This is a genomic window from Xanthomonas arboricola, assembly GCF_003353015.1.
In the GTDB taxonomy this organism is placed as follows: domain Bacteria; phylum Pseudomonadota; class Gammaproteobacteria; order Xanthomonadales; family Xanthomonadaceae; genus Xanthomonas; species Xanthomonas arboricola_E.
Genome location: NZ_QREM01000010.1, coordinates 1 through 57,671, shown reverse-complemented (window position 1 = coordinate 57,671; position 57,671 = coordinate 1). Strand labels below are relative to the sequence as shown.

Below are 57,671 nucleotides of genomic sequence, written 5' to 3'. Positions count from 1 at the left end.
CGAGAACGTCTTGCCGCCCTACGTCATCTACGGCGGCAACGGCGATGTCACCGGCGATCTGGTCTACGTCAATTACGGCATCGCCGAAGACTACGAAGCGCTGGCACGCAACGGCGTGGATGTGCGCGGCAAGATCGTCATCGCCCGCTACGGCAAGGGCTGGCGCGGGCTCAAGCCGCGCCTGGCGCAGGAGCATGGCGCGATCGGCGCGATCATCTATTCCGATCCGCGCGACGATGGGTATTTCCAGGATCGGGCGTATCCGGATGGCCCGGCGCGCAATCAGTGGAGCGTGCAACGCGGCTCGGTCGCCAATTTCGCGATCTATCCCGGCGACCCGCTCACCCCGGGCGTCGGCGCCAGCAAGGGCGCCAAACGCCTGAAGATCGACCAGGCCGGCAGCGTGTTGAAGATCCCGACCCTGCCGATCAGCTGGGGCGACGCGCAACCCTTGCTGGCCGCCCTGGGCGGGCCGGTGGCACCGGAGGACTGGCGCGGCGCGCTGCCGATCACCTACCGCATCGGCGGCGACGACAGCGCGCGCGTGCATCTGAAGGTCGATGCGGACTGGGGCAGAAAGACCATCTACAACGTCATCGCCACCCTGCGTGGCAGCGAATATCCGGACCAGTGGGTGGTGCGCGGCAATCACCGCGACGGCTGGGTATTCGGTGCGGCCGATCCACTCTCGGGGACCACCGCCTTGCTGGCCGAAGCCAAGGCGATCGGCGAGCTGGCCAGGCAGGGCCAGCGCCCCAAGCGCACGCTCGTCTATGCCAGTTGGGATGGCGAGGAGGCCGGCCTGCTCGGCTCCACCGAATGGGCCGAACAGCACGCCGACGAACTGCGCCGCAAGGCGGTGCTGTACGTCAACACCGACGGCAACGGACGCGGCTTTCTCAATGCCGGCGGCAGCCACGCGCTGCAGCGGCTGGTCAACGGCGTGGCGGCGGATCTGCGCGACCCCGACAGCGGCGTGAGCGTGCTCGAACGGCAACGCGCCCGTGCGCGTATCGACGCGCTGGCGCCCACCGCCAAGCCGGCGCAGAAGGACATCGCCAGGCAGCTCGCAGCCGGCGGCGACGTGCCGCTGAAGGCGCTCGGCTCGGGCAGCGACTACAGCCCGTTCCTGCAGCATCTGGGGCTGGCCACGCTGGACCTGGGCTATGGCGGGCAGGGCGGCGGCAGCGGCGTCTATCACTCGCTGTACGACTCCTACGATTACTTTGCACGCTACATCGATCCGAATTTCAGCTATCTGCCGCTGTTGTCGCAGACGGTCGGCCGCACGGTGCTGCGCGTGGCCAACGCGCCGGTGTTGCCGCAACGCTTCGGCGACTTCGCCGACGCGGTGGCCGGCTACGCGCAGGAGCTCAAGCAGCAGGCCGACAGCGATCGCACTGCCGCACGCACCCAGGCCGAGTTGCTGCAGGCCGGCGCCTATGCGGCCGTCGATCACCCGAACCGGCCGCAACGCGCCCCCGAGCCGAAAGCCGCGGTGCCGCAGATCGACTTCGCCGCGCTGGACCAGGCCATCGCGCGATTGCAGGCCAGTGCCAAGCGCTATGACGATGCGCTGGCATCGCGCGGCGGCGCACTGGATGCAGGCGTGCGCGGCAAGCTCAATGCCTCGCTGCAGCGCATCGACCAGACCCTGCTGGCCGAAGGCGGTTTGCCGGGCCGGCCGTGGTACCGCAATCTGATCTACGCACCGGGCCTGGCCACCGGCTACGAGGTCAAGACCCTGCCGGGCATCCGCGAAGCGCTGGAAGACCGGCGCTGGGGCGATCTGAGCGCCTACATCGTGCAGACTGCCGCGGTGCTGGATCGGTATCGCGAGGCGATCGATCGCAATACCGCATTGATCGAAGGCTAGGCAGCAGGACGCCGGCGGCAGGGCAGGGGCGTCTGTGTGGGAGCACGCTGCGTCGCACCTCTTGGAACGCGCCGGTAGCGGTACATCCACATCGCCCAGCGTGCACCCACAAAAAAGCCGCCCCGAAGGGCGGCTTTTTTTATCGCTTCATGCATCAGCGCCGATCACACCGGCGCGCGGGATTCAGCGCGTGCCACTCGGGCGCTGGCCGCCACGGCCGCTGTCGCGACGGCCTGCACCGGCACCCGCGCCCGCACCGGCCTGACGCGGACCGCTGCTGCGCTGGCCACCGGGCTTCTTCGGGCCGGCATGCGCATGCGCCTGACGCGGTGCATCGCCATGCGGACGACGGGCGTGGCTCTTGCGCGGCGCGCGATCGCCACCCGGCTGCTCGGCACGCCCCGGCGCGCTGTTGCCCCAGCGGATCGGGGTCTGCGGCTCGTAGCCCGGCACGTCGCGGATTTCCACGTCGCGGCCCAGCATGCGCACGATCTGGCGCAGCAGCTTGGCTTCGTCCTGCGCCACCAGCGAGATCGCCTCGCCGGTGGAGCCGTTACGGCCGGTGCGGCCGATGCGGTGCACGTAATCCTCGGCCACCATCGGCAGGTCGTAGTTGATGACCTTGGGCAGCTGGTCGATGTCGATGCCGCGCGCGGCGATATCGGTGGCCACCAGCACGGTCACGCGGCCGGCCTTGAAGTCGCTCAGCGCACGCATGCGCTGACCCTGGCTCTTGTTGCCGTGGATCGCCGCGGTCTTGATGCCGGACTTTTCCAGGAACAGCGCCAGCTTGTCGCTGCCATGCTTGGTGCGGGCGAACACCAGGGTCTGCTCGCGGCTGTCCTGCGCCAGCAGGTGCAGCAGCAGGTCGCGCTTGCGCGCGCCATCGACCGGGTGCACGCGGTGGGTGATGCTCTCGGCCACGGTGTTGCTCGGGGTGACCTGGATCTGCATCGGGTTGCGCATGAACTCCAGCGCCAGCTGCTTGATGTTCTCTTCGAAGGTGGCCGAGAACAGCAGGGTCTGGCGGTTCTGGCGCGGCAGCTTGGTCAGGATGCGCTTGATCGACGGCAGGAAGCCCATGTCGAGCATGCGATCGGCTTCGTCCAGGATCAGCACTTCGATGCCGGACAGGTCCACGCTGCGACGCTCGATATGGTCGATCAGCCGGCCGGGGCAGGCGATCAGCAGGTCCACGCCACGACGCAGCGTATCGAGCTGGTTGCCCATGCCCACGCCGCCGTAGATCACCGCGCTCGGGATGCGCAGGTACTTGCTGTAGCCGCGCAGGCTGTCGTGCACCTGGGTGGCCAGCTCGCGGGTCGGGGTCAGGATCAGTGCGCGCGGCTTGCGCGGGCCGTTGACCGGCTGCGGGCTGGTGCCCAGGTGCTGCAGCAGCGGCAGGCCGAACGCGGCGGTCTTGCCGGTACCGGTCTGTGCGCCGGCCAGCAGGTCGTGGCCTGCCAGCACCAGCGGGATCGCCTGCTGCTGGATCGCGGTGGGGGTTTCGTAGCCCTGCTCGGCCAACGCGCGCAGCAGGAAGGGCGCCAGGCCCAGGGATTCAAAAGACATCAGGAAGCTCCAAGTAAAGCGTCGCCACCAGGACAGGCCCGGAGCACGAACGCATTGCAGATGCAAAAAAGTGAGGCTCGGAGCGTTCCCGTGAACCGCGCTGCGAGATGGTGGAACAACCCAATCAAGAAGCGATGGGTTTGTCGGCACCACGAAAGGCGTCGGGTGGGGCGGGCGAGCGGATCGATCGATCCTGGCCTCGCCGGCTGTCCCTAAGGGAAACGGACGGCCGCATGCAGACCGGGCCAGTGTACGCCCGTTTGGCGCGCTGCACAAAAGGCGAGTTCAACGGTTGGGCTACGGGTCAGTTGTTTCAGTTGCAACCACTGTTGCGGCAGGCCGTACAATCGACCGATCAGCCACAGCACAGGACGGTCATGAAGCTAGGTTCCCTGAAGGAAGGCGGCCGCGATGGCAGCCTGATCGTGGTCGCGCGCGACCTGCGCACCGCGGTCCGCGCCACCGGCATCGCGCCCACGCTGCAGCGCGCGCTGGAAGACTGGAGCAATGTCGCGCCACGCCTGAATGCCTTGTCGGCCTCGCTCAACGAGGGCAGCGCCGATGGCGTGTTCGACCTGGATCTGCAGGCGCTGGCCGCACCGTTGCCGCGCGCCTACGAATTCGTCGATGGCAGCGCCTACCTGCCGCACGTGGAACGCGTGCGCCGCGCACGCAACGCCGAGGTGCCGGAAAGCTTCTACACCGACCCGCTGATGTACCAGGCCACCAGCGCCGGGTTCTACGGCCCGCGCGATGCGATCAAGGTGATCAGCGAAGACCACGGCATCGATCTGGAAGCCGAAATCGTGGTGATCACCGACGATGTGCCGATGGGCGCCTCGCCCGAGCAGGCCGCCGCGCATATCCAGCTGGTTGGCCTGGTCAACGACGTGTCGCTGCGCAACCTGATCCCGGCCGAGCTCGCCAAGGGCTTTGGCTTTCTGCAATCCAAGCCGCGCTCGGCGCTGTCGCCGGTGTTCGTCACCGTCGATGAGCTGGACGAGGCCTGGCGCGAGAACAAGGTGCATCTGCCGCTGGTCACCCACGTCAATGGTGCCTGGTTCGGTGCGCCGGAGGCCGGCAACGACATGCAGTTCGACTTCGCCCAGCTGATCGCCCACGCGGCCAGGACCCGGCCGCTGTCGGCCGGCACGATCGTGGGTTCCGGCACCATTGCCAACCAGGACACCACGCTGGGCGCCTCGTGCTTTGCCGAACAGCGCGTGGTGGAAACCCTGCGCGACGGTGCGCCGAGCACGCCGTTCCTGTCCGTCGGCGACGTGGTGCGGATCGAGATGTTCACCGCCGATGGCGCCAGCATCTTCGGGGCGATCGAGCAGCGCGTCGAACGTCAGCCGCTGCCATGACGGCGGCGCGGGCGCCGGCACAACAGCGCATGCGGGGCCGGGCATGAGTGCGCCACTGGAACTGTTTTCGTACTGGCGCTCCAGCGCCGCGTACCGCGTGCGCATCGGGCTGCAGCTGAAGGCGCTGGCCTACCTCGCGCATCCGGTGCATCTGGTGCGCGATGGCGGCGAGCAACATGCCCCGGCCTATGCGCAGCTCAACCCGCAGGAACTGGTGCCGACGCTGCGGCACGGCGACGTGGTGATCGCGCAGTCGCTGGCGATCCTGGAGTATCTGGATGAGGCGTTCGCGGACACCATGGCCTTGCTGCCGGCTGCGCCGGCCGAGCGCGCCCGCGTGCGCGCGCTGGCGCAGCTCATCGCCTGCGATGTGCATCCGCTCAACAATCTGCGCGTGACCCAGCTGCTGGAGCGCGAGTTCGCGCTGGACGTCGCGCAACGTCAGCGCTGGACCCGGCACTGGATGCAGCGTGGGTTCGCCGCACTGGAAACGCAACTGGCGCGCGATGCGCACACCGGGCGCTTCTGCCATGGCAAGACGCCAGGCCTGGCCGATTGCGTGTTGATTCCGCAGCTGTACAACGCGCATCGCTTCGAGGTCGATCTGGCGCCGTATCCGACCTTGCAACGCATCGAGCAGGCCTGCCTGGCGCTGCCGGCCTTCGATGCGGCACGGCCGGAAATGCAGGTGGATGCGGTGGTGTGAGGGCAGGGTATCGAGCCCTCATCCGCCCTGCGGGCACCTTCTCCCGCCGNAGCGTGGGTTCGCCGCACTGGAAAAGCAACTGGCGCGCGATGCGCACACCGGGCGCTTCTGCCATGGCAAGACGCCAGGCCTGGCCGATTGCGTGTTGATTCAGCAGCTGTACAACGCGCATCGCTTCGAGGTCGATCTGGCGCCGTATCCGACCTTGCAACGAATCGAGCAGGCCTGCCTGGCGCTGCCGGCCTTCGATGCGGCACGGCCGGAAATGCAGGTGGATGCGGTGGTGTGAGGGCAGGGTATCGAGCCCTCATCCGCCCTGCGGGCACCTTCTCCCGCCGGGCGGGAGAAGGGTGTGCCGGGACCCCGATGCGCTAGTGGTCGGCCAGGTACTTCCGGAACTGGCTTTCCGCTGGCGTATCAAGGCCCTCATCCGCCCAGCACACCCTTCTCCCGCCGTGCGGGAGAAGGGTGTGCTGGGACGCCGACGCGCTAGCGGCCGGCTGGGGACTTTCGGAACTGGCTTTCCGCTGGCGCATCAGGGNCCTTCTCCCGCCGTGCGGGAGAAGGGTGTGCTGGGACGCCGACGCGCTAGCGGCCGGCTGGGGACTTTCGGAACTGGCTTTCCGCTGGCGCATCAGGGCCCTCATCCGCCCTGCGGGCACCTTCTCCCGCCGTGCGGGAGAAGGGTGTGCCGGGACGCCGACGCGCTAGCGGCCGGCCGGGGACTTTCGGGAGCTGGCTTTCCGCTGGCTACTCCGGGCGAATGGCTCGCCGCTTTGCGCGACCGCCGATCCTGGTGTCGCCATCAATGAAGCGGAAAGGCCCGCAACGCCGGTCAATGTGCCTTGGGGAGCGCCGGGAGGCTTTGGAGAAACGCAGGCGATGCGCTCTGGACAAGGCGATAGCACTGGAAAAAAACACCGCGTCCGCAGTGGCGCTACCCCTGGGCCGTACGGACGCTCGTGTTGCCGACGTCTTTCTCCTTCTCCCGCGAGCGGGAGAAGGTGGCGCGCAGCGCCGGATGAGGGTGCTTGCGGCAGCGCCGGCACGCCGCAAAACCCCGGCGCAGGCAGCCACGATCCATCAGTGCCGCCGCATGCCGCGTCGCACCACCGAACCCGTCAGATAAAACCGTGGCTGATCTTCGGTGCAGCTGCCGTTTCGTAATCCGCGTACGGGTCGTGCTCGCCGGAGCCGCCCTCGGACAGGCGGAACTTCAGCGCCAGCCCGTCGCGCGAGTCGGCTGCGCGCAGCGCTTCCTCCTGCTCGATTTCACCGGACTTGACCATGCGGAACAGGCATTGGTCGAAGGTCTGCATGCCTTCTTCCAGCGATTCTTCCATCGCCTGCTTGACCTCGTGGACCTGGCCGCGCCGCAGCAGGTCGCGGATCATCGGCGTGTTGAGCAGCACCTCGGTCGCCGGCCGGCGGCGTCCGTCCACGCCCTTGACCAGACGCAGCGACACCACGGCGCGCAGGTTCAGCGCCAGGTTCATCAGCACGTTCTTGTGCGCGCTCTCGGGGAAGAAATTGAGGATGCGCTCGATGGTCTGGTCGGCATTGTTGGAGTGCAGCGTCGCCAGGCACAGGTGGCCGGTCTCGGCGAAGGCGATCGCCGCCTCCATGGTCCCGGCATCCAGGATCTCGCCGATCAGGATCACGTCCGGCGCCTCGCGCATCGCGTTCTTCAGCGCACTCTGGAAGGCATGCGTGTCCAGGCCCACCTCGCGCTGGTTCACGATCGACATCTTGTGCTTGTGCAGGTACTCGATCGGGTCCTCGATGGTGAGGATGTGCCCGGTGGTGGTGCTGTTGCGGTGGTCGATCATCGAGGCCAGCGAGGTCGACTTGCCCGAGCCGGTCGAGCCGACCACCAACACCAGCCCGCGCGGGGTCATGATGACGTCCTTGAGCACCTGCGGCAGGTTCAGCTCCTCGATGCTGGGAATGCGGCTGCGGATGGCGCGGATCACCATGCCCACCTCGCCACGCTGCTTGAACACGTTCACGCGGAAGCGGCCGGCGTCCTGCAGGGCGATGGCCATGTTGAGTTCCAGCTCGCGCTCGAACTGCGGTACCTGGCCTTCGTCCATCAACGAGTAGGCGATTTTCTTGACCATTCCCGGCGGCAACCCGGTATTGCCGAGCGGGTACAGCTTGCCTTCGATCTTGATGTACACCGGTGCGCCGGTGGTCAAGAACATGTCCGAGGCGTTCTTTTCGGTCATCAGCTTCAGGAAGTAGCCGATATCCATGCGCAATGGTTCCCCAACAAACGGCAGCGTCTCGTTGCAAGTCCGCCGCAGGCTTCCGACAATGGCCGTGCTCGAGACTTCTCGCTACGGCTCCCCTAATGACGGCTAGCTTCGCATACTTGCGGCGATCCCTGTATGGCATCGCCTGTTTCATGGTTCTTTCCTCTCCTGCTGCTGCCCAGGTGGCAGCGGAGCTCACCGCCGCCGAACAGGCCGTGCAACGCGCCACCCAGGCCGATGCCGACCAGTACGCCCCGGACCTGGTCAACCTGGCCCGCCAGGAACTGATGCAGGCCCAGCAGGCGCAACTCGACAAACGCCAGCGCAAGCAGGTGCCGCAGATCGCCTTGCGCGCAGCGGCCGACGCCGACCTGGCCAAGGCGCGCAGCGAAGAGGCGGTGGTCACCGCCCAGCTGGAACAACGCCGCAAGGAAGTGGCGCAGCTGCAGAACAGCCTCAACACCGGGGAGGCCGGCCGATGAAACTGCGCCCGCTTCTCTATCTCGGTGTGCTGAGCCTGACCGCGCTGCCGCCGCTGGCGATGGCCGCCAAGGACGACCCGCAGGCCGATGCGCTCAACCGGCGCCTGGCCGCGCTGCAGAACGACCCGCAGACCAACGACCTGGCCCGCTACGAGCGGCTGCAGGCCCAGCAGAGCGTGGCGGCGCTGGCCGAGGCCAAGCGCCGAGACCGCGACGAGCTGGTGTTTTTGGCCGACCGCCGGGTCGAAATCGCCGAACTCACTGCCCGCACCGCGCTGGCGCGGCGCGAGCTCGACCGCCTGGAAGGCACCCGCAACGACCTGCTGATCGAAGCCAGCCGCCGCGACGCCTCGCGCGCGCGCCAGGAGGCCGAGCGTCTGCGCGTGCAGGCGCAGATCCAGGCCGAGGAGGCCGAGCGCATGCGGCAGGCGGCCGAGCAGGAGACCCTGGCCCGCCAGGACGCCGAGCTGGCGCTGACCAGCGTGGCCGGCAAGCAGACCGCCAAGCTCAACGCGGCCCAGCAAAAGGCCGTGCAACTGGCGCACGAAGAAGCCGAGCTGGTGGCCGGGGCCAAGTTGCCCTCCGCCAGGTTCGACAGCCGCGGCGAAGTGTTTTCGCTGGGCAGTGGCGCGTTCGGTGGCAAGGCGGCGCTGTCCGGCGATGCCGCAGGGCAGGCCAAGGCGCTGGCCGAGTACCTGAACATCGGCAAGAAGGGCCGGGTCAGCATCGTCGGCTACGACAATGATGCGGCCACCGCCAAGAAGCGGGCCGAAGCGCTGCGCGATGCCCTGGTGGCGGCCGGCGTCGCCAGTGCGCGTCTGCAGGTCACTGGCACCAAGGCCGCCGCCAGCAAGACGCGCGCGGCCGAGGTGGTCGTCTCGCCGTAATGCAAGTGGTTGGAAGTTAAGGTCTTTTAACCCGGGCATGACGCCCGGTTGAACCGCGGTCACTGATTGGCCAAGGGAACGGCAAAAGCGGGCGTTCTGGTCTTGAACCCCCTCCGCGACCGGCGTAGGGTCGTACTCCCGGGCAGCACTCCGCTGCCTGGACGTACGGAGGGCCGGGCCAGTGACGCAAGGGCACGCATCAACGCAAGCGGGTGGACAGCGTGTCGGTTCCCCCAGTGCGCCTGCCATTGTGATCCGCGAGTCTTCCATCCCCAAGCAGCGCCCCGTGCCGCCCGCGGCCGGGGCGTTCTTGTTTTAAGTGAAGGAGGTAACGCCATGTTCGAAGGGCAACCGCAGACCGAAATCGACGCATTGGTCAAGTCCGATCCCGAGTTCAAGCAGCTGTACCAACGCCACAAGCTCTTGAACAAGAAATGCATGGATGCCGAACTCGGGGTGCTCCCCATCGACGACGTGACCTTGGGCCAGATGAAGCGCGAGAAGCTGCAGGCGAAAGAGAAGCTCACCCGGATGTACGACCAGCTCACCCACTGATCCTTCCCCACCGTTAGAACAAGTTCACCGTCGCGGGCGGTGGCGGCCTCCTCGTCGGCTTGCCACCGTCCGCGTCTTTATTTGCGCAATCTGCGGGTCGCACGGCGGGCGAGATGGCGCAAACGCCCGCCTGGCGGCTACGTGGCCGGGCCGTCAGCGAGCGCTGCGACGCTTGTCGAGTCCGCCTGTTCGCGAGCCGGCGCGATCGGTTCCAGTCTGAATGAGCATTCGCCAGTGGTTCGTCGGATAATGGGCGACCAAGCCCCGCGCGACGCAGTGACGATATTCCGATGGCGATCCATTCCTCCGTACTCGAACTGATCGGCAACACGCCGATCGTCAAGGCACAGCACCTGGACACCGGCGTCTGCGAGCTGTTCCTCAAGCTGGAGGCGGCCAACCCCGGCGGATCGATCAAGGACCGCATCGGCCTGTCGATGATCGAAGCGGCCGAACAGCGCGGCGACCTCGCCCCCGGCGCGACCCTGGTCGAAGGCACCGCCGGCAACACCGGCCTGGGTCTGGCGCTGGTCGCCCAGCAGAAGGGCTACACGCTGATCCTGGTGGTGCCGGACAAGATGAGCCGGGAGAAGATCTTCAACCTCAAGGCCATGGGCGCCCAGGTGGTGCTGACCCGGTCGGACGTGGCCAAGGGCCATCCCGAGTACTACCAGGACCTGGCCGCCAAGATCGCCGCCGAGACCCCGGGCGCCTACTTCATCAACCAGTTCGGCAACCCGGACAACCCGGCCGCGCACGAATTCGGCACCGGCCCGGAAATCCTTGCGCAGATGGACGGCAAGCTGGACGCGATCGTTTTCGGCTGCGGCAGCTCCGGCACCATGACCGGCCTGTCGCGCGCGTTCGCCACCGCCTCGCCGCACACCGAGCTGGTGCTGGCCGACCCGGTCGGCTCGATCCTGACCCAGTACATCGAAGAGGGCACGGTCAGCGAAAAATCCGGCAGCTGGCTGGTCGAAGGCATCGGCGAGGACTTCCTGCCGGACATCTCCGACTTCTCGCGGGTCAAAAAGGCCTATTCGATCACCGACGCGGAAAGCTTCCACACCGCGCGCGAGCTGCTGGCCAGGGAGGGCATCCTGGGCGGCTCGTCCACCGGCACCCTGCTGGCCGCCGCGCTGAAGTACTGCCGCGAGCAGACCACGCCCAAGCGCGTGCTGGTATTCGTCTGCGATACCGGCAACAAGTACCTGTCCAAGATGTACAACGACTACTGGATGCTGGACAACGGCTTCCTGGAGCGCCCGCAGCACGGCGACCTGCGCGACCTGATCCTGCGCCCGTACAACAAGCGCGACACCGTGGTGGTCGGTCCGAAGGACCTGCTGACCACTGCCTACCAGCGCATGAAGCTGTACGACGTATCGCAGCTGCCGGTCATCGATGACGGCGAGCTGGTCGGCATCGTCGACGAGAGCGACGTGTTGCTGCATGTGTACGGCGACGAGGCACGCTTCCGCGATCCGATCTCCACCGCCATGGTCAGCAAGCTCGATCGCCTGGATGTCGCCTCGCCGATCGAGGCGCTGCTGCCGGTGTTTGACCGCGGCCAGGTCGCCATCGTCATGGACGGCAACCAGTTCCTGGGCCTGATCACCCGCATCGACCTGCTCAACTACCTGCGCCGCCGCGTGCAGTGATCGCAGCTGGCCGCGCGCCCGGATGGGACGCGCGGCACCGGCCATTCAGACCTGCTTGCTACAATCCGCCACTTTTTCCGGGAACCTCCATGTCCAATCGCATCCCACCCAGCCACGATGGCGAGCGCGAACTCTCGCTCGCCACGTTGGCGATCCATGGAGGGCAGTCGCCGGACCCCAGCACCGGGGCGGTGATGCCGCCGATCTACGCGACGTCCACCTATGCGCAGTCCAGCCCGGGCGAGCACCAGGGCTTCGAATATTCGCGCACCCACAATCCCACGCGCTTTGCCTATGAGCGCTGCGTCGCGTCGCTGGAAGGCGGCACGCGCGCGTTCGCGTTCGCTTCCGGCATGGCCGCCACGTCCACGGTGATGGAACTGCTGGACGCCGGCAGCCACGTGGTGGCGATGGACGACCTGTATGGCGGCACCTTCCGCCTGTTCGAGCGCGTGCGTCGCCGCACCGCCGGCCTGGATTTCAGCTTCGTCGACCTGACCGATGCGGCCGCGTTCGAAGCCGCGATCCGCCCCGAGACCAGGATGGTGTGGATCGAAACCCCGACCAACCCGATGCTCAAGCTGGTCGATATCGCGGCCATCGCCGCAATCGCGCGCAAGCACGGCCTGCTGATCGTGGTCGACAACACCTTCGCCTCGCCGATGCTGCAGCGCCCGCTCAACCTGGGCGCCGACATCGTCGTGCACTCGGCCACCAAGTACCTCAACGGCCACTCGGACATGGTCGGCGGCATCGCGGTGGTCGGCGACAACGCCGAACTGGCCGAGCAACTGGCCTTCCTGCAAAACTCCATCGGCGGCGTGCAAGGCCCCTTCGACAGTTTCCTCGCGCTGCGCGGCCTCAAGACCCTGCCGCTGCGCATGCGCGCGCATTGCGAGAACGCGCTGGCGCTGGCGCAATGGCTGGAACCCCACCCCGCGATCGAAAAGGTGATCTACCCCGGGCTGGCCTCGCACCCGCAGCACGCACTGGCCCAGCGCCAGATGTCCGGCTTCGGCGGCATCGTCTCGATCGTCCTCAAGGGCGGCTTCGAGGCGGCCAAGCGTTTTTGCGAGAAGACCGAACTATTCACCCTGGCCGAATCGCTCGGCGGCGTCGAAAGCCTGGTCAACCATCCCGCCGTCATGACGCATGCCTCCATCCCCGTGGCCCGCCGCGACCAGCTTGGCATCAGCGATGCGCTGGTGCGGCTGAGCGTGGGGGTTGAGGATGTGGGGGATCTGCGCGCGGATCTGGAACGTGCCCTTGGGGCGTCCCGTTCTTCATGACTGCGTCGCCGCAACGACAGGACTTCTTCGCTTACTGGCGGAGCGGGCTGGCCGGCCTTCGCCTGCAGTCGTGGGTACGCCAACAGTCCTGGTTGCAGCGTATCTATCGTGTTTTCCCGCAAAGTTGGCGTGACCGCGTGTCTTCCACGCTGTCCGCCCGCTCTTTGGTTCAAACGCGGTTCCAGCGCACGGATGCCTGGGAATTGAATTCAAAAGGTGCTGACGCTTCCTTGCCGATGAACGCTGATTTCTCCGTCGCCCAGAGTCCAGCGGTGGGGATCAACATCGTTGGCTATCTCCGTGGTGAATTCGGGCTGGCGGAGAGCGCAAGGATGTATGCGCGTGCGCTGATCAGCGCGCGCGCTCCCGTGTCGTTGTATGACCTGGACATGGGGCTTCCGCACTCCTGGGACGACCGGAGCCTGGATGGTCTCATCGACCAGCGCATGCCGCACCAGGTGACCGTTGTCTTCGTCAACCCCGACTACCTCGACGCCGCGTTCGAAAAGATCGGCCGGGCCCGCATGGAAGGGCATTACGTCATTGCGTGCTGGTTCTGGGAACTTGAGGTGATTCCGCCAAGTTGGCTGAGTGCCATTGCGCTGGTGGACGAGATCATGGTGGCCTCACGATTCATCGAGGATGCATTCCGCAGCGTCACCGACAAGCCGATCATGCGACTTCCGCTGCCGCTCTCCGATCAGCGCGATAGCGGCTTGCAGCGGCAGGACTTCGGGCTGGATCCGGAAACCTTCGTCTTTCTTTTCACTTTCGATTTCCATTCCTTCGTCGCCCGAAAGAATCCCCAGGCCGTGGTCAATGCATTCAGGCATGCGTTTCCCGATGGCCGTGACGATGTGTGTCTGGTCCTGAAGTCAAGCAATGGGCATATGTACCCCGAACAGATGGCGGAACTCCTGAGCCTGGTCGCGGCTGACAAGCGGATCCTGCTGCGGGACGAGGTGATCGACAGGATGCACGTGCGCGCGCTGCAGCGATGCTGCGATGTGTATGTATCGCTGCATCGGGCCGAAGGCTTCGGGTTGGGGCTTGCCGAGTGCATGTCACTCGGCAAGCCGGTCATTGCAACGGGCTGGTCGGGAAACATGGAGTTCATGACGGACAGCAACTCCTGCCTCGTAGACTACGACCTTGTGCCGGTTGCGGGCCGATATCCGGAGTCGGATGGCGCGCGCTGGGCAGAGCCGCGCATCGCATCTGCCGCAGCTGCGATGCGTCGGCTTGCGGACGACCCGTCACAGGCGCGGCGGCTGGGCGAAGCAGCCAGGGCCGATATCTGCGCAAGGCTTGCTCCCCGAAGCGTAGCGGAGCATCTGCTGGCAAGGGCTGCGAAGGTGGTCGCGTCAGCGCACTGACGGTGACTGTTTTTGTCGATCCTGCGATGTAGCGATTTGGTTACCCCGCTTCACCAAAGTAGTGAACACTTTCAGAGGTAGCAACGTTGGACATGATCCGGTCCGTATGGGCTTTTCGATACTTCATCCTGTCGTCGATCAGGAATGACCTGCGTCTGCGCTTCCTGCGCAGCAAGCTCGGCGCACTGTGGATGATCATCCACCCGCTCATGCAGGTGCTGATCTTTGCGACGATTCTTTCCGAGGTGCTGGCCGCGAAGCTGCCAGGCGTCAACAACAAGTTCGCCTATGCACTCTATCTGATGGCTGGAACCCTCTGCTGGAGCATGTTTGCCGAGTGCATTGGCAAATGTGCTTCATTGTTCGTGGATAACGGCAACCTGATGAAGAAGCAGGCGTTTCCTCGTATCTGCCTGCCGCTCATCGCCGGCGGTACCGTCATGGTCAACAACCTGTTGCTGTTCCTGGCGATCATCGTCGTGTTTGCCGTGTTGGGTCACACGTTGGGGCCGCAGGCGGGGTGGCTTCCGCTGCTGATGCTGCTGACGTTGGCGTTCGCGATGTCGATCGGATTGCTGTTGGGGGTCTTCAATGTGTTCGTACGCGATATCGGCCAGGTCGTGCCGGTCGTCCTGCAGGCATTGTTCTGGGTGACCCCGATCGTTTACACCATTGACATCCTTCCCGCGCAGACCCAGGAACTCTTCAAGCTCAACCCCTTGTTCCCGCTGGTCAGCGCATATCAGGGGGTCCTTCTTTACGGACGTTCCCCGGCGTGGATCGAGCTCGTCCCTCTCATGCTGGCGACCCTCGTCCTGTGCGCGTTGTCGTTGGTCATTTTTCGCCGCGCGAGTGCCGAAATGGTGGATGCCCTATGAGCCCTGTATTGATGGTTGAGGGGCTTGGGAAGTCCTACCGTGTCTGGGGTAGCGAGTGGCTACGCGCTGCCAGCTGGTTCGGCTTGAAGGTCAAGCCGCGAGAAGAGCATTGGGTTTTGCGGAATGTCGGGTTCTCGGTCGCTCCGGGTGAGTCGATCGGAATCATGGGGCGCAATGGCGCCGGAAAGAGCACATTGCTCAAGCTGATCACCGGTACGTCGCAACCCACCGAAGGACGCATTGTCCGGCATGGCCGTATCGCTGCGATTCTTGAGCTCGGCATGGGTTTCAATCCGGACCTGAGTGGCCGGGAGAATGCCAGACATTCTGCCGGGCTCATGGGGTACACATTGGAACAAATCGACAAGGTGTTGCCCGAGATACAGGAGTTTGCCGAGATCGGAGAATACTTCGATGAACCGGTACGCACCTACTCAAGCGGTATGCAGGTACGCGTCGCCTTTGCGGTGGCCACCGCGTTTCGTCCCGACGTACTCATCGTCGACGAAGCATTGTCGGTGGGCGACGCGTATTTCCAGGCCAAGTGCTTCAAGCGCATCCAGTCTTACAAGGACGAGGGAATGACGCTCATCCTCGTCAGTCACGCGGTCGGAGATGTCGTCAAACACTGCGATCGTGCCATTTTGATCAAGGACGGTAGCGTGCACGCCGATGGTCCGTCCCGCGAGGTCTCGAACCTGTATCTCGATGAGCTATTTGGCAAAAAGCCCGTCTCGCTTCAAGCGGAGGCCAAGGAAACCCCGAAGGAGTTCCGCACCGGCAGCGAAGACGTGTTCCATACCAGGCCGTATTACAATGCGTCCGAGCATCGCTGGGGGCAGGGCGGTGCCCGAATTCTGGACTACGTGGTTTCCAGCGACGGTCAGGAATTTCCCGCGCGCGTGGAAAGCGGCTCGAGGACGACGTTCTACGTCAAGATCGCATTCGATCGGGATTTCGACAACGTGGTCCCCGGTATCCTGGTGAAAACGCTTGAAGGACTGTTTCTTTACGGAACCAATTCCTTTCTTTCCAGCGAGGGTCGTACCGGGATTGCGGCTAAGGCAGGAGACGTGATTGTCTGCAAGTTCAGCATGCCTCTTGACCTGAACGAAGCGAATTACCTGATTTCGCTCGGCATCTCCAGTGGAGATCCGCTGGTGGAACTGACGCCGCTGGATCGGCGCTACGATGCCATCGTGCTGAACGTGGCCAGAGGAATGCAGTTTTGGGGAATGATGGACCTGAAGGCCGATTTCGAGATCGTTGAGGCCTTGTCATGACGGCGGCAGAATTTCATATCAATTCAAAGAGCGAACAGTCATGACCGAGCCACTGAGTATGGGGGCCCTTGTTGCAGCCCTGCCCGAGAAGTATCAGCCGATTTTCGCGCATCCTGAACTGTCCGATGGCAGCTCGCGTGGTTGCGAGGATAGGTTGCTGTTGATTCGCCAGTGTGCCCAGCGCCTTCAGGCTGCGCTCGGGCGTCCGCTGCGCGTGCTGGATCTCGGCTGTGCGCAGGGCTTCTTCTCGTTGAACCTGGCGGCCGACGGCCACACGGTGCACGGAGTGGACTTTCTCGATCTCAATGTAAATGTGTGCAAAGCGCTGGCTGCCGAAAATCCTTCGTTTGCAGCGAGCTTTGAGCACGGTACTGTCGAGGACGTGATAGATCGGCTTGAACCGGGTCAGTACGATCTGGTCCTCGGGCTCAGCGTCTTCCATCATCTCGTACACGCCCGAGGCAGCCTGAGCGTATCGGAACTGTGTCGCAAGCTTTCGGAAAAGACCGCTGCGGGCGTGTTTGAACTCGCCTTGCATGAGGAGCAGCTTTACTGGGCACCATCGTTACCGCAGGATCCTGCCGAAATCCTATCCAGTTATGCGTTCCTGCGCCTGACTGGATAGGATTTCGGCAGGATCCTGNCGTCTTCCATCATCTCGTACACGCCCGAGGCATCCTGAGCGTATCGGAACTGTGTCGCAAGCTTTCGGAAAAGACCGCTGCGGGCGTGTTTGAACTCGCCTTGCATGAGGAGCCGCTTTACTGGGCACCATCGTTACCGCAGGATCCTGCCGAAATCCTATCCAGTTATGCGTTCCTGCGCCTGCTTTCGCGGCAGGAGACGCACCTTTCGGCAGTGTCAAGGCCGCTCTATTTCGCGAGCAGCCAGTTCTGGTATGTGGACGGAATTATCGGCGATTTCACGTCCTGGACAGCCGAGTCGCACGCGCATGGGCGGGGCACGCACCTGCAGTCGCGTCGCTATTACTTCGGGGCACAGGTTTTCGTAAAAAGAATGACGCTGGGCGTTGAAGATCGCGCAGAGATCAATTTGCGCGAATTCGTCAATGAAGTGGAGTTTCTAAGCAATCCACCACTCGGCTATCCGGCTCCGCGCCTGATTGCGTCGCTGAACGATTCCAGGGATTTGTTTCTTGCCAGGTCCATGACGGATGGGCAGCTTCTTTCCCAGGCGATCGACGATGGTTCGTCTTATGACGCCGATGAGATAATCGCGCAGATTCTTGAGCAGCTTGTGTTGCTTGAGCGCGCCGGGTTGTATCACAACGACGTGCTCTGCTGGAATATCCTCATCACGTCGGAAATGCGTGCTTTACTGATCGATTACGGCGCGATCTCGACCAACGCCGCGGACTGCTCTTGGCTTGAGGATCTGCTGTTTTCCTTCCTGATCACGGTCAAGGAGATTCTTGAACGTCGGGTTGTTTCCTCCAGTCCGAGCCGTGAGCCTGCGCTGGATTTCACGACACTGCCCGCCCGCTACTGCAATGCGTTCGTAGCGCTATTTGGGCAAAATCGTTCCCAGTTGACGTTCGCACTGCTGCAGCAGTGTCTCCAACAAGCCGATGCCGCGCCGGCCCCGCTTCCCGAGTGGGCATCGATTTACCAACGTCTGCATAACGCGCTGCTCGTTTACAACGCGCGGCTGAGCGCGGTGCATGCCGAGACGGAGCATCATCGGGTTGAGCTTGCCGCACGCGGCGCGGCGATCGAGCATTTTCGTGAGAACGCATCGAAGGAACAGGGGCGCATCCAGTTGCTTGAACAGCAAGTTGCCGCTTCCGAAAGCAGGTGCCAGCGACTTGAGGAGGATAGCGAGAAACTGGCAGCCTGGGCCAAAGGACTCGAAGCTCAAGCGATTGCATCTAACCGTGAGAGCGAAGCGTCGGCCGCGCGCGCTTCCGGGCTGGAATCAGACAACGCTGCAGTTGCGGCACGCATCGCCGAACTTGAGCAAGGGGTAGAAGAGCGCCACCGTGCGCGGGAGCTGAGCGAGCCGCTGGCAGCACGTGCTGCCGAGCTGGAATCTGGCAAGGCTGTACTCGCAGCCAGGATCGCAGAGTTTGAGCAAGCGCTTGAGGAGCGCCAGCGTACGCGCGAGTTGTCCGAGTCGCTAGCCGCACATACTGCCGAGCTGGAATCTGACAAGGCTGTACTTGCAGCCAGGATCGCAGAGCTTGAGCAAGCGCTTGAGGAGCGCCAGCGTGCGCGCGAGTTGTCCGAGNACTGCCGAGCTGGAATCTGACAAGGCTGTACTTGCAGCCAGGATCGCAGAGCTTGAGCAAGCGCTTGAGGAGCGCCAGCGTGCGCGCGAGTTGTCCGAGTTGCTGGCCGCACGTACCGCCGAACTGGAATCTGACAAGGCTGTACTGGCAGCCAGGATCGCAGAGCTCGAGCAAGAGCTTGAGGAGCGCCAGCGTGCGCGCGAGTTGTCCGAGCTGTTGGCAGTGGATGTAGCGCGGCTGACCGAAGAGCGCGATGCTGCGAGGACTGATGCGCTNGCTTGAGGAGCGCCAGCGTGCGCGCGAGTTGTCCGAGCTGTTGGCAGTGGATGTAGCGCGGCTGACCGAAGAGCGCGATGCTGCGAGGACTGATGCGCTGGGCATTCAGCGCGTGGTTGAGCAGCAAGAGGCGGCCAACGCCGCCTTGCAGGCTCGGGTTGCCGCACAGCAGCAAAAAATTTCCCAGCTCGAAAACTCAAGCGAGCAGGATAGAAACCGATTGAAGGAGTTGCAGGCCGATCTTTCCAGAAGCATGCAGATCGCTACTGCAGCACGAGAGCACATTCGTGAGCTCGAGTTGGCGGTGGAGGTCCTGGAAGGGCAGATCGACAGCCTTCACGCAAGCCGGTCCTGGCGGATTACGGCGCCGCTTCGGTTGCTCACCACGCGGGTACTGAAACGTGGCGACGGCAATGTTGCGATTATCCGTAACGCGCCAGTCCCACAGCTGGAGGACGTGACCACCCTTGATGGTTCGGTGCCGACTCCGGCAGAAGCTGCAATGGACCAGCGTGTTGCCGCGGTCGATCAGCTGGGTAGTCGTATCCGCAAGTCACGTAAATAATGCAGAGGAAGTTAACGTTGTGGTAAGGACATCATGTAGGGGGTTTGGGTCGTGAAAAGGGTCATCGTACTCGGTGCGCAGGTACCGTTTATCAGGGGAGGGGCGGAGTTTCTGAATGAGGAGCTGGTCCGTCAGATCAATCTGTGGGGTAAGCAACGCCAGGTCGTCGCCGAACTGGTGCAGCTGCCGTATCGCTGGTACCCGGAAACGGAGATCCTTTCCTCCGCATTGGCGTGGCGGTTACTGGATCTGAATGAGAGTAACGGGCAGAAGATCGACCTGTGCATTTGTACCAAGTTTCCAACATACGCTGCCTCGCATGCGAACAAGACGCTCTGGCTGGTGCATCAGCACAGGGTACTTTACGATCTGGAGCGCACTCGTTTTGATTTCCCCCATCTGAACTCGCGGGATGTGGCGTTGCGCGACGCCTTGCGCGCTTCAGACACGCAACTGTTGTCGGACATCGAATCGCGCTACACCATCTCGCAGACCGTGACCGAGAGGCTTCAGCAGTTCAACGGTCTTTCTTCGCAGGTTCTGTATCCTCCATCCAAACTGGCCCCGTTGATCACATCTGGTGACTACGGCGATTATATTTTGTGCATCGGCCGACTCGAGTCGATGAAGCGGCCCGACCTGCTGATTCGCGCAGCGGCACACGTGTCAAAAGCCAAAGTCGTCATAGCGGGCACAGGAGCCAGTGATTACGCGCTCTCCCTGGCACCGCTGGTGCATGAGCTGGGGCTCCAGGACAGGGTGGAACTGACTGGCTTTGTCGAAGATGAGAAATTGCTCGCGTTGATCGCGAATTGCAGGGCCGTTTTCTACTCTCCCGTTGACGAAGACTACGGATTCGCAACCCTGGAGGCATTTGCGGCGCATAAGCCTGTCATTACTGTTGACGACAGCGGCGAAGTCGGAAGGATTGTGAAAGCCACCGGAAGTGGGTGGGTCACCGGTCCCACGGCAGAGGAAATCGCGCAGAGTATCGGGGATTGCTACGCACGAACCGGTGCGCAACTACGTTCGCTTGCCGATGAAGGTTACCGCCTCAGCACCTCGATTACATGGGATCGCGTGATACGCGAGCTCGTGGAGGAAAGGATTTGAACACGCGTTTCCGTATTGCCATGGTCGGGCCACTGCCCCCCGAGCATTCCGGCATTGCCGAGTATTCGGCCGGGCTGGTGGAACTGCTGCGCGCGCGCGGCATGCAGGTGGACACGGTGGTTCGCGGTGACGTGGAGCGTATGGGAGCCCAGAAGGTTGTTGATGGGTTGCTCGAAGCGGATGCCGTTGTGTACCAGATGGGAAATCATCCCGCCTTCCATGGATGGATGCTTCCACTCATGGCGTGTGTTCCCGGTGTTGTTCACCTTCATGATCTGGTGCTGCACCACATGGTGGCGGGCGTACTGAGTGACGAGGCACTGCTCGGCGACGGGTATGCGCGGGTGCTGGAACAATGGCACTCCGCTTCCGAAGTGAAGAACGCAACGCTTGCGCTGCGCTACGGTTCTCCGATCTGGGGCCGCGACGACATCGTGCATTACCCGCTTCATCAGGTGGCGACGAAATTCGCGCTCGAGGTGGTCGTGCATTCCAGCTACACGGCTGAAAGGGTTGCCAAGGAGTTTCCCTGGTTGCCTGTTACGGTCATCCCCCAGCTCTATCCTGTCGCCGCGCGGCATCGGGTGCGCGATCGTCTCAGCACTATCGCGGTGATGGGCGGTGGGCAGGTGAATCGCAGGTTCGACTGGATCGTTGAGGCGTTGTTGCAGGTCGAGCCCGAGTTGACTCACCCGCTTTCTCTCGAGATAGCCGGTGTGGTCGAACCTGCCGTGCAGCTACAGCTGGAGCGTCTTTCGGGCTTGCAGAACGTGCGACTGGTCAATCATGGTCGCATCGACGATGAGCAATTTCGCAGTGTGTTCGAGCGTGCCGACCTGATGATCGCACTTCGCCAACCGACCATGGGCGAAGCATCCGCGGTCGTGTCGAAGGCGTTGCAGGCGGGCCTGCCCGTCGTGGTATCGGATCAGGGCTGGTACGCAGAACTGCCGTCCTGCGTCAGGAAAGTGCCTCCCACTTCAGAATGTCCAGAGGTTCTTGGCCGTCTGTTGCAGCACTTTGCACTGGATTCTGCAGCGTACTCGCGTTGGGCAGAAGAATGTGGTGATCAGGCCGGTCGCCCGGAGCTTGACCCATACGGTGCTACCGACCGCTATGTGAAGCTGTTGAAATCCAACCGTGTCTTTTCCGATTTCAGGGATCGCGTCGCCGAAGCCTTGGTCGATCTCAAGATCGACCTTGATTCTCCGCTGTCGAGCGAAGTTCAGAGGATCGATGTCCGCAGTACGCTGCGTGGTGACCGGTGGGTCGATTCTGCGCTCAAGGCCTTATCCGAGCGCCAGGTCGACGCGCACGGACAAATGGTCTTCGCCACGGTCGAGCCGTACCCTTATACTGAGGCCTTGCCGGTCGAAGCATGTCAGGGAGGGGCGGCACTGATCGAAACCGATCTTGGCGTGGCGGAGCCCTCCAGCGAGGTCACCGTAAGGCTGATGCTGAACAATACCAGCGGGTTTCCGTGGCTCAGTCCGCCCGGCCACTCGGTGATGCCGTTCGGCATTTACATCGGATATTACTGGCGCTCCGTTGCTGCACCGCTGCAGCAGGTGGAGCAGCCGCGCCAATGGATCGACGAGCCAATCGAGCCAGCTTCGTGTCGCGAACAGGTCATCTCGCTTCGCGTGCCGGATGCAGTTGGTGAGTATGAATTGGAAATCGATCTCGTCCAGGAATCTGTTTGCTGGTTCAAAAGTCGGGGGTTTGTACCAGCCCGGCTGCTCGTACGTGTAGAAGCCACTCAATCATGAGGGCACATTCATCCAACCCAGGTCCTAACGCATGAAATCTTTTGTGAAAACCCCCGTCTCTCTGGGCACTGTCGCCATCCTGGCGACTGTCATCACCCTTGCTGGTTGCTCCAAGTCGCCTGAGGCAGACCAGCCGGTAACCGCCGCACCTCAACCGGCTGCTCCGGCCTCCGAAGCACCCGGTATGACGACCCCCCTGACGCAGGAGCAAGTAGGGGCTCGCTATGCCATCGTCTCGGACCCTGTGGTCGCCAATAATGGCGAGGTGATACGAACCGTTGTGTCGGTCACCAACGCTGGCAAGGAAACGCTGAGTTCGAAGGGCACCTTGCCGGTCAACCTCGCAATCTCGCTGGTAGACAGTTCCGGCACTGTATCGGCGAAGGATTTCGTACGCGCTCCGCTTCCCGCTGATGGGATCCCTGCCGGTGCCTCCGCCGAGGTGATCGCCGAGGTGCCTGCCCAGGCAGTGGTCGGAAAGAGCCTGCGATTCGGGCTGGTACAGGAGGGCGTTGCCTGGTTCAGCGATTTCAAGATCGAGCCGCTCGACTACGGCCCGTTCACCAGCTGTGCCGATCAGGGCAAGCAGACCCTATGCGGTGTGGGTGGGAAGCCGCTGTCAACGCGTTGAGCTGCACCGCGCTTCGGGAACATCCCGATCCTGCATCGGCTCAAAGCCGGAACCAATACGTAAACAAGAGAATGTGTTGATGAAAACTGCGTTGATTACTGGAATCTCGGGTCAAGACGGCGCTTACCTGGCAGAACTGCTGTTGGACAAGGGCTACCGCGTATTCGGCACGTATCGCCGGACGAGTTCGGTCAATTTCTGGCGGATCGAAGAGCTTGGAATTGCAGCCCACCCGAACCTCAATCTGATCGAATACGATCTGACGGATCTAGGGTCGAGCATCCGCATGCTTGAAAGCACCGGAGCCACCGAGGTCTACAATCTGGCGGCCCAGAGCTTTGTGGGCGTGTCTTTCGATCAGCCGACCACAACGGCGCAGATCACCGGTATCGGTCCGGTCCACCTGCTGGAGGCGATCCGTCAGGTGAACCGCGATATCCGCTTCTACCAGGCTTCGACGTCGGAGATGTTCGGCAAGGTGCAGGCGGTCCCGCAGATCGAAAGCACGCCGTTCTATCCCCGCAGCCCCTACGGCGTCGCCAAGCTCTACGCGCACTGGATGACGGTGAACTACCGCGAGAGTTACGACATCTTTGGCTGCAGCGGCATCCTGTTCAATCACGAAAGTCCATTGCGTGGACGCGAATTCGTGACGCGCAAGATCACCGACTCGGTGGCCAAGATCAAGCTCGGGCTGCTGGACTGCATGGAGTTGGGCAACCTGGACGCCAAGCGTGACTGGGGCTTTGCGCGCGAGTATGTGGAAGGTATGTGGCGGATGCTGCAGGCCGAGGAGCCGGATACTTTCGTGCTCGCAACCAATCGCACCGAGACCGTGCGCGATTTCGTCAGCATGGCGTTCAAGGGCGCGGGCATCGACGTCGAGTTCCGTGGACAGGACGCTGAAGAGACTGCGGTGGATACTGCCACCGGCAAGGTGGTCATGCGCATCAATCCGAAGTTCCACCGCCCTGCAGAAGTGGAGCTGCTGATCGGCGATCCCGAAAAGGCGGCCCGCATCCTCGGCTGGAAGCCTGAGACCACGCTGGAGCAGCTGTGCCAGATGATGGTCTAGGCCGATCTGAAGAGGAACGAGCGTGGCTTCTCATTCTGAGCTGACGGGCAAGCGGGTTCTGATCAGCGGAGCGTCCGGGTTCACCGGGCGCTACATGACCCAGCAGCTCAAGGAACAGGGCTGTACGGTCATTGGCGTCGGCACGCGTTCGGACGCTGCCGGCACGGGCAGCACCGACGAGTTCTGGCCGATGGATCTGCGCGACGCTGCCGACGTCGCTCGCGCCGTTGCACAGGCCCAAGCCGACTACGTTGTGCATCTGGCAGCAGTGGCCTTTGTCGGTCATGGGGATGCCGACGATTTTTACCGCGTCAATCTGCTCGGCACGCGTAACCTGCTGCAGGCGCTGGCCGCAAGCCAACACCGCCCGGAGAGGGTGTTGATCGCGAGCAGTGCCAATGTCTATGGTAATGCAACCGAGGGCGTGATCGACGAGTCGGTCACGCCCGCGCCCGCGAACGACTACGCGGTGAGCAAGCTCGCCATGGAATATGTCGCCAGCTTGTGGCGCGAGCGCCTGCCCCTGGTGATTGCCCGCCCCTTCAACTATACCGGGGTCGGTCAGGCGACCAACTTCCTGATCCCCAAGATCGTTTCCCATTTCGCATCGCGTGCCTCTTCCATCGAGTTGGGCAACACCGAAGTGTGGCGCGATTTTGGCGATGTCAGGTCGGTCGTGCTGGCTTACCGCAAGCTCCTGCAGGCGCCAGCGGCCGAAGGGCAGATCGTCAATGTGTGTTCGGGTGTCGCCAGTTCGCTAGGGGACATCATCAGGATCTGCTCGAAAATCACCGGCCACGACATCGACGTCCTGGTGAACCCCGCGTTCGTTCGGGAGAACGAGGTCAAGAAGTTGCTTGGCAGCAATGCCAGATTGCAGGAGCTGATCGGCGATTGGCAGAGTCTTGCGCTGGAGGACACGCTGCGTTGGATGCTTGAAGCCGCCAGCGCTGAGCAGTGAGCGCAATCCAAGGGCATTGAGAGCAACGAGCTTCGGCTGGAAAATTCAGCCGAAGCTCGCTCCGGATGCCTGGCGGTGTTTTTGTTCAGCGTTATTGTAAAGGCTGACGCACCAGCAGTTGCAGGAAACCGTGGCAGGTGACAGCGGCGATTGACGCGCTGGCGATTGGGATTCCCGGCGGCTTACCGGCCGCAATCGGACTTGCAAATTTCAAGACTGGTCAGCCCGAAGGCAAGCAGCCGCTGGTCCGCAGACATGCCTACCTGCGCGGGAGAGACCGGTGTTTCGTAGCTAAGAACCAGATGCACCACTTCACCAGGCTGGCGGGTCGTGACCGGAATCCGTAGTTCCAGTGGCACCGCTTGTCCTGCAGTGATGCGCGTGTCGAGCGCCTGGACGCCGTTGACCGTGGCACGGATGCGCAGCGCTTGCTGGGGGCCGGGCAGAAACGGGTTGCCGCGCAGAATCACCGTTGTCTTGCCGACGGTCGTTGAGTTGACACGGTAGCGCAGCGTCGAGCTTGTGCCTTCCGACCAGACACCCCATGCCTCGTCGGACGACCAGCCTTGCGTGAGCAAGCTGCGGAGCGTGGGCAGCGTAATGCTGGCATCTGCAGCGGGCTCGGTGACCACGGCGTCCTTGGCCGCATCGGCGCTTGCAGGCTTGGCACCACCTGGCAGACGGAAGACCACAACAGCGCCATCTTCGCGCGTCATCGCCGGCGGCGCGCCAACGGCCTGGGTCCATTCAGCGATGACCTGCGCTCCTTGGTCAGCGTAGCCGCGCTTGTCGATGTAGACAGCGTCGAAGCCGAATCGACCGATCGCCTTGAGCTGTGCGGCGGCGGGTTGGGTTTCCAGATTCCGGTAGAACAGGTCGCCCTCACGGCCCTTCATGCCTGCGTAGCTCCACTTCAGGTGCTGCGAGTGCACGAATCCCACCGCAAGGTCATATGCGTGCAAGGCATTCTTGGGCGGCACTTCCGGAAACGGCATATAGGGCAACTGGTAAACGGCTGCACCGACAGGCAGGGCAGCTTCAATGCTGCGGATGAAACGTTTGTCTTGCTCGTACGCAGTGCGCGCGCTGGATTGACACGGGCCGCACACCGCCGAGGTCTGGTCCCAGATGCCGAAGACCAGCATGCCGGCGGCAGCGATCGAGGCGATGGTCATGCGGTGCCGACGCCCCACCTTGTCAGACAGCATCTGCACGGCGATGGCTACCGCAGCGAGGGCGCTGAACGTGATGAAGATGCTGGCCCGGTTCCAGCCGCGGATGGAGGGCGATACGACGTGCGCGAAGAGTGAGCCAAGCCCGCCGATGGTCATGAATGACAGAAGGACGCCGGAGAGAATCGCCAACAGGGCAATGCGTTCTTCATTGCGCCGCTCGGACAGGCGCGCGAATGCGACCAGCGCGAGGATGACAAGACCGATGGAACCGATCAGGCCCAGGGAGGCGGTCGTGTTCTCGTTGATCAACGGTGTGCTGGCCATGTAGCTGGCCGTCACATTGGCCAGCTTGGGTAGCCTGTGGTCGGGGCGCGGCAGGATCAACTGCATCAACTTCACGCCGTAGATCTCGGACTCTGCCGGAGCGCGGGCAGCGACTTCCGGATTGTGACCGTTGATCCGCTCGTTGATCACGTTGGGTGCGACATTTGCCAGCGTACCAAGCGCGAGGAAGAAAATGACGGGTGCTGCGAGGCGGGTGATGGACGCCCAGTTCTTCTGGAACAACGCCATGAGGCAGGCCGTTCCAATCAGGATCAGGCCGAATGCCGTGTAGTAGACGCCGAAACAACTCAGGACCAGGTACAGCGCAGCAAGCGCGATCTTGCGTGATGGCCGGGCGCTCCAGAAATCCAGCGATACGTCGGCGCGTGCAATCCGGATCGCAAGCATGAAGTAGATCGGGATCCCGAAATACCAGGTGTAGAAGATGTGCTGCAACCGCAGGAAATGGAACGGCGCCAGCGTAAAGAGCATGGCAGTGGTAAAGGACAGCGAACGACCGACACGCAGCCAGCGCATCACCCAATATGCCGTCAGAAAGTTCGCGGCAAAGCCCAACAGGAAGAACAGATTGAGTGCCGCGGCACTGCTGCCGGTCAGCATGCCGGCAAGCTTCAGGAACAGGAAGCTGCCGGAATCTGCTCCGGGGTAATCCAGGAAAGAGGAGCCGAATGGGAAGCCGCTACGGGCATTCTCGAAGATCCATCCTTCCATCGCCCGCTGTGTCAGCCAGAGGCTGCTCAAGGCGTCGCCGCTGTACGAGAGTGGGTAGTCCAGCACGGGCAACAGGCCCGCCCGCCAGCCGACGAGCAGGACGCTGCCTGCCACGACGGACAGAACGGCGCCAAGCAGCAGGGGCAGCCATTCGGCCTTGATGAGGGGACGGGCCGGCGTCGTAGGAGGAAGTAGGGTGCTCATGTAATCCACAGGTCAAGAATGGATGCGCTGCGCCATCAGGGGCTGCAGGCAGGCGTGAGGTGGGGTGACGTTCTGCGCCGCGTCTGGCTCAGCCCTGAGAGGAGTCTGGCTTGGGAGCCTGCAACAACAACTTGCTCAGGATGAACGACACCGGCAGCGTGACAACGATAGAGATCAGCGGGCCGACAGCCGCCGGCACGCCCAGATGCCCTACGCTGAATTTCAGCGCCAAGGCCCCAAGTGCGTAGGTCACAAGGTAGATGAGCGGAAACGCCGCAAACTTCAACCAACTGTGTTCAGCGCGAAAGACATAACGGGTGTTGATCAGGTAACTGAGCAGGATGCCTGCACAGAAACTCGCAAGATAAGCCCACTGATAATGCACAAAGCGGAGGAGCACCCAGTACAGCACCAGAGTCAGGCCCGTGTTGAGTGCCCCGCCCAGCAGGAAGCGCAGCGCTACGGAGACCAATGGCCGATGCCGCCCGAGCAGGGCATCGGCCTGTGAGGACTCATCCGGCTGCATTCGCCAGACTCTTGAAGTCAGCGTAATCGCGAATGTATTCGTCTGAATCGTAGGGCTCGGAAGCAAACACCAGGAGAACAGCGTCCTTCGAGTACTTGTATTGGGTGCCCCAGATCATCGGCGGCAGGTGGATGCCCTGGTTCGGCGAGTTGAGTTCGACGTCGATACGGCGGGTGCCGTCATCTGCAAGGACTCTGACCGAACCGGAGACACAGATCAGGAACTGATGGCAGCGCTTGTGCGCATGTTCGCCACGGGTCTCCTGGGTGGGGACGCCGTAAACCAGGAAATACCGTCTTGCATTGAAAGGCAGGAAACTATCGAAATCTCCCACGGAGAGCGAGCCACGCATGTCGGCGAAACTGGGCATCCGGTACAGCTTGACGCCCGGAACGGCAGTGTCGGTGATTCCCTGGTCAACCGGCAATGCGGCAGGCTGGTTTGCGTCCTTGTCGGAAACGTAGCCGACAATGCGTGCGGGATTGCCAACCACAATGGCATTGGGTGGCACAGAGCGCGTAACGACTGCGCCAGCGCCGATCATCGCACCACTGCCGATGGTGGTGCCGGCCAGGATGGTTGCATTGGCGCCAATCGAGGCGCCCGACTCGACCACGGTGCCGAGGAATTTCTCGGGATACACCCTGCTGCGCGGGAACAGGTCGTTGGTGAAGGTTGCGTTCGGCCCTACGAAAACGTCGTCGCCCAAACGCACGCCGTCCCACAGTTGCACGCCGCATTTGACGGTGACGCGGTCACCTACGACGACATCGGATTCAACGAACACGCCGTCGCAGATATTGCAGTCGCGGCCTAGGCGCGCTCCGGGAAGCACGTGCGCGAATGCCCAGACGCGGGTGCCCTCGCCGATGTTCTCGCTCTCGCAAAGGGCATTGGGATGCACGAAATAACTCACGGTTTATCCTTTTTGAAGTTTTCGACCGACTGAATGATCGACAGCGGACGTGCCTTGGTATTTTCGAACGCATGCCAGGCGTAGGTACCCACGATACCCAGGCCCAATGAATTGAGCGCGCCAAAAAAGAGAATGGTCAGGATGGTCAGGGTATAGCCCGGCACTGCGACGAGTCCGGAAAACTTCGCGGCCAGCACCAGCGCACCGAGCAGCGTGGTAAATGCCAGCGCGATCAGGCCCAGCGCCGTCAGCATGCGGACCGGCAGGTCGGTGAACGCAAAGACGCTGTCGGACAGATACCGCAGTTTCTTGCTCAGGGTCCAGGCGCTCTTGCCGTGCTGCCGCTCGCGCCGCTGGTAACTGACGAATTCGCGCTTGCCGCCCAGCCAGAACAGCTGCGCAAGCAGGCTGGAATGGGCTTCGTTCAACAGCAACAGCCGCTCGAGGAAACCACGGCTGACAGCGAAGATATCCACGCCACCCTTGGGAATGTCCTTGATGACCATGCGCCGGTAGGTTGCCCAGAACAAGGTCGACGCCAGCTTCGAGGCTGCCGGATCGCTGCGCGCTTCGCGCACGCCGAAGGCCACGTCATAGCGCTCGCTGGCGTAGCGTTGCCAGAAGTCGATGACCAGCGTTGGGGGTTCCTGCAGATCGGCGGCCATGACCGCCGTCAGCTCCCCGGAGCTGAGCTGCAGCCCGGTACGGATCGCCGGAAATGCGCCGAAGTTGCGGGTCAGCGTTGCCAGTTGCGAACGGAACGCGCAGCCAGGCAGCTTTTCGCGCAGCAGGGCGTAGCTGCGGTCAGGGCTGCCGTCCACCACGAAAACCGCTTCGAAATCCCCACCCACGCTCCGTGCGATGAGGTCGACGGCCTGTAGCAGGTCATTGATCGAACCCTCGTTGCCATAGATCGGAACGACGAGGCTGAGAGAAGGCAATTGCACGTCGCTCAGAACCGGTTGCATGCTTCGATGACCCGGTCGACTTCCGCGTCGGTCAGCTCGGGGAAGCAGGGCAGTGTGGTGACGCGCGCCGCATCGGCTTCCGTGTTTGGCAGTACCACTGAATCAAATGCACCCGCATGGCAGGGCTGACGGTGGTCACACAACGGGTAATGGACTTCCGTCTGCACACCGGCGGCCTGCAAGTGTGCACGCAGTTGCTCACGGTCATCGCAACGCACGACGTACAGATGGGCCACGTTGTCAGCGCCCACCTGCCCGGCTGCTTCGATCCTGGGGTTGGACAGCCCCTGGGCGTAGCGGTTGGCGATCTCCCGGCGACGCTGGTTCCAGCCATCCAGCAGAGGAAGCATGTACCGCAGCATGGCGGCCTGCAGCTCGTCGAGGCGACTGTTGCGGCCACCCCGCAAGCTGTTGGTGTACTTGGCTGTCCATCCGTACTGACGCAGTTGCGCAGCTCTGGCGGCCAGCTCGTCGTCGTTTGTCACGATCGCGCCGCCATCGCCCAGTGCACCCAGATTCTTGGTCGGATAAAAGCTGAAGCAAGCGATATCGCCGAAGCTGCCTGCGCGATGGCCATTTCGCTCCGCGCCGTGGGCCTGGGCGCAGTCTTCCAGGATCTTGATGCCACGCGGTTGGCAAAGCGCGACGATCGCTTCGATGTCGGCAAGTTGGCCATACAGGTGGGTCACGATCACGGCTGCTGGCGCACTGCCGCCAGCGAGCATTGCTTCCAGCGCAGGTACGGACATCAGCCCAGTGCCCGCACCTGTATCGACAAACGCCGGCGAAGCGCCACATGCCAGGACTGCGCTGGTGCCATACATCGCGGCATTCGCAACAACGGCCACCGTATCACCGGGACCGACGCCCAAGGCCTTCAGGGAGAGCTCCAGGGCGTCGGTTCCATTGGCGACGCTGACGCAATGACGGACGCCGCAGTAGCTGGCGAACTCCTGCTCAAAAGCCTTCACGTTCGGACCGAGCACATAGTAGCCGCTTGCGACGATAGTGCTTGCGATCTGAGACAGGGCATCCTGTACGGGCGCGATGTGGCGGGACAACGAGTTGACGGGAATCAGAGCGTCCATGGAATCCGAGGTATCAAGTGATGTGTGGATGGAGTTGAAATGCTGCGGCAGCGATGCACGGCCGAGGAATCTTTGAGCAGAAGGATATCGCGTTCGACCGCTGGTCAGCGGGCAGGCCTGGCCCAGGGGAACAATTGGGGGAGCCGACCTGGCTTGTTTGGTATGGCGCCGGACTTTCGGTGCAGCGCAGGAGGTTTAAACGAACACAAGCGTCGGCCCCGCAATCGATGCCGGCAGTGCATGGGCAGCGCTGGCTGCCAGATCCGCCTCCTTGCAGCGCGGTCTATCGCGTATCCGTCTTCATTCGCAGCACCGGGACTTGTCGACGCACCGGTTCCGGCGACGAGGGGCGACACGGAGCTGACGACTTTCAACCTACGTGTGGCCGGAACCTCGAAGCTCTGCAGGCGCATCTACGGTATCCCGATAAGTGGCGCCAATTATAACGGCACGTGCTGTCGTGGCGGACAGTTTGTCCGCCGCCCCCGCGATCCTGACCGGCGCCGCGCAGCCGATTGGCCACGCGGCGCGCATCGCTGCCTCAGCTCAACGCCTGTTCCAACTCCGGCAACAGCGTGAACAAATCTCCCACCAGCCCGATATCGGCAATCTCGAAGATCGGCGATTCCGGGTCCTTGTTGATCGCAACGATCGTGCCGGCGTCCTTGATGCCGGTCAGATGCTGGATCGCGCCGCTGATGCCGATCGCCACGTACAGCTCGGGCGCGATGATCTTGCCGGTCTGGCCGACCTGCAGCTCGTTGGGCACGTAGCCGGCGTCCACGGCGGCGCGCGAGGCACCGACTGCGGCACCGAGTTTGTCGGCCAGGCTGTAGATGTGCTGGAAGTTCTCGGCCGAGCCGACGCCGCGGCCGCCGGAGACGACGCGCTTGGCGCTCTGCAGGTCCGGGCGGTCGGAGCTGCCCGCGGCCAGGCCGACGAAGCGGGTGTGGGTCGGCAGCGCGGCATCGACAGTGACTGCCTCGATCGTCGCGCTTCCGCCGCCAGCTGCTTCCGGCCAGGAGGCGCTGCGCACGGTGGCAACCACGACCTGGTCGGCCGGCGCTTTCACCGTGATGATCGCATTGCCGGCATAGATCGGGCGCTTGAAGGTATAGGCATCTTCGACTGCCATCAGGTCCGAGACCTGGTTGACGCCCAGCAGCGCGGCCACCACCGGCATCAGGTCCTTGCCGAAGGTGGTCGAGGGGCCGAACACGTGGGTGTAGCCCTGGCCGGCGAGCTGGGCAATTTGCGGCCCCAGCACCTGCGCGACAGCGTGTTCGTTGGCGGCGTTGGTCACGGTCAGCACACGGGTGACCCCTGCCAGCTGCGCGGCCTGGGCCGCAACCGCGGCCGGATCGGCCGCCAGCACGACGATGTCGATGGCCTCGGCCGATACTGCCAGCGCAGCGCTCAGGGTCTTGGCGGTGGCCGCGTTGAGCTGGCCGTTGAGATGTTCGGCAACGATGAGAACCTTGGCCATTACAACAACCCCTTCTGCTTGAGTGCGGCCACCAGTTCGGCGGCGTCCTTGACCATCACGCCGCGGCTGCGCTTGGACGGCGGTGCGTAGTGGGTGGTGGCCAGGCTATCGTGCGCAGCGACGCCGAGATCGGCAAAGGCGAGCGTTTCCAATGGTTTGCTCTTGGCCTTCATGATGTCCGGCAGCTTGATGAAGCGCGGCTCGTTCAGGCGCAGATCGGTGGTGATGACTGCTGGCAGGTCCACTTCCAGGGTTTCCAGGCCGGCGTCCACTTCGCGGGTCACCGTGGCCTTGCCATCGGCGACCACCAGCTTGCCGGCGAAGGTCGCCTGTGGGCGGCCCCACAACGTAGCGAGCATCTGACCGGTCTGGTTGGCGTCGTCGTCGATCGCCTGCTTGCCCAGGATGACCAGGTCCGGCTGTTCCTTCTCGACCAGCTTGAGCAGGGTGCGCGCGGCGGTCAGCGGCTGGATCGCCGCGTCGGTGACCACGTGGATGGCGCGGTTGGCGCCCATGGCAAGACCGTTGCGCAGATGCGCGGCCGCATCGGCCGGGGCCAGGGTGGCGACCACCACCTCGGTGGCGATGCCGGCGTCGCGCAGGCGCAACGCCTCTTCCAGCGCGATTTCGTCGAACGGGTTCGGCGAGAGCTTGACGCCGTCGGTGACCACACCGGAGCCATCGGGCTTGACCTGAATGCGGACGTTGTAGTCCACCACGCGCTTGTAGGCGACGAGGATTTTCATCGTGTACGAGATCCTTCAGCTGTTGCGGGAAGGCCCGGCCGCGGCGGCAGGCTCGGGAGTGCGGGCATTCTAACCGGGCAGGGAGCACCATGCGATGGCGTATGGATGTTGCGGCGCAACAGCTCGGCGCATTGTTTGGGCAATGCTTAGGCCCGGTATCGCCCGGACCGTATATCCTGTGTGGTTTGAAATGCGGCGCCGTGCGTGCGCGACCAGGAGGGGTAGATAGTGGCGACTTGGCTAGTAACCGGCGGGGCCGGCTTCATCGGCGGAAATTTTGTTCTCGAGGCCGTCGCGCGCGGGATCCGCGTGATCAATCTCGACGCGCTCACCTATGCGGGGAACCTGAACACGCTGGCGTCGCTGGAAGGCAATGCCGACCATGTCTTCGTCCAGGGCGACATCGGCGACGGCGCGCTGGTGACCCGTCTGCTGCAGGAACACCAGCCGGACGCAGTGCTGAACTTCGCTGCCGAAAGCCATGTGGATCGCTCGATCGAAGGCCCTGGCGCGTTCGTCCAGACCAACGTGGTCGGTACCCTGGCCTTGCTCGAGGCCGTACGCGACTACTGGAAGGCGCTGCCGGATGCGCATCGCGAGGCCTTCCGGTTCCTGCATGTGTCCACCGACGAGGTCTACGGCACGCTGGGCGAGACCGGCAAGTTCACCGAAACCACGCCGTATGCGCCCAATTCCCCGTATTCGGCGTCCAAGGCGGCCTCCGATCACCTGGTGCGCGCGTTCCACCACACCTACGGGCTGCCGGTGCTGACCACCAACTGCTCGAACAACTACGGCCCCTACCATTTCCCGGAAAAGCTCATTCCGCTGGTGATCGCCAAGGCGCTGGCCGGCGAGCCGCTGCCGGTGTACGGCGATGGCAAGCAGGTGCGCGACTGGTTGTTCGTCAGCGACCACTGCGAGGCGATCCGCACCGTGCTGGCCAAGGGCAAGGTCGGTGAGACCTACAACGTGGGCGGCAACTCCGAGCGCCAGAACATCGAGGTCGTGCAGGCAATCTGTGCGCTGCTGGATCAGCACCGCCCGCGCGACGACGGCAAGCCGCGCGCGAGCCAGATCACCCATGTCACCGATCGCCCCGGGCACGACCGTCGCTACGCGATCGACGCCTCCAAGTTGAAGAACGAGCTGGGTTGGGAGCCGGCATATACCTTCGAGCAAGGCATCGCGCAGACGGTGGCGTGGTACCTGACCAACCAGGCCTGGGTGCAGGGCGTGCTGGATGGCAGCTATCGGCTGGAACGGATCGGCGCCGCGGCCTGACGCGAGCCCTTAGCAAGCGCCCGCGCATGTAAGCGTGTGCGGGCCTCAACAGGACATACCTGATGACACAACGTAAAGGCATCATTCTGGCGGGCGGCTCCGGCACGCGCCTGTATCCGATCACCAAGGGCGTCAGCAAGCAGTTGTTACCGGTGTACGACAAGCCGATGATCTACTACCCGCTGAGCGTGCTGATGCTCGCGGGTATCCGCGACATCCTGATCATCAACACGCCGCACGAGCAGGCGCTGTTCCAGTCGCTGCTGGGCGATGGTTCCCAGTGGGGCGTCAATCTCCAGTATGCCGTGCAACCCAGCCCTGACGGCCTGGCGCAGGCCTATCTGATCGGTCGCGAGTTCATCGACGGCAAGCCGAGCTGCCTGGTGCTGGGCGACAATATCTTCCATGGGCATGGTCTGACCGATACTTTGCGCCGCGCCGATGCGCGTGAGCAGGGAGCGACCGTCTTCGGTTACTGGGTCAACGACCCGGAGCGCTACGGCGTTGCCGAATTCGATCAGCAAGGCAAGGTCATCGACATCGCCGAAAAGCCGGAAAAGCCCCGTTCCAACTACGCGGTCACCGGCCTGTACTTCTACGATGGCAAGGCCAGCGATTACGCAGCTGCCCTGAAGCCCTCGCCGCGCGGCGAGCTGGAGATCACCGATCTCAATCGCTGCTATCTCGATGCCGGCGACCTGCACCTGGAGCCGCTGGGGCGCGGGTATGCATGGCTGGATACCGGGACGCACCAGTCGTTGCATGAAGCGGCCAATTTCATCGAGACCATCCAGATGCGCCAGGGCCTGCAGGTGTGCTGCCCGGAAGAAATCGCGTTCGGCCAGGGCTGGATCGATGCGGAGCAGCTGGAGCGCCTGGCGGCGCCGTTGTTGAAGAATGACTATGGCAAGTATCTGACTGCGTTAGCCAAGCGTGGGGTTGTCCATTGAAAGTGATCGAAACGACGTTGCCCGGCTGCGTCGTCATCGAACCTGCGGTCTTTGGCGATGAGCGCGGTCAGTTCTTCGAAACATGGAATGCAGAGCGCTTCGCTCAGCATGGCCTGCCATCGGGTTTTGTGCAAAGCAACGTTTCCACGTCCAGCAGGGGCGTACTGCGCGGGCTGCATTACCAGTGGCCCCGGCCGCAAGGCAAGCTGGTGAGCGTGCTTGAAGGCGAGGTCTACGACGTTGCGGTGGATATCCGCGCCGGGTCTCCCCACTTCGGGCGCTGGACCGCTGTGCTGCTGAGCGCAGAAAACCGACGCCAGGTCTGGATACCCGAGGGCTTTGCGCATGGTTTTGCCGTGCTTTCGGACAAAGCGCTGTTCAGTTATCTGTGCACCGACGTCTATGTCAAGGAAGCCGACGCAGGCGTGCGTTGGGACGATGCAGCGATCGGGATCGATTGGCCGATCAGCGATCCACTGTTGTCCCCCAAGGATGCCAAGGCGCCGTTCCTGGAAGAGGTGCCGGTTGATCGGCTGCCGGTGTATATGCCTTGACCACGTTGGTGTTTGGCGCCAGTGGGCAAGTCGGGACGGAACTGCTGCGCGCGTTGGCTGCCAATGGCTCGGTGCAGGCAACGACACGCAGTGGTCGGCTGCCTGATGGCAGCGCCTGCGAGGCGGCGGACTTTGACGCACCGCAAACGCTGACGGCGTTGCTGGACCGAGTCGGCCCGAGCGTGGTAATCAATGCTGCCGCCTACACCGCAGTGGACCGTGCCGAGCAGGACCGCGACGGCGCTTTGCGTGCCAATGCAACTTCACCCGGCGTCATCGCGGCATGGTGTGCAGCCAACACCGTACCGCTGGTGCACTACTCGACCGACTACGTCTTCGACGGCCAGGGCGCCGTGCCGTATCCGGAGGATGCGCAGACCTCGCCGCTGGGCGTGTATGGCCAGACCAAGCTCGCTGGCGAGCAGGCCATCCGTGCTTCAGGCGCGCAGCACCTGATCCTTCGCACGGCGTGGGTGTATGCCTCGCATGGCGCCAACTTCCTGCGCACCATGTTGCGTGTCGGTGCCGGGCGCGAGGAGCTGCATGTGGTGGCCGACCAGATCGGAACACCGACGCCCGCTGCGCTGATCGCCGATGTCACCGTGCAGTTGCTGCGCCAACGCAGACCTGGCACGTCGGGAACCTGGCATCTCACGGCGGCAGGGCAGACCAGCTGGCATGGCTTTGCCGAGGCGATCTTCCAGGAAGCGGTCAGCGCAGGATTGCTGTCGCGCGCACCGCGCGTGGTGCCGATCACGACCGCCGACTACCCGACGCCCGCACAGCGGCCGGCATACTCGCGGCTGTCGATCGACAAACTGCAGCGCGATTTCGACATCGTGTTGCCGGACTGGCGCGTCGGCCTGCAGCGCGTGATTGCCGAACTTGCAGCTGCCAGACATTAGATGCGCCACTCTGGTCGGTGGCGCTATTTTCGCCGACTGATCCAGGCCGCAAACGCAAACAGCCGGGAATCCCCGGCTGTTTGCTTGTGCACTACAGAATCCCTAAAGCGACCGATCAGGTACGCCCGTAGGTATCTTCGAAACGCACGATATCGTCTTCGCCCAGGTAGCTGCCGGACTGCACTTCGATCAGCTCCAGCGGCAATTTGCCCGGATTGCGCAGGCGATGGGTCACACCAAGCGGAATATAGGTACTCTGGTTCTCGGTGAGCAGCAGCACCTCTTCGCCACGGGTGACTTCTGCAGTGCCGCTGACGACGATCCAGTGTTCGGCGCGGTGGTGATGCATCTGCAGGCTGAGCACGGCACCGGGCTTGACGGTGATGCGCTTGACCTGGTGACGGTGGCCCATGTCGATCGAATCGTAGGCACCCCACGGACGATAGACCTTGCGGTGCCAGGTCGCTTCGGAGCGACCGTCGGCCTTGATCCGGCCGACCACATCCTTCACTTCCTGGATGCGGTCGCGGTGACCGACCAGAACCGCGTCTGGCGTCTCCACCACCACCACGTCCTCCAGGCCGACCATGGCAATCAGGCGTGAGCCGTACGCATAGGTGTTCTTGCAGTCCAGCTGGATGACATCGCCGTGATGCGCATTGCCCTGGCCGTCCTGTTCGGAGACGTCCAGCAGCGACGACCAGGAACCGACATCGTTCCAGCCGGCATCCAGCGGCACCACCACCGCATCGGCAGTCTTTTCCATCACCGCATAGTCGATCGAATCCGACGGGCTGGAGGCGAATGCATCCTTGTCAAGACGGGTGAAGTCGGCGTCGCGTTTGCCGCCTTCCCATGCCTTCTGGCACGCATCGGCGATGGCGGGCTGGAACTTGCGCAGCTCTTCCAGGTAGCGCGAGGCACGGAACAGGAACATGCCGCTGTTCCAGTAATACTCGCCGCTGGCCAGATAGCCTTGCGCAGTGGCCAGGTCGGGCTTTTCGACGAAGCGCTCGACCGCGGTCGCGCCGGTGCCGGCACCGGCCTTGATGTAGCCATAGCCGGTCTCGGGCGCGGTCGGCTTGATGCCGAAGGTGACCAGCTTGCCCTGTGCTGCGGCAGCTGCCGCCACGGTCACGGCGGCCTGGAAGGCGGCCTCGTCACGGATCACGTGATCGGACGGCAGCACCAGCAACAGCGGGTCGCCGCCATTGCGGGTGGCTTCCAGGGCGGCCACGGCAATGGCCGGGGCGGTATTGCGACCCTTGGGTTCGAGCAGGATGGCCGACGGCTTCACGCCCAGCTGCTGCAGCTGTTCGGCGGCCATGAAGCGGTGTTCTTCATTGGCCACCACGATCGGTGCATGTGCCGCTACCGGGGCCGAACGTAGCCAGGTCGCCTGCAGCATGCTGTGCTCGCCGACCAGCGGCAGGAACTGCTTGGGATAGGATTCGCGCGACAGCGGCCACAGGCGCGTGCCGGAGCCGCCGGACAGGATAATCGGAAGGACATCGCTCATGAGCGGGGGAAACTCCAGTGCGTCAAAGTGGGGGGATGGTAAATCAGCCACGGAGCAGATCGGAAATCTCTTGCGTGCGGCTTTCCAGCATAGCGGCGTCGCCGCGCGTTTCCACGTTCAGGCGCAGCAGCGGCTCGGTGTTGGAGCTGCGCAGGTTGAAACGCCATTGGCCGAAGTCGGCGCTGATGCCATCGGTGTAGTCCAGTTCCGGCGACTGATCGGCGTAGTGTTCCATCACGCGGGCAACCGCCGCCTTGGCATCGTCCACCTTGAAGTTGATCTCGCCGCTGCAGGGGAACTTCTGCATGCGCGCTTCGACCAGGTCGGCCAGCGAGCGGCCGGACTGCGACACCAGCTCGGCGATCAGCAGCCACGGAATCATGCCGGAGTCGGCGTAGGCGAACTCGCGGAAATAATGGTGCGCGCTCATCTCGCCGCCATACACGGCGTTTTCGCTGCGCATCTTTTCCTTGATGAAGGCGTGGCCGCTCTTGCACAGCACCGGGATGCCGCCGGCGTCCTCGACCATCTCGACGGTGTTCCAGGTCAGGCGCGGGTCGTGCACGACCTTGCCGCCGGGCTGCTTGGCCAGGATCGCCTGGGCCAGCAGGCCGACCAGGTAGTAGCCTTCGATGAAGCGGCCGGTGTGATCGAAGAAGAAGCAGCGGTCGAAGTCGCCATCCCAGGCAATGCCGAAGTCGGCGCCGTGTTCCTTGACCGCCCGGGCGGTGGCGTCGCGGTTTTCCGGCAACAGCGGGTTGGGAATGCCGTTGGGGAAGTTGCCATCGGGTTCGTGGAAGACGCGGATGAACTCGAACGGCAGGTGCGGCGCCAGCAGGTCGACGATCAGGCCGGCGCCGCCGTTGCCGGCGTTGACCACCAACTTGAGCGGCTTGAGCGTGCTGCGGTCCACGTAGCTGAGCAGGTGCTCCAGGTAGGCGGTCTTGTCGGTGCGGCTGTGCTCGCTTGCGGTGGGTTCGCCGGGGGCGGCGGTGTCGGCAGCGACGGTGTCGCGAATCGCGAACAGGCCGGTGTCGGAGCTGATCGGCCGCGCCTGCTCGCGGACCAGCTTCATGCCGTTGTAGTCCATCGGGTTATGGCTGGCGGTGACCATCACGCCGCCGGCAGCCTTGAGGTAGTCGGTCTGGAAATAGACCTCCTCGGTGCCGCACAGGCCGATGTCGATCACTTCGCGGCCGCTGGCGCGCAGGCCGGCCGAGAGCGCTTCCTGCAGGGCGGGGCTCGCCAGGCGCACGTCGTGGCCCAGGACCACCGGCCCTTGCTCCAGCTGCGCCGCCAGCGCCACGCCGATGCGGCGCGCCAAGTCCTCGTTGAGTTCATCCGGCACGCGGCCGCGAATATCGTAGGCCTTGAAGGCGGGTAGCGTCATGGGAGTTCCTGGTTTGGGGGTCGCCCAAGTTTAGCGGGTGCGCCGTGTCTTGGGTGTGGCCGAATCATGATCAGGGACAGGGAACAGTCACCGGCTAGAATGGGCGCTTCACATCAGCGAGGTGAGGGCGGTGATGCGTGACGATGGACGTGGAACGGCAGACGGCAAACGCCATGCCGATGCCAGGGCGGCGCTGGACGGGCTCCTGGCCGATGGCCAGACCCTGGCAGTGGGCGGCTTTGGCTTGTGTGGAATCCCCGAGGCCCTGATTGCCGCCGTGCGCGACAGCGGGGTGGGTGGGTTGACGGTGATCTCCAACAACGCCGGGGTGGACGGGTTCGGGCTGGGCCAATTACTGGCCACCCGGCAGATTCGCAAGATGATTTCGTCCTACGTGGGCGAGAACAAGGAATTCGAGCGGCAGTACCTGGCCGGCGAACTCGAGCTGGAGTTCAACCCGCAGGGCACGCTGGCCGAGCGCCTGCGCGCGGGCGGTGCGGGAATTCCCGCGTTCTATACCGCAACCGGCTACGGCACCATCGTCGCCCAGGGTAAGGAAACCCGGCAATTCGACGGCAAGCAGTACGTGATGGAAACCGCGTTGCAGGCCGATGTCGCGCTGGTCAAGGCGTGGCGCGCGGATACGGCCGGCAATCTGGTGTTCCGCAAGACCGCGCGCAACTTCAACCCGGCCTGCGCCATGGCCGGGCGCGTCTGTGTTGCCGAGGTCGAGGAGATCGTGGAGGTGGGTGCGATCGATCCGGACCAGGTACATCTGCCCGGCATCTATGTCGACCGGTTGGTGCTCAACGCCACCCCGGAAAAACGCATCGAACAGCGCACCGTGCGCGAAGGACGGCAGTGATGGCCTGGACCAGGGACCAGATGGCGGCGCGAGCGGCGCGCGAATTGACCGATGGGGCCTACGTCAACCTGGGCATCGGCCTGCCGACGCTGGTGGCCAACCACATTCCCGATGGCGTGGATGTGTGGCTGCAGTCGGAAAACGGCCTGCTCGGCATCGGCCCGTTTCCCACCGAGGACGAGGTGGATGCGGACCTGATCAATGCCGGCAAGCAGACAGTGACCGCACGTGCCGGCGCCAGCTATTTCGGTAGCCACGACTCCTTCGCGATGATCCGCGGCGGGCATATCGATCTGGCGATTCTCGGTGCGATGCAGGTCACCGACCGCGGCGACCTGGCCAACTGGATGGTGCCCGGCAAGATGGTCAAGGGCATGGGCGGCGCAATGGACCTGGTGGCCGGCGTCAAGCGCGTTGTCGTGCTGATGGAACACGTCGCCAAGGACGGCAGCCACAAGATCCTGCCCGAATGCGACCTGCCACTGACCGGCGTCGGCGTGGTGGATCGCATCATCACCGACCTGGCGGTATTGGATGTCACCGATGGCGGGCTGGTGCTGGTGGAGGCGGCCGATGGGGTAGAACTGGAGGAGTTGCGCCAGAAGACCGGCGTGGCACTTCTGACGCCTCAACCGTGAGGCCAGGCCGGATGGCCGTCAGGTCATCCGGCTCGAACCGATCCGCGTCCGGTGAAACGGTCGTCGAGTTGCAGATCCGCCAGCCACGGCGCCTGCCAGCGTCCGGAGCCGACGCACTGCAGCGGGATCTGGACCGCGGCTCGATCGAAGTCCAGCAGATGGCTTTCGTCCTGCGCAACCTTGCAAACGTCTGCAATGAACGCCAATGCACCTTCGTGCACCTGTGCGATCGTCGCCCATTGCGCTGGCGACAGCTCCGCACTGGCGTAGACCGCAGTCGGAACGTTGGTGGCGTCTGCAAAATAGGAAAACTGCGGCGAAGGAGCGGTGAGAAGTGTCTCCAGAAGCAGGTCATGGCGCAGGATCGTCGACTGCTCCGGAGCACCTTCGGTACGGCCATCAAAATAGCGGGCGGCGGCCCAACTCTGGGCAGCGATCTTCGTGGCGCGCCCGTTCAGTGCAAAATACGCGCCACCCAGCGGCTGCCCGGTCACTCGCGCGAGGTTGGCCTGGATGGTGCCGGAGTACCCTATGTCGGCCACCATGGCGGCACCGTCGCCTGCGGTCGCCGTCCAGTAACGCAGGTAGGCCGTCCTTTCAGTCTCGGCCAGCGCCAGCAGGTCATTGATCGCTGGGGCAATGAGTTGCAGCAGTTCGGCATGCATCTCCGGCAGGTAGACATCGCGTTGCATGACCGGGCGCCCCAGGCGACGTTCCAGAACAGCTGCGGCAGCATCTCCCAGGCGCGCCTGTATCAGGCCGCTCAACGTGCCGGTGTAGGTGCTGTCCAGCAGCACTGCAAGATCATCCGGTGCATGCAGCGAGGGTGTTCCGGTTCCACGCCGAGATGCCAGCAGATACTTGCCCTGAAGCTGCTGCAGCAAAGGCGAGGTTTGCCTTACTAGCTGAAAACCCTGCTCCAGCAGGTGGCCTTCTCGGCTCAAAAACAGGATTGTTTCGATATTGGCTTGCTTCGCCATGCGGATCAGCCAGGCGAGATAATCGAAGATCAGCGGGCCGATGACCACGTAGCCGAGAGATGCCGGTGAAAGCATCGGCAGCGGCATCAAGGTTTCCGGGTGCCGGTCGGCAAGATCGGCGAATCGATTGGCTAATAGGCCAAGCCACAACTGGTCCTGCCACCGCGTTGCGTCACCCGACGGCGGTCTGAGCGGGCGCAATGCGGGGACCACCTCAAACAGCGCGGATGGGCGAAGCACGTGCACCGGCGTCAACAGCTTGTGCATCTGTGGACGCTGGACATCTGCATGTTCGTTGTCGCCGACATGCAGCCAGTGCGATGTCTCGATGTTTTCGATGCCTGGCAGTTCCTTCCAGGCGCTGTCAGCATCCTTGCGCCAGCCCGTCTCGCACGACACATACCAGGCAGCTGGCAACGCGCTGACGTCGGCCGGCAGGATCTGCTGCAGCAACGTGCTATCCAGATACATGTCCGAAAGCGCAACCAGGCGGATGCCACGTTGTTGCAGGTGCGCCGCCGCTGCGATCACGCCTCGCCGTGGTTGCAGCAATCTGGCCTCCAGCGCCACTTCCAGTGCCTGCAAGGCACCGATGGGAAGTCCTCCCGCACCGGGCAGGCCAGACAGCGTGGTGTAGATGCTTGATAGATCGACATCGGCGCCACGTTGATGGCGTGCCTTCGCCTCGGCAAGCTCGCGGAGTTCGAGAAAATTCCCGACCCCGAATCGGTCCGCGACCAGATGGGCAAGATAGGCGCGCGCACCCGCCGGAAACAGGAACGGCCTCACTACCAAGGTATCGAAGATATCCAGCGACACCAGCCGAGCTTGAAGAGAGGACAGGGTCAACCGCGTGGCGATCGGTGTTTCGAACGCCGCCTGCCAGTTGCGTCCACCTTCGCCGCTGAGTGCCAGCGTGCCATCTTGCGGCAATATGCCAATCCGATACTGCTGGTGGCGCACAACAGCGACGAAGATGCGCTCCACTGCGTGGTGCAGGGTGCCATCGATCTGACCGTGTTCTTCCGGAAAATCCTTGAGTTCCAGATCCAGCGCGTACAACGGCCGCAATGCATCCACCTTCGCCCAGAACATCGATCCGGCAGGAAAATCGATGTACTCCGAGGGACTGATGTCGAATCCAAGTCGCTGGGCAAGCGCGCGACACACGCTGAAATTGCTGAGCCAGGTATGCGCCCACAGCAACACCCGCTCGTAACTCTCGGGATAGAGCATGCCAAGCCGCGGCTCGGCCTGAAACATTCCCAGGTGCCAGGCGATGCGCTCCGGGCTCCCCATCAGGGATGACACCAGGTAACGGCGCCATTGGCCTTGCTCGCTGCCTGTATACAGCGACTTTTTCGTGTGCAGATGGCCAACGACATCCAATGCCAGGACCTGTTCGCGAAATGTCACCAATAGCGGCGCGATGTCACGGCCACGGTTGGGCACGATGCGGATATCGAGCTTGTCCACCCGCGGCAACCTTGAAAAACGGTCTCGCACCTGGACGGCGGCGGCTTCATCCATCACCGACACCAGCAGGTCGTAGCCCACCGGCATGTGCTGGAGTGACTGTGCGAATTCGTCGATCAGGTCGGGATAGAAGACGTGCAGCATCACGCCAGTCTTGAGCCGCAGCTGCGACAGCGGCGCAGGCGCGAGGAAAGGTTCCTGGTCAGACAGGTGATGGACCGCCGGCTGCGTACGCCCGGCCAGTTGCAGCCGCCCCAGCAGGCCGCGTATGCCCAGGGCGCGGATGACCTTGAAGGCCCGTATTGCGACCGCGGCTACGCCGGCGAAACCGCCGCCATGGAGCTCTACCGAGCGACGTGCCGCGGCCAGGAGCTTGGAGAGACTGCCGCTCACGCGGTATGCCGACCGTTGCTCACAGGTTCTGGTAGTTCGGACCCGAACCACCCTCCGGCGTGACCCAGGTGATGATCTCGTACGGGTCCTTGATGTCGCAGGTCTTGCAGTGCACGCAGTTGGCGGCGTTGATCTGCAGGCGCTTGCTGGACGGGCTGCCGGTGTCTGCGACCATCTCGTAGACGTTGGCCGGGCAGAAGCGGGTGCAGGGGTTGTCGTATTCCTGCACGCAGCGGGTGGCGCAGACGTCGGTGTCGAGCACCTTCAGGTGCACGGGCTGGTCTTCGTCGTGCTCGGTGGCGGCGAAGTAGACCGCCTGCAGCCGGTCACGCGGAGCGAGCTCGCGCGTGCCGTAGTCGCGCGTGGGTTGCTCGTACTCGCCGATCTTGTGCAATGCCGACCAGTCGGGCTTGTTCTTCAGTGTCCATGGCGAGGCGCCCTTGAGCGCAGTTTCCCAGGCGGCGTTGAGCAGGCCGAACCACAGGCCCTTCTTGAAGCCCGGCTTGATGTTGCGCACCTGCTTGAGCTCGGCCATCGCATCGGAGGCGCGCAACTTGGCGTCGAAGCCTTGCGGCGCCAGCTGCGATTGCACCAGATGCTCGGCGGCCAGCATGCCGCTGCGGATCGCCTGGTGGGTGCCCTTGATCTTGGGCACGTTGAGCAGGCCGGCAGTGTCGCCGATCAGCAGGGCGCCGGGCATTTCCACCTTCGGCAGCGATTGCCAGCCGCCGGTGACGATGGCGCGTGCGCCGGCCGAGAGGATGCTGCCGCCGTCCAGCAATGGCTTGATCAGCGTGTGGTTCTTCCATTGCTGGAAGGCTTCCCATGGCTGGTATTGCGGGTCGCTGTAGTCCAGCCCGCTCACATAACCGAGCGCGATCTGGTTGTTGTCCAGGTGATACAGGAAGCTGCCGCCGTAGGTGCGGTTGTCGGCCGGCCAGCCCAATGTGTGCACGATCTTGCCGGGGCTGACGCGCCCTTCCGGGACCTGCCACAGTTCCTTGATGCCGATCGAGTAGCCCTGCGGGTCGCTGTCGGCGGTGAGGTCGAAGCGCTTGAGCAGACGCTTGGTCAGATGCCCGCGCGCGCCCTCGGCCAGCACGGTGACCTTGGCGCGGATGTCGATGCCGGCGGTGTAACCGGGCTTGTGCGATCCATCCTTGGCCACGCCCATGTCGCCGATACGCACGCCGATGACCTGGTCGTTGTCGTCGTGCAGCGTTTCGGCGGCGGCAAAGCCCGGGTAGATCTCCACGCCCAGCGCTTCGGCCTGCGGCGCCAGCCAGGCGCACATCGCGCCCAGGCTGACGATGAAGTTGCCGTGGTTGCGCATGCCCGGCGGCACCACCGGGAACTTGCGCGCGCTGTCCTTGCCGAGGAACCAGAATTCGTCGTCGGTGGCGGCCACGCAGATCGGCGGCGGGTTGTCGCGCCAGCCCGGCAGCAGGGCATCCAGCGGGCCCGGCTCGATCACCGCGCCGGACAGGATATGCGCACCGATGGTGCTGGATTTTTCAATCACGCAGACGCTGATGGCCGGATCCAGCTGCTTGAGCCGGATCGCAAAGGCCAGCCCGGCCGGACCGGCGCCGACGGTGACGACGTCGTACTCCATCACGTCGCGCTCGACCGTCTCTGGCGCAGTTGCGCCGACTCCTGCTTCCGACATTGCTCCGCTCCCGTTGGCTCGATGGCTGGCACGCATTTTCCGGGATTCGATGTGACGGCGGCAAATCGGATCGATTCATCCGCGCCACGCAGCCTGCATCCGGCGCGGGCGTCTTCGCTGTGTTCGATGTCGCGCACGAAGCTCATGTCCAGCTTGAGTTCGTCGATCGGCAGGCGATGCAGGTGGCTCAGGCTGGAATAGCCCTGTCTNTGTGTATAAGAGACAGGGCTGGTGCCGCGGCTGGTTGCCGCGCGCGCAGGCCGATGCGCTGCTGCAGGCGCTGCTGACGCAGGTGCAGTGGGAGGTGCATCGCATCCGCATGTTCGGGCGGACGGTGGATTCGCCGCGTCTGAGCAGCTGGATCGGCGATCCGGACGCCAGCTACCGCTACTCGGGCACGCAGTTCGCGCCGCAGCCGTGGCTGGACGTACTGCAGCCCTTGCGCACGCGCCTGCAGGCCGAGACCGGCGAGCCGTTCAACAGCGTGCTGGCCAACCGTTACCGCAGCGGCAACGATGCGATGGGCTGGCACAGCGACGACGAGCCGGAGTTGGGCGCGCAGCCGTTGATCGCTTCGGTCAGCCTGGGCGCGACGCGGCGCTTTGCCTTCAGGCATCGCGCCGATGCGGCAGTGAAGCAGGCGCTGGAACTGGGGCACGGCGATCTGCTGCTGATGGGAGGCGATACCCAGCGCCACTACAGGCATGCGTTGCCGCGCACCGCCAAACCCGTCGGCGAGCGCATCAACCTGACCTTTCGCCAGATTGCGCCGCGCCGCCGCGAGCGCTAGTTCGGCTGTCGCGGTGACAGCGGGCGCGGCAGGCGCTGGCTATCCTGCTGGCCATTGAGCAGGGTCCAGCCGACCAGTTCGGTGGTCACCTGCGTCATCGCCTGTTCGAATGCCGCTGCCACTGCCGCCGTGTCGGTGCCGCTGGACGGGCGTGCAACCAGGAAGGTGCGCGAGGCCACCACGCGCTGGTCGGCGGCGTGCAGCAGCTTGGCATTGAGTTCGATGGTGGCCGAGGGCAGCGACTGGCCGGCGTAATCGGATTCGAAGCGGCGCAGGTCGATCGCCAGCTTGTAGTCGGAGCGGATGCCGGTGCCGATACGGGCGACCGCGGCGATCTTGCCGGAGTCCTCGAACGCACGCACCACGCTGTCTTCCAGCATGTCGGTGGCCGGCTGCGCCCAGCCCGCGCCGTGATAGACCTGCAACTCGCCCGGCGTGGGTCGCACGTTGATGCGTGGGCTGTCGATCACCCGCGCGGCGCTGGGCTTGGACACCGACAGCTGCCAGCTCACCTGCGGCCAGGCCGGGTTCGGCGTAATCCGGACATTGGGCGCGTAGATGGTGGCCGGCTTCTGGTCGCCGCCATTGAGCAGCGAGCAGCCGCCCAGCGCCAGCAGGGAGACGCACAACACGGGACGCAACAGGCGCATGGCAGTCATTTCGGTTCGAACTCCTTGGGTGCGTCGCGGCCGAGCAGGTAGCGCGCAGGGTTGTTGTCCAGTTTGTCGCTGACCCGGCGCAGATCGCGGATCAGGCCGCGCAATTCGGTCAGCGTGGGCCCGAGCTGGCCCAGCCCGTCGTTGGCGAAGCTGTTGATGGCGGCGCGGTTCTCGCCAAGGATGTTGTCGGCGTTGCCGGCGGCCGAATCCAGCTTGACCAGGGTGGCATCGAGCTTTTCCAGGATGCCGGGCAACTGCTGCACCAGGTTCTGGTCCAGCCGCTTGATGGTGCCGTTGGTGGTGGTCAGGGTGGTGTCCAGATTGCGCGCGGCATCGCGCGCGCTGACGATCAGCGCCTGCATGCCTTCGTCGCGATCGGCGATGCCGCCGCTGATCTTTTCCAGGTTCTGCAAGGTGGCGGTGATGCTGGCCACGTTCTTGTCCGAGAGCATCTGGTCCATGCGCTCGACGATGCGGTTGGCGGTGTCGGTGATGTTCTGCAATGCCGACGGCGTGGTCTGGATGATCGGCGCATCGCTCTTGTCGATGGTGGTCAGCGACGGTGCCTCGGGCGTGCCGCCGGAGAGCTGGATGATCGACGGACCGGTCAGGCTGGTGATGGCCAGCTTGGCGCGGGTATCGCTCTTGATCGGCGTGGTGGAGTTCACCCGCACATGCGCGACCACCTGGCGCGGATCGTTCGGTGCCAGCGTCAGCTCGGTGATCGAGCCGACCGCGATGCCGTTGTATTGCACCGGGCTTCCGACCGTCAGGCCGGTCACCGCCTCGCGGAACACCACCCGGTACTGCTGCCAGGTGCGGTCGGAGGAATACTTTGCGGCCCATAGCCCGAACAGCAGCAGGGCCAGGCCCGCCACGATGGTGAAGGCGCCGATCAGGACGTAATTGGCTTTGGTTTCCATGCTCAGGCGGTCTCGGTGGAGTCGGTCTTGGCCGCGCGCGCGGCGCGGGCGCGCGGACCGTGGAAGTATTCCTGGATCCAGGGGTGGTCGATCTGCTCGACCTCGGCCAGCGGCGCGTTGGCGATCACCTTGCGATCGGCCAGCACCGCGATGCGGTCGCAGATGGCATACAGCGTATCCAGGTCATGGGTGATCAGGAACACGGTCAGGCCCAGCGCCTGCTGCAGGGTGCGGATCAACCGGTCGAAGGCGGCCGCGCCGATCGGGTCGAGCCCGGCGGTGGGTTCATCCAGGAACAGCAGCGGCGGATCCAGCGCCAGCGCCCGCGCCAGGCCGGCGCGCTTGCGCATGCCGCCGGACAGCTGCGAGGGCAGCTTGTCCAGCGCATCGGCCGGCAGGCCGGCCAGCTTGATCTTCAGCAGCGCCAGCTCGAAATACCAGCGTTCGGGGAACTCGCCGTGGTGTTCCTTCAGCGGCACCTGCACGTTTTCGCCGACGGTCATCGACGAGAACAGCGCACCGTCCTGGAACAGCACGCCGGTATTGCGGGTGATGTGCTGGCGGTCGGCGAAACGGCCCGAGCGCGCGTCCGCCCCCAGCACCTGGATGCTGCCGGCGTCCGGCTCGCGCAGGCCCAGGATGCTGCGCATCAGCACCGACTTGCCGGTGCCCGAGCCGCCGACCACGCCCAGGATCTCGCCGCGACGTACGTCCAGATCCAGGTCCTCGTGCACGACCTGGCTGCCGAAACGGTTGGTCAGCCCGCGCACCGAGATCGCCAGCTGGTCGTCGTCGGCGTCGGCCTCCGGGCCGGGATTGGGGAGTGGGGAGTCGGGATTGGTCACAGCACGGCTCTCCCGAAAGTCAGGGCGCCAGCTGCGCTCGCGCCCTGCACGAATCCCCAATCCCGAATGTCGAATCCCGTCCTCATCACCACCCCATCTTCATGAACCACAACGCCGCAATCGCGTCGAGGATGATGACCAAGGAAATCGTCTGCACCACCGAGGAGGTGGTGCGCTCGCCCACCGATTGCGCGGTACCGCTGACCTTCAGGCCTTCCAGGCAGCCGATCAGGCCGATCACCAGCGCAAACAGCGGCGCCTTGGACAGCCCGACCAGGAAATGCCGCAACTGGATGGTTTCGTGCATGCGCGCCAGGTACATCTGCGGCGGGATGTCCAGGTCGAATGCGCCCACGGTGACGCCACCGGCCAGGCCGGCGATCATCGCGATGAAGGTCAGCAGCGGCAGGGTGAAGATCAGCGCGAGCAGGCGCGGAATCACCAGCAGGTCGATCGGGTCCAGACCCAGGGTGCGGATCGCGTCCACTTCCTCGCGCGATTTCATCGCGCCGATCTGCGCGGTGAAGGCGCTGGCAGTGCGCCCGGCCAGCACGATGGCGGTCAGCAGCACCGCGAACTCGCGCAGGAACGCGATCGACACCAGCTCCACCACGTAAATTTCCGCACCGAAGTCGCGCAGGATGGTCGAGCCCAGGAAGGCGATCACCGCGCCGACCAGATACGACAGCAGCACCACCAGCGGCACCGCATCCAGGCCGACCTGCTCCATGTGGTGCACGGTGGAGGTCAGGCGGAAACGGCGCGGCTCGTGGATCAGCCGCCCGATCTTGACCAGGTTCTCGCCGAGAAAGCTGTTCAGTTCCAGGATGCCCTGGCCGACGCCATGGGTGGTGCGGCCCAGGCGGTCCAGCGCGGCGACGAAGCCGTAGTCGCGTTTGGGCTTGGGGCGTTCGTCGTTGAGCTCCTCGATGGTGCAGACCAGGGCCTGGTGCTCATCGCGGAAATCGATCGCATCTTCCTTCAGCCCCATGCGGCCGGCAAAGCGCAGCAACTGCAGCACGCCGGCCGAATCCAGCTGGCCGATGCCGCGCGCATCGATGCGGCGCACCCCATCGGGCACGGCCTGCAGCAGTTCTGCCTGGGGCAGGGCGGTCGCCAGCACCCAACTGCCGGCGAGGCGGAGCTGGGTCTGATCCTGCGAGTCTTGGTCGATGCGGGGAGGTTGCGGTGTGATCATGGGTGGCCTGTCCGTGGCGCCAGCATACCGCGGCCGGCGTGAGCAAATGATGGGGACGCTTCGCGCCTGTGGTCCCGGCACGGGCGATCGGCGCGCCGGCCAGGTGCGCTGCGGCATACACTGGCGGCCTCGCCAGACGGCGTTCTTCGATCCGACCCGCCACGCATGTCCGCTGCCACCGTCGTCCAACCGTCCGCCAGCGCCACCTATGCCCAGCGCGTCGCCTTTGTTTCGGAAATCGCCGGACGCCTGCATTCCTACGGCACCACTGCGCAACGTCTGGAGGCGGCCGTGGTCGGACTGTCGCAGAAGCTGGGCCTGGACTGCGAGCCCTGGTCCAATCCCACCGGAATCATCCTGAGCTTCAGCGACCCGACCAAGGCGATCGGCTCCAGCGACATCACCCGGGTGATCCGGCTGGCCCCGGGCGAGAACGATCTCTACAAGCTCAGCGTGGCCGATTACGTGGCCGACAGCGTGGCCAACGGGCGCATGAGCATCGCCCAGGGCCATACCGCGCTGCGGCGGCTGGACCGCGAGGTCGATCGGCGCGGCAGGACCATGCAGGTGCTGGCATTCGGGCTGGCCGCCGCCGGGGTGGCGGGGTTGTGGAAACTGCCCTGGCTGGACATCGCCACCGCCGGCACGATCGGGATGTCGATCGGCCTGCTGACCCAGTACACCGACAAGCGGCCGGCGACCAAGGAGGCCGGCGAGGCACTGGCCGGGCTGTTGGCCGGGGTGGTGGCCGCGGTGGTGGCGTCGCTGGTCGGGCCGTTGAACCTCAATACGGTGATCATCGCCTCGCTGGTGGTGCTGCTGCCCGGCATGTCGTTGACCAACGCCTTCAACGAGCTGGCCAGCCAGCATTGGGTCTCAGGCACGGCGCGGCTGGCCGGTGCGGTGACCACGGTGCTCAAGCTCACCGTCGGTGCGGTGATCGCGGTGACGGTGACCCAGGTGCTCGGCCTGCACCCGCAGGTGGCCGCTTTGCGCCCGCAGGCCGGCTGGGTGGAATGGGCGTCGCTGCTGGTGGCCGCTTATGCGTTTGCGGTGTTGTTCAAGGCCAATCGACGCGATTATCTATGGATCATGGCAGCGGCCATGTCCGGGTATGTCATTGCGCGTTATGCCGGGCATGCCTGGGGTGGTCCGGCCGGCGTCTTTGCATCGGCGATGGCATTGACCGCGGCCGGTAATCTGTTCGGGCGGGTGGTGCAAAAACCCGGTGCGTTGATCCGTCTGCCCGGCATCATCATGCTGGTTCCGGGCAGTGTCAGCCTGCGTGGCTTTCTGACCCTGGTACAGCAGCAGGATGTCAGCGTCGGGCAGGCTGCACTATTGGCGGTGACCAATATCGTGATGGCCCTGATGGCCGGATTGCTGTTTGGCAATCTATTGATTCCGGCCCGCAAGAATTTATGACCGTCGGGAAAATGCGCAATAAAAAAACGCCGGCAGTGCCGGCGTTTCTTATTGTTATGAATCAAGCGGGCTTGGACTTCTTGGGTGCGCGCTTGGTGGTGGCTTTACGCGGCGAGGCTTTCTTGGCCGGAGTCTTCTTGGTGCTGACCTTGCTGATCAGGAAGTCTTCGACCTTCTTGCCGGCGGCGGTCAGCTCGGCCAGCCAGCGCGGCTGCTTGCCGCGGCCGGTCCAGGCTTCCTGCGGGTTGGCGGGGTTGCGATACTTCGGCGCAACCTTGCCCAGCTTGCGGCCGGCGCGCGGACCCGGCTTGGCAGCGGCAGCCGCACGGCCCGCACCGGCGCTGGCGCCAAACAATTCTTCGATGGAATAACCCTGGGCTTTTGCCGCGCGGGTCAGCTGCGTGCGAACCTTGGCAATTGGTGCGCGCTTGGCAACCACGGTCTGCTGCTTTTTCGCATTTTTGATCAGGGCACCCAACTGCTTGGCCGACAGGCCGCTAAGATCGATCGACATCACTACTCCGGAAGATGAGGGAGAAAAGAATGCCGGTCCGTGGCAGCGCTGGCCATCATAATGTGAGAAAACCCGGGTGACAAATGCGCCGAAATAATTCGGCGCCTTGTGTTCATCCAATCGAAGGGGTTTCGGGTGGTTTGATCAACGACCCAGGCGGGAGAATAACCCGGCCTTATCCAGGTTTTCTGCTGCCTCTGCAGTGCGGGCACGATATTCAAATGTACCGGCGGCCAATCCGCGCTCGGAGACCACCACCCGATGCGGAATGCCCAGCAGTTCCATATCGGCAAACATGGCGCCCGGGCGCAGGCCGCGATCGTCCAGCGCCGCTTCGATCCCGGCGGCGATCAATTCGTCCAGCAATGCCTGGGCGGCGGCAAGCACCTGCGCATCCTGCTTGGGGTTGATGATGCAGACCACCACCTGCCACGGTGCCATCGGCGCCGGCCAGACGATGCCGGCCTCGTCATGGTTCTGCTCGATCGCCGCAGCGACGATGCGCGAAATGCCGATGCCGTAGCAGCCCATCTTCATCACCGCGGGCTTGCCGTTCTCGTCGATCACGGTGGCCTGCAGCGCCTGCGCATACTGGTCGCCGAGCTGGAACACATGGCCCACTTCGATCCCGCGCGCCAGACGCAGTTCGCCGCCATCGGCCGCGCGTTCGCCGTCGATGACGTTGCGCACATCCGCAACGGTGTCCGGTTCGGGCAGGTCGCGGCCCCAGTTGACGCCTGCCAGGTGCTCGCCGGGCACATTGGCGCCGACCACGAAATCGGCCATCGCCGCGACATCGCGGTCGGCCACCACGCGCACCGGGCGGGCGGTGTTCACCGGGCCCAGGAAACCCGGCTGGCAGCCGAGGTGGTCGCGGATCTCGGTCTCGTTGGCCAGGCGGTAGCCGGCCAGGCCGGCGACCTTGGCCAGCTTGATCTCGTTGACGGCGTGATCGCCGCGCACCAGCACCAGCACGAAGCCGGCCTCGGTCATCACCGCCACCGACTTGACCGTGCGCTGCAGCGTGATGCCCAGCAACCGGGCGACGTCTTCGCAGGTCTTCTGGGTGGGCGTTGCAACCTGGCGCATCGCCTCGCCGGCCTCGGCGCGCGGGGCAGGCAGGGCGGCGCTGGCGGTTTCCACGTTGGCGGCGTAATCGGAGCCGGTGGAGAACGCCAGCGAGTCTTCGCCGGAGGCGGCGATGACGTGGAATTCCTGCGAGGCATCGCCGCCGATCGCGCCGGAATCGGCCTGCACGGCGCGGAATTCCAGCCCCAGCCGGGTGAAGATGCGGGTGTAGGCCGCGCGCATGTTGTCGTATTCGCGCGCCATGTCGGCATCGGTGAGATGGAAGGAGTAGGCGTCCTTCATCAGGAACTCGCGCGCGCGCATCACGCCGAAGCGCGGGCGGATCTCATCGCGGAACTTGGTCTGGATCTGGAAGAAGTTCAGCGGCAACTGCTTGTAGCTGTTGATTTCCTGGCGCGCGAACTCGGCCGCGGCCTCTTCGGCGGTCGGGCTGTAGCAGAACTCCTGTTCCTTGCGATCCTTGATCTTGAGCAACTGCCCGCCGAACTTTTCCCAACGGCCGGTGGCGTCCCACAGTTCGCGCGGCTGGATGGTGGGGAACAGCACTTCCACCGCCCCGGCGCGGTTCATCTCCTCGCGCACGATGGCCTCGACCTTGCGCAGCACGCGCAGGCCCAGTGGCGACCAGGTGTACAGCCCGGAGGCCAGCTTGCGGATCATGCCCGCGCGCAGCATCAGACGGTGGCTGACCAGCTCGGCGTCGGCCGGGGTTTCCTTGGTGGTGTGCAGGTGGAACTGGGAAAGACGCATCGGGCTTCGCTTGGGCGGAAAGCCCATAGTTTGCCAGTCTCGCGCCCTGCCGGTCAGTGGCGCCGGCCGATCGGCCGGGCGGATGGGCCGGCAGGTGGCCGCTCCCGGGCCGGCTCAGGTGGCCGGAGTGCCGCTCGCTGCCGGCTTGCAATAGGCCTTGGCGGCCGCCTCGGCGAGATTGCGCTGCGCCGCGCGGGCCTCCGGGTCCAGCGCGGTGCCGGGCTTGCCGTCGGCGCCGGCGCCCATGGTGACCTCGCCCTTGCCGTTGAGCAGTTCCAGGTTGCGGCGTGCGGTCAGGCAGTCGGCCGACTCGGGCGTGGCGGTCTCCGGCGCGGCGATGGCGGCGGTGCCGCTGCGCGCATCGATCCGGCGCGCTTCATAGCGCTGGCCGGTCGGTGGCGGGGTTTCGGTGTACTGGGTGACGCCCCTGGCGTCCTTCCATTTATAGAGATCGGTCGCGCCGGCGGCGGCGCTGGCCAGCATCAGCAGGGCGCAAAGCCCGGACGACAGGTGCATGTGGCTTCCCCTGGATGATTCCCGCGGCGATTGCAGCATCCGCCGCCGGCGCTGGCAAGTAATGCCGCGCACGCGCATGCATGACGCAGGCGCGCTACCGCCGGACGGACCTCAGGCCCTACACTTGCCGGATGGATGAGATGAGACCGCCCCCGCGCTCGCGCACGATCTACCTGCTGCCGAACCTGTTCACCACCGCCGGGCTGTTTTCCGGTTTCTACGCCATCATCGCCGCCGCCAACGGGCAATTCGTCCAGGCGGCCATGGCGGTGTTCGTGGCCGCGGTGATGGACGGGCTGGACGGCCGGGTCGCGCGCCTGACCAATACCAGCAGCGAATTCGGCGTGCAGTACGACTCGCTGGCCGACCTGGTCAGCTTCGGCATGGCCCCGGCGCTGGTGATGTATCACTGGTCGCTGTCGGCGCTGAAGTACGACAGCAACGTGATGGGCCGGGTCGGCTGGTCGGCCGCGTTCCTGTATGCGGCCTGCGCGGCGTTGCGCCTGGCGCGCTTCAATACGCAAGTGGGCGTGGTCGACAAGCGCTGGTTCATCGGCCTGGCCAGTCCGGCGGCCGCTGGCCTGATGATGTCCTTCGTCTGGGCGTTTGCCGACGACAGCCTGGGCTTCGATGGCGAGCAGCTGCGTTACCTGGCGCTGGCGGTCACCGTGGTGGCGGCCTTGCTGATGGTCAGCCGGATCCGGTTCTGGAGTTTCAAGGGCGGCGCGCGTGGTCCGCGCGCCGACCGGGTGCCGTTCCTGGCGCTGGCGATCGCCACGGTGGTGATCGCGCTGCTGGTGATCGACCTGGCCCGTTCGCTGCTGGTGATCGGTGTGCTGTATGCGCTGTCCGGCCCGGTGCTGTGGGTATGGCGGCGCTGGCGGCGCACGCCCGAGCTGCCATGAACCGGCCAGCCGCGATGCATCGACTGCCATGAGCCAGATGCCATGAGCCAGATGCCATGAGCCAATTGGGCTCCGAGCCGATGTGGTCCGATCTGCAGGTGTCGTATCTGCAGGCGTTGGGACACACCGTGTACCTGGACCGCGACAGCGTGGACGCTGCGGCGGCCGAGGAGAGGATCGAGCGTGCGCCGGTGGCCGCACCGCCGCGCGCGGAGCGCACCTCGCCCAATCCGGCGCCAGCGTTACCGCCGGCGGCCCGTCGCAGCGCGCCGGCCGCGCCGGCCGATGCGCCGCATGCGGTCACGACTGCGCCGTCGGCAGTGCCGCGGCGCAGCCGGGTCGGCCTGCCCGACCGCCTGCAGATGGCGTTGCTGCGTGCCTCCGGCTGCAACCCGGGCGATCCGCAGACGCAAGCCTTGATGGCGTCCTGGCCGCTGGCCGAGTTGCGTGGCAATCCGGCGGCCAAGCGCGCGCTGTGGCCGCAACTGCGCGCGTTGCGGCGGCGCCAGGGCCCGGCATGAGCGCCTTGAACGTACCGCTGCCCACCTCGCTGCGCGCCATGCGCGAGAGCGATCTGGACGTGGTGATGGACATCGAACATCGCGCCTATCCGTTCCCGTGGACGCGCAACATCTTTCGCGATTGCCTGCAGGCCGGCTATCCGGGCTGGGTGATGGAGCAGGGCGGGCAGGTCATTGGCTACGGAGTGATCAGCATCGCTGCCGACGAGGCGCACGTGCTCAATGTCTGCATCGCACCGGAAGCGCAATCCCGCGGGCATGGCCGCGTGCTGTTGCGCGCGCTGATCAAGGGTGCCTGCGATCGCGGCGCGCGGCGTGCCTTCCTGGAAGTGCGCCCGTCCAATCCGTCGGCGATTGCGCTGTATCACTCCGAAGGCTTCAACGAGATTGGCCGTCGGCCACGCTACTACCCCTCCAGCAGCGGCCGCGAAGATGCGTTGGTGATGGCGATCGAGTTGTCCTTCGACGGGTTCTCCTGAAATTCATCGGCCGAGGCTGATCCGAGCCTTCGCGCGCGTCCGGCTGGAATTGCGCGCATGCACCCGATACGCACTGCGTGCTTGCGTCGGTGAGCGGCATCACGGCCTGGACACATCGGCCCTGCGCCTGCGTCGCGGTCGCAGGACCGCCCCGGTGCTTGTCCTGTTACGCAGCAGATGCGGCTTTGGCATGACGCCGTGCCATCGGGTGACCAGGCAATCGTGCGTGCTGTGACCTGGGTCCTGGCGCATCGCTGCAATCGATCGCAACAACCGGCCATCTCCCGCCGCGACGCTTGAGTCGGCCGCGTGCGCGTCGACATCCGGCACGGCGCACCAGTCCGCGCAAGGGTGATTCCTTCGCCAGCTCTTTTTCGTGTCTTCAGTGCCGTGACCGATCGCGCCCAGGCACCGTGCGGTCGCACTGCATCACATCGCAGCTGCCACAGGCATCGAAAAAACCTGCGCGCATGTGATCGCGGTGGCACACCGTGCTGGAGCCGTGTCGGTCTGCGCCGCGATGCAGCGCATGCTGCGCTGCAGTGTCCTCGCGCCTGTCTCTGCGTGTCTTGATTACAGCGTTTTGTCTTCTCTTGCGTGTCCCGCAACCGTTTGCGTGACTGCGCGTGCACATCGATACATCGCCTAGATACAAGCCATTGCGATGCTCCTAGTATCGGTACCGCGGAACTGAACATTACAGAGATGAAAAGTATGTTCCGCGCCTGCTAGACGAGGGGTGTGCCGCCGCGCGGCGCATCGAACCCATCCGAGGGAGACATCAAGATGAAGCCGAAATTTTCAACGGCGGCCGCCGCGTCGCTGTTTGTCGGGTCGTTGCTGGTCGTTGGCATTGCCTGTGCCGATCCTGCGCTGGAAGTTGCAACCACTGGTTGGGCAACACAGAACGGAGGGACCAAGGGCGGCTCCAAAGCGGCCGCTGCCAACATCTACACGGTCAAGAATGCCGCCGAACTGAAGAGCGCGCTGAAAGCCAGCGTGGGCAGCAACGGACGCATCATCAAGGTCAGCGGCATCATCGATGTCAGCGAGGGCAAGCCGTACACCAAGACCTCGGACATGAAGAGCCGCGCGCGTCTGGACATCCCCACCAAGACCACGCTGATCGGCATCACCAGCAATGCGGAAATCCGCGAAGGCTATTTTTACGTCAAGGCCAACGACGTCATCATCCGCAACCTCACCATCGAAAACCCCTGGGATCCGGAGCCGGTCTGGGACCCGGATGACGGCAGCGCCGGCAACTGGAACGCCGAGTACGACGGCCTCACGGTCGAGGGCGCGACCAACGTGTGGGTGGACCATGTCACCTTCACCGACGGTCGCCGCACCGACGATCAGAACGGCACCGCCAACGGCCGCCCCAAGCAGCATCACGATGGCGCAATGGACGTCAAGAAGGGCGCCAACTTCGTCACCATCT

The 57,671-nt window shown here is 64.2% G+C and carries 47 protein-coding genes and 4 pseudogenes (1 of these 51 running past the window's edge); 31 read left to right on the top strand and 20 right to left on the bottom strand.

What is annotated here, in order from left to right; all coding sequences use genetic code 11:
* A protein-coding gene (locus C0541_RS17640) for a transferrin receptor-like dimerization domain-containing protein (RefSeq protein ID WP_115050550.1) crosses the window boundary here: on the top strand, positions 1-1,876 show its 3' portion. Its footprint begins 410 nt before the window's first position; only the last 1,876 of its 2,286 coding nucleotides appear in the window; its start codon lies off the left edge, out of view; its stop codon occupies positions 1,874-1,876.
* A gap of 183 nt (positions 1,877-2,059) precedes the next feature.
* On the opposite strand, the gene C0541_RS17635 is transcribed toward C0541_RS17640, so the two are convergent.
* Positions 2,060-3,448, bottom strand: coding sequence for a DEAD/DEAH box helicase (locus tag C0541_RS17635; RefSeq protein ID WP_115050549.1), 1,389 nt, complete (start codon positions 3,446-3,448; stop codon positions 2,060-2,062).
* 308 nt (positions 3,449-3,756) lie between these two features.
* Between C0541_RS17635 and C0541_RS17625 the strand changes: the two genes are divergently transcribed.
* From C0541_RS17625 to C0541_RS17615, 3 genes and pseudogenes are all read left to right on the top strand, one after another.
* Positions 3,757-4,815, top strand: coding sequence for a fumarylacetoacetate hydrolase family protein (locus C0541_RS17625; RefSeq protein ID WP_193725960.1), 1,059 nt, complete (start codon positions 3,757-3,759; stop codon positions 4,813-4,815).
* 43 nt (positions 4,816-4,858) lie between these two features.
* Entirely contained in the window at positions 4,859-5,521 is a 663-nt protein-coding gene (gene maiA / locus C0541_RS17620; protein WP_115050545.1) for a maleylacetoacetate isomerase, read from the top strand.
* 52 nt (positions 5,522-5,573) lie between these two features.
* Positions 5,574-5,810: pseudogene (locus tag C0541_RS17615) on the top strand (glutathione S-transferase C-terminal domain-containing protein); the annotation flags it as partial.
* 832 nt (positions 5,811-6,642) lie between these two features.
* On the opposite strand, the gene C0541_RS17605 reads toward C0541_RS17615, so the two are convergent.
* Entirely contained in the window at positions 6,643-7,776 is a 1,134-nt protein-coding gene (locus C0541_RS17605) for a PilT/PilU family type 4a pilus ATPase (RefSeq protein ID WP_115050541.1), read from the bottom strand.
* Between the two features lie 98 nt (positions 7,777-7,874).
* Between C0541_RS17605 and C0541_RS17600 the strand changes: the two genes are divergently transcribed.
* The 15 genes and pseudogenes from C0541_RS17600 (at position 7,875) to C0541_RS17525 (ending at position 24,825) form a co-directional block, all read left to right on the top strand.
* Positions 7,875-8,258 (top strand): DUF4398 domain-containing protein, encoded by a 384-nt coding sequence (locus C0541_RS17600; protein WP_115050539.1) that lies wholly within the window; start codon positions 7,875-7,877, stop codon positions 8,256-8,258.
* A complete protein-coding gene (locus C0541_RS17595; protein WP_115050537.1) occupies positions 8,255-9,145 on the top strand; it encodes a hypothetical protein in 891 nt (296 codons plus the stop codon). Before C0541_RS17600 ends, C0541_RS17595 begins: the two co-directional genes overlap by 4 nt.
* A gap of 336 nt (positions 9,146-9,481) precedes the next feature.
* The gene (locus C0541_RS17590) at positions 9,482-9,700 is read left to right on the top strand and encodes a YdcH family protein (RefSeq protein ID WP_002814034.1); all 219 of its coding nucleotides are present in this window, start codon (positions 9,482-9,484) and stop codon (positions 9,698-9,700) included.
* 290 nt (positions 9,701-9,990) lie between these two features.
* A complete protein-coding gene (locus C0541_RS17585; RefSeq protein WP_115050535.1) occupies positions 9,991-11,361 on the top strand; it encodes a pyridoxal-phosphate dependent enzyme in 1,371 nt (456 codons plus the stop codon).
* Between the two features lie 89 nt (positions 11,362-11,450).
* On the top strand, positions 11,451-12,650 hold the full coding sequence (locus C0541_RS17580) for a cystathionine gamma-synthase (protein WP_115050533.1): 1,200 nt from the start codon (positions 11,451-11,453) through the stop codon (positions 12,648-12,650).
* Positions 12,647-14,026: a glycosyltransferase family 4 protein gene (locus tag C0541_RS17575; protein ID WP_115050531.1), complete on the top strand. Its 1,380-nt coding sequence runs from the start codon at positions 12,647-12,649 to the stop codon at positions 14,024-14,026. The genes C0541_RS17580 and C0541_RS17575 overlap by 4 nt, the downstream gene beginning before the upstream one ends.
* A gap of 92 nt (positions 14,027-14,118) precedes the next feature.
* Positions 14,119-14,904 (top strand): ABC transporter permease, encoded by a 786-nt coding sequence (locus tag C0541_RS17570; protein WP_161960144.1) that lies wholly within the window; start codon positions 14,119-14,121, stop codon positions 14,902-14,904.
* Positions 14,901-16,187 carry an ABC transporter ATP-binding protein gene (locus C0541_RS17565; protein ID WP_115050527.1) on the top strand — a complete coding sequence of 429 codons (1,287 nt, stop codon included), beginning with the start codon at positions 14,901-14,903 and terminating at the stop codon, positions 16,185-16,187. Before C0541_RS17570 ends, C0541_RS17565 begins: the two co-directional genes overlap by 4 nt.
* Positions 16,188-16,227: 40 nt before the next feature.
* Positions 16,228-16,803: pseudogene (locus C0541_RS17560) on the top strand (class I SAM-dependent methyltransferase); the annotation flags it as partial.
* Between the two features lie 29 nt (positions 16,804-16,832).
* Positions 16,833-18,225 (top strand): annotated as a pseudogene (locus C0541_RS21790) (kinase); the annotation flags it as partial.
* Between the two features lie 1,102 nt (positions 18,226-19,327).
* A complete protein-coding gene (locus tag C0541_RS17545) occupies positions 19,328-20,389 on the top strand; it encodes a glycosyltransferase (protein WP_115050525.1) in 1,062 nt (353 codons plus the stop codon).
* Between the two features lie 20 nt (positions 20,390-20,409).
* Positions 20,410-22,158: a glycosyltransferase gene (locus C0541_RS17540; RefSeq protein ID WP_115050523.1), complete on the top strand. Its 1,749-nt coding sequence runs from the start codon at positions 20,410-20,412 to the stop codon at positions 22,156-22,158.
* 31 nt (positions 22,159-22,189) lie between these two features.
* The gene (locus tag C0541_RS17535; RefSeq protein ID WP_115050521.1) at positions 22,190-22,789 is read left to right on the top strand and encodes a glycosyltransferase; all 600 of its coding nucleotides are present in this window, start codon (positions 22,190-22,192) and stop codon (positions 22,787-22,789) included.
* Positions 22,790-22,868: 79 nt separating this feature from the next.
* The gene (gmd, locus tag C0541_RS17530) at positions 22,869-23,864 is read left to right on the top strand and encodes a GDP-mannose 4,6-dehydratase (RefSeq protein WP_115050519.1); all 996 of its coding nucleotides are present in this window, start codon (positions 22,869-22,871) and stop codon (positions 23,862-23,864) included.
* A gap of 22 nt (positions 23,865-23,886) precedes the next feature.
* Positions 23,887-24,825, top strand: coding sequence for an NAD-dependent epimerase/dehydratase family protein (locus C0541_RS17525; protein WP_115050517.1), 939 nt, complete (start codon positions 23,887-23,889; stop codon positions 24,823-24,825).
* A gap of 182 nt (positions 24,826-25,007) precedes the next feature.
* Here C0541_RS17525 and C0541_RS17520 read toward each other — a convergent pair whose 3' ends face one another.
* The 7 genes from C0541_RS17520 to C0541_RS17490 form a co-directional block, all read right to left on the bottom strand.
* Entirely contained in the window at positions 25,008-27,260 is a 2,253-nt protein-coding gene (locus C0541_RS17520) for a sugar translocase (protein WP_115050515.1), read from the bottom strand.
* A gap of 88 nt (positions 27,261-27,348) precedes the next feature.
* The gene (locus C0541_RS17515; protein WP_115050513.1) at positions 27,349-27,786 is read right to left on the bottom strand and encodes a GtrA family protein; all 438 of its coding nucleotides are present in this window, start codon (positions 27,784-27,786) and stop codon (positions 27,349-27,351) included.
* On the bottom strand, positions 27,773-28,702 hold the full coding sequence (locus C0541_RS17510; RefSeq protein WP_115050512.1) for a WxcM-like domain-containing protein: 930 nt from the start codon (positions 28,700-28,702) through the stop codon (positions 27,773-27,775). The genes C0541_RS17515 and C0541_RS17510 overlap by 14 nt, the downstream gene beginning before the upstream one ends.
* The gene (locus C0541_RS17505; protein ID WP_115050510.1) at positions 28,699-29,670 is read right to left on the bottom strand and encodes a glycosyltransferase family 2 protein; all 972 of its coding nucleotides are present in this window, start codon (positions 29,668-29,670) and stop codon (positions 28,699-28,701) included. Before C0541_RS17505 ends, C0541_RS17510 begins: the two co-directional genes overlap by 4 nt.
* Positions 29,655-30,758, bottom strand: coding sequence for a DegT/DnrJ/EryC1/StrS family aminotransferase (locus tag C0541_RS17500; RefSeq protein ID WP_115050508.1), 1,104 nt, complete (start codon positions 30,756-30,758; stop codon positions 29,655-29,657). The genes C0541_RS17505 and C0541_RS17500 overlap by 16 nt, the downstream gene beginning before the upstream one ends.
* A 541-nt stretch (positions 30,759-31,299) precedes the next feature.
* Positions 31,300-32,244, bottom strand: a complete 945-nt coding sequence (locus C0541_RS17495; protein WP_115050506.1) for an electron transfer flavoprotein subunit alpha/FixB family protein — start codon at positions 32,242-32,244, stop codon at positions 31,300-31,302.
* Complete coding sequence (locus C0541_RS17490) at positions 32,244-32,990, bottom strand: electron transfer flavoprotein subunit beta/FixA family protein (RefSeq protein ID WP_115050505.1); 747 nt, start codon at positions 32,988-32,990, stop codon at positions 32,244-32,246. Before C0541_RS17490 ends, C0541_RS17495 begins: the two co-directional genes overlap by 1 nt.
* Positions 32,991-33,218: 228 nt before the next feature.
* On the opposite strand from C0541_RS17490, the gene rfbB reads away from it, so the two are divergent.
* From rfbB to rfbD, 4 genes are all read left to right on the top strand, one after another.
* A complete protein-coding gene (gene rfbB / locus C0541_RS17485) occupies positions 33,219-34,274 on the top strand; it encodes a dTDP-glucose 4,6-dehydratase (RefSeq protein WP_115050503.1) in 1,056 nt (351 codons plus the stop codon).
* 62 nt (positions 34,275-34,336) lie between these two features.
* On the top strand, positions 34,337-35,224 hold the full coding sequence (gene rfbA, locus C0541_RS17480) for a glucose-1-phosphate thymidylyltransferase RfbA (protein WP_115050501.1): 888 nt from the start codon (positions 34,337-34,339) through the stop codon (positions 35,222-35,224).
* Complete coding sequence (rfbC, locus tag C0541_RS17475) at positions 35,221-35,778, top strand: dTDP-4-dehydrorhamnose 3,5-epimerase (RefSeq protein WP_115050499.1); 558 nt, start codon at positions 35,221-35,223, stop codon at positions 35,776-35,778. The genes rfbA and rfbC overlap by 4 nt, the downstream gene beginning before the upstream one ends.
* Positions 35,775-36,683, top strand: a complete 909-nt coding sequence (rfbD, locus tag C0541_RS17470; RefSeq protein ID WP_115050497.1) for a dTDP-4-dehydrorhamnose reductase — start codon at positions 35,775-35,777, stop codon at positions 36,681-36,683. The genes rfbC and rfbD overlap by 4 nt, the downstream gene beginning before the upstream one ends.
* Positions 36,684-36,798: 115 nt before the next feature.
* Here rfbD and C0541_RS17465 read toward each other — a convergent pair whose 3' ends face one another.
* Positions 36,799-38,202, bottom strand: coding sequence for a mannose-1-phosphate guanylyltransferase/mannose-6-phosphate isomerase (locus tag C0541_RS17465; RefSeq protein ID WP_115050495.1), 1,404 nt, complete (start codon positions 38,200-38,202; stop codon positions 36,799-36,801).
* Positions 38,203-38,245: 43 nt separating this feature from the next.
* A complete protein-coding gene (locus C0541_RS17460) occupies positions 38,246-39,592 on the bottom strand; it encodes a phosphomannomutase (RefSeq protein WP_115050492.1) in 1,347 nt (448 codons plus the stop codon).
* Positions 39,593-39,725: 133 nt separating this feature from the next.
* On the opposite strand from C0541_RS17460, the gene C0541_RS17455 reads away from it, so the two are divergent.
* Together C0541_RS17455 and C0541_RS17450 are read left to right on the top strand one after the other, a co-directional pair.
* Positions 39,726-40,457 carry a CoA transferase subunit A gene (locus C0541_RS17455; protein WP_115050490.1) on the top strand — a complete coding sequence of 244 codons (732 nt, stop codon included), beginning with the start codon at positions 39,726-39,728 and terminating at the stop codon, positions 40,455-40,457.
* Entirely contained in the window at positions 40,457-41,095 is a 639-nt protein-coding gene (locus tag C0541_RS17450) for a CoA transferase subunit B (protein ID WP_115050489.1), read from the top strand. The genes C0541_RS17455 and C0541_RS17450 overlap by 1 nt, the downstream gene beginning before the upstream one ends.
* Positions 41,096-41,118: 23 nt before the next feature.
* Here the strand turns inward: C0541_RS17450 and C0541_RS17445 are convergent, their stop codons facing one another.
* Both C0541_RS17445 and C0541_RS17440 read right to left on the bottom strand, forming a co-directional pair.
* Positions 41,119-43,854 (bottom strand): rhamnan synthesis F family protein, encoded by a 2,736-nt coding sequence (locus tag C0541_RS17445; protein ID WP_115051137.1) that lies wholly within the window; start codon positions 43,852-43,854, stop codon positions 41,119-41,121.
* Between the two features lie 109 nt (positions 43,855-43,963).
* Positions 43,964-45,613: an electron transfer flavoprotein-ubiquinone oxidoreductase gene (locus tag C0541_RS17440; protein ID WP_115050487.1), complete on the bottom strand. Its 1,650-nt coding sequence runs from the start codon at positions 45,611-45,613 to the stop codon at positions 43,964-43,966.
* A gap of 211 nt (positions 45,614-45,824) precedes the next feature.
* Between C0541_RS17440 and C0541_RS17430 the strand changes: the two genes are divergently transcribed.
* On the top strand, positions 45,825-46,403 hold the full coding sequence (locus C0541_RS17430; protein WP_115050483.1) for an alpha-ketoglutarate-dependent dioxygenase AlkB family protein: 579 nt from the start codon (positions 45,825-45,827) through the stop codon (positions 46,401-46,403).
* On the opposite strand, the gene C0541_RS17425 is transcribed toward C0541_RS17430, so the two are convergent.
* The 4 genes from C0541_RS17425 to C0541_RS17410 form a co-directional block, all read right to left on the bottom strand.
* Entirely contained in the window at positions 46,400-47,062 is a 663-nt protein-coding gene (locus C0541_RS17425) for an ABC-type transport auxiliary lipoprotein family protein (protein WP_115050481.1), read from the bottom strand. The two genes, C0541_RS17430 and C0541_RS17425, sit on opposite strands and share 4 nt — an antisense overlap.
* Complete coding sequence (locus C0541_RS17420) at positions 47,059-47,985, bottom strand: MlaD family protein (protein ID WP_016903957.1); 927 nt, start codon at positions 47,983-47,985, stop codon at positions 47,059-47,061. The genes C0541_RS17425 and C0541_RS17420 overlap by 4 nt, the downstream gene beginning before the upstream one ends.
* A gap of 2 nt (positions 47,986-47,987) precedes the next feature.
* On the bottom strand, positions 47,988-48,830 hold the full coding sequence (locus tag C0541_RS17415; protein ID WP_115050480.1) for an ABC transporter ATP-binding protein: 843 nt from the start codon (positions 48,828-48,830) through the stop codon (positions 47,988-47,990).
* 85 nt (positions 48,831-48,915) lie between these two features.
* Positions 48,916-50,145 (bottom strand): MlaE family lipid ABC transporter permease subunit, encoded by a 1,230-nt coding sequence (locus tag C0541_RS17410; RefSeq protein WP_429001355.1) that lies wholly within the window; start codon positions 50,143-50,145, stop codon positions 48,916-48,918.
* A 48-nt stretch (positions 50,146-50,193) separates the two neighbouring features.
* Between C0541_RS17410 and C0541_RS17405 the strand changes: the two genes are divergently transcribed.
* Positions 50,194-51,453 carry a threonine/serine ThrE exporter family protein gene (locus C0541_RS17405; protein WP_115050476.1) on the top strand — a complete coding sequence of 420 codons (1,260 nt, stop codon included), beginning with the start codon at positions 50,194-50,196 and terminating at the stop codon, positions 51,451-51,453.
* 61 nt (positions 51,454-51,514) lie between these two features.
* Here the strand turns inward: C0541_RS17405 and C0541_RS17400 are convergent, their stop codons facing one another.
* The 3 genes from C0541_RS17400 to C0541_RS17390 form a co-directional block, all read right to left on the bottom strand.
* A complete protein-coding gene (locus tag C0541_RS17400; protein WP_115050474.1) occupies positions 51,515-51,967 on the bottom strand; it encodes an H-NS family nucleoid-associated regulatory protein in 453 nt (150 codons plus the stop codon).
* Positions 51,968-52,111: 144 nt separating this feature from the next.
* Positions 52,112-53,806: a proline--tRNA ligase gene (locus C0541_RS17395; RefSeq protein ID WP_115050472.1), complete on the bottom strand. Its 1,695-nt coding sequence runs from the start codon at positions 53,804-53,806 to the stop codon at positions 52,112-52,114.
* Between the two features lie 114 nt (positions 53,807-53,920).
* Complete coding sequence (locus tag C0541_RS17390; protein ID WP_161960143.1) at positions 53,921-54,322, bottom strand: DUF4124 domain-containing protein; 402 nt, start codon at positions 54,320-54,322, stop codon at positions 53,921-53,923.
* 131 nt (positions 54,323-54,453) lie between these two features.
* Between C0541_RS17390 and pssA the strand changes: the two genes are divergently transcribed.
* The 4 genes and pseudogenes from pssA to C0541_RS17370 all read left to right on the top strand — a co-directional run.
* Positions 54,454-55,227 carry a CDP-diacylglycerol--serine O-phosphatidyltransferase gene (gene pssA / locus C0541_RS17385; protein WP_115050470.1) on the top strand — a complete coding sequence of 258 codons (774 nt, stop codon included), beginning with the start codon at positions 54,454-54,456 and terminating at the stop codon, positions 55,225-55,227.
* 56 nt (positions 55,228-55,283) lie between these two features.
* The gene (locus tag C0541_RS17380; protein ID WP_115050468.1) at positions 55,284-55,748 is read left to right on the top strand and encodes an alanine acetyltransferase; all 465 of its coding nucleotides are present in this window, start codon (positions 55,284-55,286) and stop codon (positions 55,746-55,748) included.
* Positions 55,745-56,227, top strand: a complete 483-nt coding sequence (gene rimI, locus C0541_RS17375; RefSeq protein ID WP_161960142.1) for a ribosomal protein S18-alanine N-acetyltransferase — start codon at positions 55,745-55,747, stop codon at positions 56,225-56,227. Before C0541_RS17380 ends, rimI begins: the two co-directional genes overlap by 4 nt.
* 786 nt (positions 56,228-57,013) lie before the next feature.
* A pseudogene (locus tag C0541_RS17370) lies at positions 57,014-57,671 on the top strand (pectate lyase); the annotation flags it as partial.

Bases quoted from the DNA above. Each gene is read 5' to 3' on its own strand.
- C0541_RS17635 (WP_115050549.1), bottom strand. From the start codon at position 3,448: ATGTCTTTTGAATCCCTGGGCCTGGCGCCCTTCCTGCTGCGCGCGTTG.
- maiA (WP_115050545.1), top strand. From the start codon at position 4,859: ATGAGTGCGCCACTGGAACTGTTTTCGTACTGGCGCTCCAGCGCCGCG.
- C0541_RS17605 (WP_115050541.1), bottom strand. From the start codon at position 7,776: ATGGATATCGGCTACTTCCTGAAGCTGATGACCGAAAAGAACGCCTCG.
- C0541_RS17600 (WP_115050539.1), top strand. From the start codon at position 7,875: ATGACGGCTAGCTTCGCATACTTGCGGCGATCCCTGTATGGCATCGCC.
- C0541_RS17595 (WP_115050537.1), top strand. From the start codon at position 8,255: ATGAAACTGCGCCCGCTTCTCTATCTCGGTGTGCTGAGCCTGACCGCG.
- C0541_RS17590 (WP_002814034.1), top strand. From the start codon at position 9,482: ATGTTCGAAGGGCAACCGCAGACCGAAATCGACGCATTGGTCAAGTCC.
- C0541_RS17585 (WP_115050535.1), top strand. From the start codon at position 9,991: ATGGCGATCCATTCCTCCGTACTCGAACTGATCGGCAACACGCCGATC.
- C0541_RS17580 (WP_115050533.1), top strand. From the start codon at position 11,451: ATGTCCAATCGCATCCCACCCAGCCACGATGGCGAGCGCGAACTCTCG.
- C0541_RS17575 (WP_115050531.1), top strand. From the start codon at position 12,647: ATGACTGCGTCGCCGCAACGACAGGACTTCTTCGCTTACTGGCGGAGC.
- C0541_RS17570 (WP_161960144.1), top strand. From the start codon at position 14,119: ATGATCCGGTCCGTATGGGCTTTTCGATACTTCATCCTGTCGTCGATC.
- C0541_RS17565 (WP_115050527.1), top strand. From the start codon at position 14,901: ATGAGCCCTGTATTGATGGTTGAGGGGCTTGGGAAGTCCTACCGTGTC.
- C0541_RS17540 (WP_115050523.1), top strand. From the start codon at position 20,410: ATGGTCGGGCCACTGCCCCCCGAGCATTCCGGCATTGCCGAGTATTCG.
- C0541_RS17535 (WP_115050521.1), top strand. From the start codon at position 22,190: ATGAAATCTTTTGTGAAAACCCCCGTCTCTCTGGGCACTGTCGCCATC.
- gmd (WP_115050519.1), top strand. From the start codon at position 22,869: ATGAAAACTGCGTTGATTACTGGAATCTCGGGTCAAGACGGCGCTTAC.
- C0541_RS17520 (WP_115050515.1), bottom strand. From the start codon at position 27,260: ATGAGCACCCTACTTCCTCCTACGACGCCGGCCCGTCCCCTCATCAAG.
- C0541_RS17515 (WP_115050513.1), bottom strand. From the start codon at position 27,786: ATGCAGCCGGATGAGTCCTCACAGGCCGATGCCCTGCTCGGGCGGCAT.
- C0541_RS17505 (WP_115050510.1), bottom strand. From the start codon at position 29,670: ATGCAACCGGTTCTGAGCGACGTGCAATTGCCTTCTCTCAGCCTCGTC.
- C0541_RS17500 (WP_115050508.1), bottom strand. From the start codon at position 30,758: ATGGACGCTCTGATTCCCGTCAACTCGTTGTCCCGCCACATCGCGCCC.
- C0541_RS17495 (WP_115050506.1), bottom strand. From the start codon at position 32,244: ATGGCCAAGGTTCTCATCGTTGCCGAACATCTCAACGGCCAGCTCAAC.
- C0541_RS17490 (WP_115050505.1), bottom strand. From the start codon at position 32,990: ATGAAAATCCTCGTCGCCTACAAGCGCGTGGTGGACTACAACGTCCGC.
- rfbA (WP_115050501.1), top strand. From the start codon at position 34,337: ATGACACAACGTAAAGGCATCATTCTGGCGGGCGGCTCCGGCACGCGC.
- C0541_RS17465 (WP_115050495.1), bottom strand. From the start codon at position 38,202: ATGAGCGATGTCCTTCCGATTATCCTGTCCGGCGGCTCCGGCACGCGC.
- C0541_RS17460 (WP_115050492.1), bottom strand. From the start codon at position 39,592: ATGACGCTACCCGCCTTCAAGGCCTACGATATTCGCGGCCGCGTGCCG.
- C0541_RS17455 (WP_115050490.1), top strand. From the start codon at position 39,726: ATGCGTGACGATGGACGTGGAACGGCAGACGGCAAACGCCATGCCGAT.
- C0541_RS17450 (WP_115050489.1), top strand. From the start codon at position 40,457: ATGGCCTGGACCAGGGACCAGATGGCGGCGCGAGCGGCGCGCGAATTG.
- C0541_RS17440 (WP_115050487.1), bottom strand. From the start codon at position 45,613: ATGTCGGAAGCAGGAGTCGGCGCAACTGCGCCAGAGACGGTCGAGCGC.
- C0541_RS17425 (WP_115050481.1), bottom strand. From the start codon at position 47,062: ATGACTGCCATGCGCCTGTTGCGTCCCGTGTTGTGCGTCTCCCTGCTG.
- C0541_RS17420 (WP_016903957.1), bottom strand. From the start codon at position 47,985: ATGGAAACCAAAGCCAATTACGTCCTGATCGGCGCCTTCACCATCGTG.
- C0541_RS17410 (WP_429001355.1), bottom strand. From the start codon at position 50,145: ATGCCGCAGCGCACCTGGCCGGCGCGCCGATCGCCCGTGCCGGGACCA.
- C0541_RS17405 (WP_115050476.1), top strand. From the start codon at position 50,194: ATGTCCGCTGCCACCGTCGTCCAACCGTCCGCCAGCGCCACCTATGCC.
- C0541_RS17400 (WP_115050474.1), bottom strand. From the start codon at position 51,967: ATGTCGATCGATCTTAGCGGCCTGTCGGCCAAGCAGTTGGGTGCCCTG.
- C0541_RS17395 (WP_115050472.1), bottom strand. From the start codon at position 53,806: ATGCGTCTTTCCCAGTTCCACCTGCACACCACCAAGGAAACCCCGGCC.
- C0541_RS17390 (WP_161960143.1), bottom strand. From the start codon at position 54,322: ATGCACCTGTCGTCCGGGCTTTGCGCCCTGCTGATGCTGGCCAGCGCC.
- pssA (WP_115050470.1), top strand. From the start codon at position 54,454: ATGGATGAGATGAGACCGCCCCCGCGCTCGCGCACGATCTACCTGCTG.
- C0541_RS17380 (WP_115050468.1), top strand. From the start codon at position 55,284: ATGAGCCAATTGGGCTCCGAGCCGATGTGGTCCGATCTGCAGGTGTCG.
- rimI (WP_161960142.1), top strand. From the start codon at position 55,745: ATGAGCGCCTTGAACGTACCGCTGCCCACCTCGCTGCGCGCCATGCGC.